We start from the raw sequence: 57,671 nt of genomic DNA on the forward strand, positions 1-57,671 counted from the left end.
AGCCGATAGCTCTACCACTGAGCTACTGCGGATTAATTAAATTTTATTGATATCTCTATCAAGCACAAATATTATTATATCAATATTGTACAAATTTTCAAGAGATAACTTAAAAAAATATGCGGAACATTTACACTAAATTAATATAACGTTCCAGATATTATAAACTTCAACATATTTTTATTTGTCTACAAATAGGGAATAACGTGAAAGTGCTTCAAAGATATTTAAAGAGGATTTTTCATAATCAATAGGTTTATCGGGGTCATTTGATTTCATGCGGGATTGTTTATCAACCATGTAATAAAAGATAATTGCATTGGTGTATTGATGCCATAAACTGTGAAATGATATGTTCAAAATAATCGTTTCATTATTAGCAAATGTGATTTTACATTTACGATGTTTTAATTCTTTAATTGATTCAACATAATGCATGTTAATCCATAAATTTTCTTCTTGCCTGTCAGAATGTGTTGGGAAAAAATAAGTAGGAAAAATGGGTGTTAATAAAATCGGGGGTTTACTAGAAATACCTGTAATACGATTAGTTTCTGCTTTTTTACTTAAATAATTATTACCGTAAAATTTGCATGATCTTTCAATAATCTTTTGAACCTTAAATGGACTCTGAATAATTGACTTATCATACCTTAATATTTCAGAACCATTTTGCTGATTATTTTCATCATAGTTAGGTCTGATAACCATATCTCCCTTTCTAATAACGTAAATACTCTGAGTTGTCATAGGGAAAACCTCACTTTATTTAGTTTTATTATTACCCTTAATTTTTTGAGTAATAATACATTTTTTATTTTATAACAAAATTGTGTAAAGTCAAGTTCTCCTTTCGGTGTAATAATATACATATTTCTTGATAAAAAGTCAGAAAATTCATTGATTTCAAAATTCAAAATATGTATAATATTTATATAATAAATACAATTGAAAGGTCGAGATCTTTATGAATCATAATACTCATGTGAAGCATACGACACTAGAACAATTTGTAACTACTGTTAATGATTTAGGCGTTGAACTTGTCATTGACGAAGCACTTAGAGAAGTAAGAAAAAAAGAACTGAGAACTTTAATCGATGAAGCATTAGTCAATAAAGACGAAAATGCATTCAACGAGTACATGGTAGAATATAAAAATTTGGAGGCATTACTCAGTGAATAATTTAGATTCGAGTCATTCAAAATAAGGTCTATTCCCTACTTAATTGAGCTAGAGAATAGACCTTTTAATTTATATTAATTAAGACATTAATCTTAATATTTCATTTCTATCTATATCACCAAAATAATGATATAAATCGTAATTTGCTAAAGCTTCTTCCAAGTGATTAAAGTCATGTAAACAACCTTCCAATGCATGTTCTAATTCGGTAATATCCCCTTCCCCAAAGAAATCACCAAATATTTTAGCGTGTTCTATTTTTCCTTTTTTTACATCCAATTTAATTTGAATGAAACCTCTATCAAATTTCTCTTCACGTTCAAAATTATATTTAGGATTTTTACCATAATTCCAATCCCATGTGCGGTATTTCTCATTACTGAGTTTTTCGATATTTTTCCAGTCTTCATCTGTTAGAATATATTCTTCAACTTGTTGTTCACCAAATATCGTTTTCAATATAATTTGTTTAAATTGATCAATATTAATTGGCTCATTTAAAAATTCTTCAATGTTTGCAACACGTTTACGTACTGACTTAATACCTTTAGATTTAATTTTTGCTGGATTTACTTTTAATGCATTTTGAACTTCATCTAACTCACTATTTAACATCAAAGTACCATGACTAAACATTCTATCTTTCACTTTAACCATTGCATTACCAGAAATTTTTGCAGCTCCCACTTGAATATCATTACGGCCTGTCATTTCCGCATTGACGCCAAGTGATTGTAAAGCCTGCACAATAGGCTCTGTAAACTTTTTAAAGTTATGGAAACTATTACCGTCATCATCAGTGATAAAACTAAAATTCAAATTACCAGTATCATGGTAAACTGCACCACCACCAGAAATTCTTCGTACTACGTCAATTCCTTTTTCATCAACGTATGTTTTATTAACTTCTTCAATGGTATTTTGATTTTTACCTACGATTATTGATGGGCGATTAACATAAAATAAAAAATAGCTTTCTTCAGCTGGAAGGTTTTTTAAGACATATTCTTCCATAGCTAAATTCAATGTTGGATCAGTTATATTATTGTTACTTATAAATTTCATATAAAACTCTCCTTAATAGATTCTATATATGCCCTTACTTTATTTATGCCTTATTTACATTTAAAATTCCAATTATTTACTCAATAATGACAAATTTTTCATAATTTATGAATTAAATTGTAGGGTTTTTAGTGTTATTAGTTTATTTGTAGCGTAATTTTTAGTACAATATAGTCTAGCTATGAATTAAGGGAGGACTCGAAATGACTGTTGCAGAAGTAGGTAATATCGTAGAATTTTATGATGGTTTAAGAGGCCGTGTAGAAAAAATAAATGACAACTCAGTTATCGTTGACTTAACTATTATGGAAAACTTCAATTCACTTGATTTACCTGAAAAAACGGTTATTAACCATAAACGTTATAAAATTGTTGAACAAGAAGGTTAATTGAAATGAAAAAAGTTTCGAAAGCTTTGCTATGGTTTATAATTAGTTTCATAGTTTTTCATGCTATTTTACTTATCATGTGGGGCGAGCATCAAGAATACTGGTATTTATATACAGGAATTATGCTTATTGCTGGTATTAGTTATGTGTTTTATCAAAGAGATATCAAATCAAAGCGTTTATTAACCTCTATAGGCATTGGTATTATAGCCAGTATTATTTTAATTATTATTCAATTGGTTTTATCACTGATAACATCTGATTTAACCTATGCTTCATTGATTCGAGAATTAACTAAAACAGGCGTTCATTGGAAATGGCAAATGCTAATTACATTATTATTTGTTATACCATGTCATGAATTATATATGCGTACTGTTTTACAAAGTGAGTTAGATAAATACAATTTGCCTAACTGGTTATCTATTTTAATCACTGCAATTTGTTCAAGCTCTCTATTTATATATTTAGATAATTGGTCGATAGTGATATTTATTTTTATAACTCAATTATTATTATCAATCAGTTACGAATATTCTAGACGTATTGCTACAACATCAATTGCACAAATTGTTGCTATCATTTTATTATTAATTTTTCATGGATAGATTCTGATTTTATTTTTCAGAAATATTAAAACATAACATATTATAAAAGAGCTTCAAATCGGTTATAGTAACTCGATTTGGAGCTCTTTTATAATAAATAAAGTAATTTTCATTTTTACAACGTTATTATAAGTGAGAGGGTAAATATTAAAAATGTTATTTAAACACCTCAAAGTTTTGTTCTAAATTAATCTTATATTTTGAATCAGCTAAATTTTTAGCAATTAACATGCTCATAGTTTCTTCACTAGTATGATGAATCGTTGCATCTTTTAAATACGATTGATAGTTTCTGAAACAATAATCAGTCATTACTATTCTATATAAATTATTTGGATTAATATTATCCAACGTGACACGATTAAAAGGTTCTTTAGTCATATCTACTTTATAATCAAATCCCTGCCACAATGTGCATAGTGTTTCGTCAATAAGCGTAGATTTTAGTGTATCCGCTTCAAACTCAATATATGAATAAGAAAATTCTAATATATCTTTAATACATTGACCTTTTATTGTTAAATCTACAGGTTTATCTGGATATGGATAAGCCTCATAAATTTGACGATTAGATATAATACCATGCAGCCCTTCTTCGCCATTCTTAGGTACGTGAACGCAACTAATTGGGTAATCATAAGCTAATCTAATACTATCATGTAATAATTGAGCAAATGGATGTGGTTGACCTACTAACTCAGCTAAATCTTTAACAGGTAAATTAACATGTTCATCATTTATAACTTCATTTGCCCAATGTTCAACTGCTTTTCTATCATAATACGTTACTTTAAGTAGATCTTCATCTTCGTCATAATCATTTAAATCAATGACCTCTGGCGATATTTCTTCCACTTCATATGTATTCGTTCTTTTTTTAAATTTAATTTTCACATGAACAAGTTCTTCGGCATCTTGTCCGGCTTGAACGTAGACTGTATCATGGTCTTGTCCTACAAGTGTTTGATGTTGGTGTGCAGTTATAATTAAATCAATCACACCAATTTCTTTCATCAATATTTCAGCTTGGTTAACGTTATCTTCATTTTTCTTTTCTGAATTACTAAATTTATCTAATCCACCGTGATATATTACAATTAAAAAGTCAGGTTCTTCTATTTCATGAATATATCTAATCCATCTTTTAGCTGACAGTATTGTTTTTTCAATACTAACGTCTTGTTCCATTTCTGCATATTCATTTTTCATAAGTCCATCTGCAGTTAGTCCAACGATAGCTATTTTCAAATTATCAAAATTTTGAATTGAGTATGGTGTTGAAAAGTATGGTTCTTTAGTTTTGATATATTCTATATTAGCTGATAACCACGGAAATCTTGCTAAAGCAACTGAACGTGTTAAAAACGATAATCCAAATTTAAATTCATTTGGGCTAATACCACTTGCATTATATTGCATTGCATTCATTAATTTTATCATTGGATGACGTTTATATGGCGCAACAATTGCATAATAAAATGCCGCTAGTGAGCCGGCTAAACTACCACCGCTATCCAATAAAATAACTCTTTGATTATTCTCTCTTACTTTATTAACAAATGTTCCAGCACGATAGATATTTGATCCATAATCCCCATTTAAAAAATGACTATGCATATCCGAAGTTACGATTACATCTACGTTTATATTTTCGTTTCTCTCCATCTTAAAACACCTCTCATTATGCATAGTTTAACATGTAATCATATCTTTACGATAACACTTTTACTATACCTATAATTTTTAATTAAAAAAAGACACTCCAAGTAAAAATAGCTTTTAATACTTGAAATGCCTTTAATATAGAATTTAACCAATTTGAATACGTTCTTTAGGATAATGATATTTTTTAGGTTCTTTTCGTCCCCCTATCATTATGATAAAGGAGATTAACCCTACACGTCCGATAAACATTAATATCATCAAAATAATTTTAGTTAAATTACTAATATCATCTGTAACACCTAATGTGAGTCCACACGTACCAAATGCTGACATCACTTCAAAGAACACTTGTAAGAAAGTTAGTTTACCTTGTTCTGCTGCGGATATAATTATCATACTCGTGAATGTTAAAATTGAAGCCATTGTAAACACCATAAATGAACGTTGAATATCCATTATATGAATTTCACGGTTAAACACTTTGATGGATGTTTTATCTGCCGAATTACTAAAATTAATAACAAATAGTATTAAAATAGCAAATGTAGTAGTACGTATACCACCACCTACCGAACTAGGAGATGACCCGATAAACATTAATAAACTCATAATAATATTTGTGGGGTCGCTAAATTGTGAAACGTCTATAGTTTGCAATCCTGCACTTCTCGTTGTAGCAGATTGAAACAGAGAGTAAAACAATGACTGGTGCCAACTCATGCCTTTAAATGCATGATTATGTTCTAAAAGAAATATTATTATCACACCAAATACAAATAAAAATAAATATGTTGAAGTAGTAATTTTCGTAAATAATGAGAATCTAAAGTTAGTTACTCTATTTTTTATATATGCTTTAACTTCAAGTAATACTGGGAATCCTATCGAACCTAAAACTATTAAAAACATTACTATCGTTTGTACAAAATAATCTTTTGCATAAGGCACTAACGAATCACCAGTAATATCAAGACCACCGTTTGTTGTTGCAGAAATAGAAACAAATATTCCTTGCATAATAGCATATTTTAAATCTGGATTGTCTCTGTAAAAATAAAATGCAAGCAATATTGCGCCGATAAATTCAATAACGATTATTGTTCTAACTATTTCAAGTATCAGCTTAACTGTTCCACTCATTGTATCTTTATTATTATCAAGCATAATGAGTTGACGTTCACGAATACCTATGTGCTTACCTAAAACAACCCACAACAAGGTTCCAATAGCCATAACACCAATTCCACCAATATTTAAAATTACTAATATAATGATTTGACCAAAAGTTGAATAAGTATCAACAATACTGATTGGTGTTAATCCAGTCACACTTATGCCTGATACAGCCACAAAAAGTGTATCTATTGGATTTACGTCAACGCCAGACTTATGCACATATGGTAAATTCAATAATAAAAATGCGACGATTATAGCTGCTAAATAATAAAGTACTATCCCTTGTTGAGGACTGGACCTTTTTAATAGTTGACCAAAAATCGACATTCATTTCACCTCAACATCATTTTAATTTAATATCTATACTTTTCTCTTTACCGTTTCGATATATTTTAGCTTTTAATGTATCTTTATCTTCCCTATGACTAAAAATAATTTGTCTATAACGTAAATTGTCTTCTAATCTTTTACCATCTAATTCTACTATTACATCGTCTTTTTTCAACCCTGATTTATCTCCAAGTGAATTAGGTTTAACTTCACCTATTAAAACGCCATTTTTAATTTGATCAGGTAAATTGATGGATTGACGTTCACTATTGTCTATATCAGCAATATTTTTAATTTTAATACCAGTATTAGGATATTCAATTTTACCATCTTTTTCTAACTGTCTAGCCACTTTTTGAGCTTCATTAATAGGAATAGCAAATCCCATTCCTTCAACGTTATCCATATCTATTTTAAGCGATACAATACCTATAAGTTTACCATCTCTATCAACTACTGCACCACCTGAATTCCCTGGATTTACGGGCGCATTAATTTGAAATGCTTTCATTAATACATCATAGCTATCGTCTTTATCTATATCTACTGGTACATGTCTATTCAAACCAGAAATGATACCATCTGATACACTCTCTTTAAAATCTACACCTAAAGGATTACCTACTACTAATATAGGCTCTCCCAAAACTAAATGATTGGAATCTCCAGTTTTAATTGCTTTAACGGACTTATCTACACTTTTGGCTTTTACAACTGCAATATCAGACCATTTATCAGTTCCAACAACCTTACCTTCAACTGATTTATTATTTCCAAATGTAATTTTTTGTTTATCCTTATCACCCACTACGTGAGCGTTAGTCATAATAAAAAGAGAGTCGCCCACTTTTTTGTAGACGACACCTGAACCAATTTCATTATCTGCTTTAGATGTGTTATTAGGAACCGAAGTATCTTTTACTTCTTCATTTTCCACAGTAACAACAGATTTAACTGAACTATTGGCACTTTTCATTGTATCTGTATAATGTTTATTCGTTGGTGATAAAGCACTATCATTGGTGTGATCGTTTTTATTAACGTTAGTAAAAATAGCGTTAAGGATAATTATTAATAAAATAATACCAATAATAATAGCAATTTTAGGCCAATGTTCAATAAAGAATGATTTAATTATATCAATATAATCTTTATTCTTATTATTAGATTTATTTTCTGATGAAGATGCGCTCATATGTTTAGCTTTATTGTTGTGATCTTTATCGCGTTCTTTTTCATTTTGATGATGACTTCTCTCTTTACTTTCTGTTAAACCACTATTTTTAGCTGAACGTGTTTCGTTGTCATTTGTAGCATTTTCTTTTTCATTCTTTGATTTATGCTTACTATTAGATTCTATGTTATTTTCACTAGAATCTTTATCAGTATCTATTTTATTTTTTGACTTATTTTCATCCAAATTATTAAACTCTGAGCTAGTATTTATACTTTTATCAGTATTAATACCATTTTCGTCAGTTTGTTTTAAATCGTTCGTGTTATCTTTTGATTGATTTTTGGATCGCTTTAATTGATGTTCTTCAGGTAACGTTAAATTTGATTCATTATGTGATGATGAGTCTTGGTCGTTGTCCATTTTATTACTAGATTGTGAAGCGATATTTTGTTGTTGTTGAATTTCATCTTTAGTCAATTTTTCTATTCTTGCTTTTCTTAAATTGTCTTTGACTCTTTCTTCATTAACTTTAGATTGATATTCGTCTTTTTTTGCTTGAATTCTTTCTTCTTCCTTTTGTTGTTCTACTCTAGCTTCTCGTTCTTCATTATGGAAGAATTCACGACGTTCTCGTCGATAGTTTTTACGAGGGATGACTTGTTTTTTATTTTTATCCACTAGATAGTTCACTCCTATCATTTCACTCAATTATCTTTATTATGACATACTCAAATAATAATGAGGTAATATTTTCTAGAAAAGATTGTATATTCCTAAGAAAAAGTCCTATGTATACGTAAATTTTAATATTTTATAATTAAAACTGCAATGTTGTATAGTAACAAAAAAGACTTCGTTCTAATTTGAACGAAGTCAATTAATACTATTTCTTTTTCTTTTTATTATTCACTACTGATGTTAACCAACCGATAACAACAAGTAAAATAAGTACTGCCCAGAAGATTGATTGCCATAAAACAGTATGTGGGAATTCTTCAGGTAATATACCAACATCTTCATGTGCTAACACGAGTACTACTAATTTAATACCTACCCAGCCTACAATCGCAAATGCTGCGCCTTCTAAACCAGGATATTTGTTTAATAGTTCAACGAACCATGTAGCAGCAAAACGCATTAAAATAACACCAATCATTCCGCCAAGGAACATTACTGCAAATTGACCTAAATCCATACCTCCGAAATCAATATCAATTTCAGGTAAGGTAACTGCTATTGCTAATGCAGCTAACATTGAGTCAATTGCAAATGCGATATCTGCAAATTCAACTTTAAATACTGTAGCCCAAAATTCTTTCGGTCCAACAGCTTTCTCTTGGCCTTCTTCATCAAAATGATGGTCATCATTTTCATGTTTTTGATGGTCTTCTTCAGTCTTATGGAAGAAATCCCATAAGTTTTTAATAGACATGTAAATTAAGTAGATCGCACCAATTGCTTGAATAAACCAAAAATTAGCTATAATACTTATTAAGAATAATGCTATAAATCTAAATACAAATGCACCTAATAAACCATAAAATAATGCTTTTTTTCTTTGTTTAGGTGGCAAATGTTTTACCATAACCGCCATTACGATGGCATTATCAGCAGCTAGTAAACCCTCTAAAAATACTAGTACAATTAGAACCCATCCATAGGATAATAACATACTCGGTTCAAATTCCATTGTGGACAACTCCTTTGATTTAAATTACAAATAAAGAGACCTATGCTAAAAAATAGCAAAGGTCTCACTTAGCAAATATTATTGCCCACTTTACCGGAAGATAAGACTTCGTAATGACGATAAAGTGTAAAATCACTTAATTGTTAAAGTGACCATCAAGTTACTCCCCTCTGACATAAATGTCATAGGTATTTATTTGTGAATATGGTTATTATACAGACATATGTGCATAATGACAATTTATTTTTTTATAAAATTGTAATAACATACTGTTTAATACCCAAACCACTCAATATCAAACATCTTAAAGTAAACTATATAATTTAATTTCTGGGAATTTTTCTTCAAACCAATGTGTTGCAAATTCATTTTCAAATAAGAATACTTTATTATCATAACGATCATTTACAAGTATAGAACGAGATGTATTCATATTATCTTTAATATCATCTTCATTTTCTATCCATCTAGCAATTTTACGTCCTACTTGTTCCATGACAACATCTACATTGTATTCATTTTTCATACGATGTTCGAATACCTCGAATTGTAACTGACCAACAGCACCTAAAATAATTTGATTAGTGTGTAACGTTTTATAGTATTGAATGGCACCTTCTTGAACAAGTTGTTCTATACCTTTATGAAAATGCTTTTGTTTCATTACATTTTTAGCAGAAACTTTCATAAATATTTCTGGAGTAAACTGTGGTAAATCTTGGAAACTGAATTTTTGCTTACCGCCTACTAACGTATCTCCAATTTGGTAATTACCTGTGTCGTATAACCCAATAATATCTCCAGCTACAGCATGGTTAACAGTTTCTTTATCGTCTGCCATAAATGAAGTTGAACGTGTAATTTTTTGTTTCTTACTAGTACGTTGTAATGTAACATCCATACCACGTTCAAATGCACCACTAACAACTCTCATAAATGCAATTCTATCTCGGTGTTTAGGATCCATATTAGCTTGTATTTTAAAGATAAATCCAGAAAAGTCAGTATCAAATGGACTCACTTCGATTTCTTCTTTAGTCTGTCTTGCATTAGGCATTGGTGCATGATCAACGTATGCATTTAAGAAGTTTTGAACACCAAAGTTAGCTAAAGCAGAACCGAAAAATACTGGAGTCAATTCACCATTTAATAATGCATCATTATCAAAATCTTCCCCTGCTCCTTCTACTAACATTAACTCCTCGATAGCTTGTTCAAATGCACTATCATTTTTAATGGCATGATCTTCTTCTAATTCATAATCATCATTTAGATGTAAAATATTTTCTTCATCTCTAAAAGGTTCAATTGATTTACTTTTTCTATCGATAATACCGAAAAAGTTTTGTCCCATTCCTACAGGCCAATTCATTGGATAAGTATCAATATTTAACGTTTCTTCAATTTCTTCTAATAAGTCAAATGGTTCTTTACCCACACGGTCTAATTTATTAATGAAAGTAAAAATAGGTATACCTCTCATTTTACAAACTTTAAACAATTTAAGTGTTTGTGGTTCGATACCTTTTGCACAGTCGATAACCATTACAGCACTATCGACAGCCATTAATGTACGATACGTATCCTCTGAAAAGTCTTCGTGTCCAGGTGTATCTAATATATTAATTTTATAATCATCATAATCAAACTGCATGACTGAACTTGTTACTGAGATACCACGCTCTTGTTCAACTTTCATCCAGTCACTTGTAGCGAATTTCCCAGATTTTTTACCTTTAACTGTACCCGCTTCACGAATGGCTCCACTGAAATATAATAGTTTTTCAGTTAATGTTGTTTTACCAGCATCGGGATGGGAAATAATAGCAAAGGTCTTTCTTGACTCTACTTCTTCCTTTAAATTCATTAATCATTCTCCTTTAGTATTGTTTCAATCCAACTTGTTACTTTATTAGCAAGATTTTCTGCTTCATTTTCATCATTAAATGTAAAAAATTGCATTAATAATGTTTCATTAATTTCTTCTATACTTAAGTCATTTGAAATTTCAACTGACCAAAATTGATCAGGTATTGCTATCAATAGTGTTTGATTTAATTTTTGAAAATATACATAAAATTTGTTCGAATCATCTGTATATTCCCTAATCTTCAACTGGTCCACCACCAAATTTTTTATATGCTGCTTCTAGACCTATTAAATCATCTCGATGAGGAACTTTGATATGTCCCGGCATAATTTGGTAAGGTTCTCTACCTTTAGATGCGAGAACAACAGTATCACCTGGTTCAGCGATGTCAATTGCATGTTTAATTCCTTCTGCTCTATCCTCAAATTCTACATAATTTGAATGTGTAGCGCCTTTAGCTAATTCAGCTGTAAGCATTTTCGGATCATCATTAGCGGGATTGTCAGGCGTAAAAATAACATAATCTGCACGACAAGCGACACTACCCATTTCAGGAGTTTTTGTCATATCTCGCTCTCCGGCCATACCCACTAAAAATATTAATTTTTGTTTAACAAATGGTTTAACTGCATCAATTAACTTATTCATTCCATCTGCTGTATGTGCATAATCGATGATTAAATCAATTGGCAAACTAGGATCCAGTACTTCTAAACGTCCCTCAACTGGTTCAAGTGATTTAACTGCCTTAATAATTTCTTCAAATGAAATTCCTTTACTCCAAACCGCAATTATTGCTGCCATAATATTCGATATATTGAATTTGCCGACATATGGACTTTCAACATGATAACTTCCGAATGGCGTTTCAAATTCAAATTTCACGCCTTGCAATGATTCATTAATATTTGTCGCCATGAACTGTGCTTCATTATCAATACCATATGTAAATATTTCATAAGGTGTCACAGAAGCAAGATATTCTGAAAAAGAGTCATCGTTATTTATAACGGCGTATTTTTCTTTTGCTAAGTCTTCACCTAACTGACTAAATAACAATGATTTAGCATGTCCATATGCTTCCATTGTTCCATGAAAATCTAAATGGTCTTGCGTTAAATTGGAGAATATAGCAACATCAAATTCAACACCTCTTAAACGACCAAGTGATAAACCATGACTTGATACTTCTAATGTCATAGCTTCAGCACCTTCATCAGCAGCTACTTTAATTTTTTTAGTTAAAGATACTGTCTCAGGAGTTGTATTTGCGCCTTTCGTTTTCTTTTCATTAATCTGGAAACCATTTGTACCTAAATAAGCACTATTTTTATTTAGTTTTCTATATATTAGATGAATCATTGTAGCAATAGATGTCTTACCATTTGTACCTGTTACCCCATATGTAACTAGTTGATGGCTTGGAAAGTTAAATAACGTATGTGCTAATAGACTCGCTACTCTCAATGTATCTGGCACAATGACTTGTGTTACTTCACCATTTAATTCTTGTTCTCTATTAACTACAATTATTTTACATCCTTGATCAACTACATTTTGACAAAATTTATGACTATCTACTGTATAACCTTTTGATGCGACAAAAATACTGCCTTCTTTAGCTGTTCTTGAATCAGTAGTAATATCTTCTACTTTTCTTTCTAATGTTCCAATTACTTGTTTTACTCGAATTTTTTCGAACAATACACTCGCATTCAAAATGAATCGCTCCTTTTTTTACAATAAGTCTATTATACACGTTTTAATGGTTATGATAAATTTATTCTTCATATTTAAATGTAATCATTGTTATCGACTTTTTTATAGTAATACTCTCTACAAAAATTAACATTATTCTATTATATATGTAGTAAATTGGTTGATTATACGATTTTAATCGCCATTTCTTTCAAAAAATTTTCAACAATTAAATGTAAATTAAAAGCTCATTTATTAATCTAACATTAAAAATGGTTAAAAATACTGTTAGCTTAGGAAATTAATGATACTTATTAATTGAATCATGCTAACATAAAGTATAGATAAACATTTTATTTGATGTAATTATGAAGAAAATACTTCATCATTATTAAGTAATTTCGAATTTTATTTTAAGATAGTTATGGTATAATGCATAAATACAAATTTTACATCTACATATAAAGTATTACTTGTAGTTTAATCACAAGAAAATTGCTTCAAGTCAATGGTAATGAAATTAACGGAAATCGTGATATTCCTTTTATAATGTATTAAAATACGTTACACTTATTATAAATTTTAAAAATTAACGGAGGGTGGCTTTTAATGGTTACTCAAAATAAAAAAATATTGATTATTACTGGTTCTTTCGGTAACGGTCATATGCAAGTTACTCAAAGTATCGTAAACCAATTAAATGAAATGAATTTGGACCATTTAAGTGTTATTCAACACGACTTATTTATGGAAGCACATCCGATTTTAACTTCTATATGTAAAAAATGGTATATCAATAGTTTTAAATATTTTAGAAACATGTATAAAAACTTTTATTATAGCCGCCCTGATCAACTAGATAAATGTTTTTATAAGTATTATGGTCTAAATAAATTAATAAATATACTGATTAATGAGAAACCAGATTTAATTTTGTTAACATTCCCAACACCAGTAATGTCTGTATTAACAGAACAATTCAATATTAATATTCCAATTGCGACGGTAATGACTGATTATCGAATGCAAAAAAATTGGATTACACCAAAATCAGAACGTTATTATGTTGCTACTGAAACAACTAAAGAAGATTTCATGGAAGTAGGCGTTCCTGCCTCTAACATTAAAGTCACTGGAATCCCTATTTCTAGTAAATTTGAAGAATATATTGATCAAAGAGCGTGGTTGAGTAAACATCATTTAGATCCAGATAGACCAACTATCTTAATGTCTGCAGGCGCATTTGGAGTTTCAAAAGGTTTTGACCAAATGATTAATGAAATCTTAGAGAAAAGTAAACATTCACAAGTTGTTATGATTTGTGGACGCAGTAAAGAATTAAAACGTTCATTACAAGCTAAATTTAAAAATAATCCTGATGTTTTAATATTAGGATTTACTAAACATATGAATGAATGGATGGCATCAAGCCAATTAATGATTACTAAACCAGGCGGAATAACTATTTCAGAAGGATATACTCGCTGTATTCCAATGGTATTTTTAAATCCTGCTCCTGGTCAAGAATTAGAAAATGCGCATTATTTTGAAAAAATGAATATGGGTAAAATTGCTAATACGCCAGAAGAAGCTATTGATATCGTTACGCAGATTACAAATGATGAAACTTTATTAAATAAAATGACTTCTAATATGAAAGAATCTAGAATTGAATATTCTACTTTGAAATTATGTAAAGACTTATTAGAATTATTAGGCCACTCTTCACAACCTGAAGAGATATATGGAAAGGTACCTTTATATGCCAGATTCCTCGTTAAATAATTATTCTAATAATAAAAACTTTATTATTATGTTAGTCATTTTATTTTTAATGGAATTTGCTAGAGGTATGTATATTTTAAGTTATATTAATTACTTACCTACTGTTACATCAATTGCAGTTGCAGTGACATCACTTGCTTTTTCTATTCATTTTATTGCAGATGCTGCGACAAATTTTGTTATTGGCTTTTTATTAAAAAAATTCGGTGCTAGATTAGTGCTAACATCAGGCTTTTTAATGGCATTTCTAAGTTTATTCTTAGTCATCTGGTTTCCGTCATCATCAATTATCATCATTATTAGTGCAATTATGCTCGGTATTGCTGTTAGCCCCATATGGGTGATTATGTTATCAAGTGTTCAAGAAGATAAACGAGGCAAACAAATGGGCTATGTTTATTTTGCTTGGTTATTAGGTTTATTAGTAGGTTGGGTAGTCATGAATTTTCTAATTAAAATTCATCCCCTACATTTTGTATTTATGATGTCGCTAGTAGTTTTAATTGCTTGGGTTTTATACTACTTTGTCAATATAAGACTCACAAACTACAATACTAAACCTGTAAAAGAACAATTATTCCAAATTGTTGATGTAACTAAACGACATATGATTTTATTCCCAGGCATCTTATTACAAGGTGCAGCTATTTCAGCACTAGTCCCTATATTACCTACATACGCAACTAAAATCGTACATGTATCAACTGTTGAATATACACTAGCAATTATGATTGGTGGCATAGGTTGTGCTTTTTCTATGTTATTCCTTTCAAAAATTATAGATAAAAACAGCAAAGGCTTTATGTATAGTATTATATTTGGCGGTTTCATTTTATATACATTAATGATATTTGGATTATCTTTAATCACAAATATTTATATTGTATGGGGTACCGCTTTATTTATTGGATTAATGTATGGTATTTTACTTCCAGCTTGGAATACATTCATGGCAGGCCATATTAATCCTAAAGAACAAGAAGAAACTTGGGGCGTTTTTAATAGTGTACAAGGTTTCGGTTCTATGATTGGTCCATTATTAGGCGGTTTAATTACTCAATTCACAAATAACTTAAATAATACATTTTATTTTTCTGCATTTATTTTCTTAGTTTTAGCCTTATTTTACGGTTATTACTTTATAAATCGAAAACATGCAAAATAACAGAAAATGGAGTGAGATAGACATCTATTATAAAATAGATACCACTATCTCACTCCATTTTGTTTATGTTTTAACTATTAATAATTATTGGTTTTCAAAATCTAATTAATTTAATTTAAATGTATCGATAACGTTCCATTTGTCATCTTCTGAATGATATTGAAGTAACGATAATTCATCAATTACCTCTTTATGATCTACCCCTGCTAATTCTACTTGACCATAAATATCTTCAAATTCTTGACTTGAAAGACCTTGTGCAATTGTAAAATGAGGTACAAATTGATGTTCAGCCTTACCATAAAAATCATCTGTATCAAATCGATTAAAAATTTCTTCAAGTTCGTCGTTTTTAGCAACTTTAAAGTAAATAACATTATTTACTGGTTTGAAACTTGATGCTTTAGTAGCATGGATATCGATTGATGAGATACCTTTAATTCGAGTTTCAATTTCTTTTTTAACTGAATCTAAATCCGCATCATTAACTTCAAATTGAGATTTCACAGTAATATGTGGCATAATTTGTGCGTAATGAGTGTCATAACGCTTACGATATGCATTTACCTCTTCTTGAAATGACTTTGATGGGATTAACGCTAATCCTAAAATCATTTGAATTCCTCCTTTGTTTAACCTATTTCCATTATAGCAAAATTCCATGAAAACCGTTACTTTAAACTTAAAAATATTTTTTCTATTTTAAACTATATTCTTCAAAATTTTTATACGATGTAAAGTTGATTATGATTTTTTAAACAGTATTATTTCAAATTATATCTTTAAAAAACATACCTATTTTTATACTCATTCATTAAGTTAGTCCGGAATTTCTTCATTTAAAAAGTATTTTAGTATATCGCCTAACATTGGTTTCCATGATTTCCAGTTATGGCCGCCATCGAATTCTTGGTACTCATACTTCACATGGTATTGTTTAATAAGTTGATTTAATTCTCGGTTTGGCGTTAAGAAATTCGCACGTTTCCCATTGGTTGGCAAGGTAAAATCTTCTTCTTCTAAACCAATAGCATGCCAAATTGAAAGTTGTTCTTTTGTTTCACAATCAATCAATTTCTCTTTAATGATATCGTCATATTGTGGACTAAGCATAGCTACTTGGCTAAATATAGTTGGATACGTTAATGAAGTAAGTAAAGCTATACTTCCAGCCAAACTATCACCCATTAATAATCGTGCATTACCTACTTTGTAAGTAGGGAAAGTAGCATCAATAAATGGTAATAACTCTTTGCCGATTGCTTTAACAGTTAAATGTGATCGACTACCTTGTGGGTGAAATTCTTCACGTCGTTTTTCAACACTCTCGTAATGAAATCCTACAATAATAGCTCGTTGTATTTCCTGATCTTTACGCAATCTTTCATATTCTCTTTGAATTCTTCCAAATCTTAAAAAATCTAATCCATCAAAACAAATAATCACTTGATGTTTAAATAAATCTGTATAATCTTCAGGTAAATAAATCGATATCGTAACTTCTCTTTCTAAAATATCGCTATAAAATTGATGTTTATTGATTTTACCTGGTTTAAATTCAGACATGTTAAAACGCCCCCTAGTAGTATTAATAACATTGTACCAAGAGACGTTATATTTTTAAATTATGTAGATTTTAAAGTTTTTAATAAATTAAGAAATTCAGTTGTTAATTGTAATTTTAATTCTTTAATAAACAACTATTTTCCGTAAATAAATTCATTAACGTTATATATATAACATCCTGTTTTATTTACTTACTTTTTTCAATCTTTCAGGATAGGTTTTCAACCAAAAGATAGCATTAGGTAGTTTTTTCGCATCAGGTTTATATAATGCATGATAACCTGAACCTAAACGTGACTTCTGTACTTCATAATCTTTTAATGCTTCTATAGATGGTTTATGTAGTATCCATATCGCTATAATGTTTAACCACGCCATAAGACCTGCCCCTAAATCACCTAAAGCCCAAGCAACATCTGCAGTTTTAATACCACCATATAATGTTGCAATAATGATTCCTAATCTTATGAGAATAAATGCAATATTGGTTGTATGATTGTTTTGCTTTCTAGTTATATAAGCTACATTTGTTTCAGCAATATAGTAATAAGCTATTATTGTCGTAAAAGCAAAGAAGAATAACGCAATTGCTACAAAATAAGAACCTATTCCAGAAAAATGAGTATCAAAATGGTAACTACTACCATGAAATGCTTTATCTATACCTGCTTGTACATACATAGCTGTACCTGAATAATCTTTACTACCATCTGCATTTTCTACAAATACACCACCATTTTTTATTAAATGTGGTGTGCCATTAGCATTATTTTGACCATCTGTAACGTTATATGTACCTGAAAGCAAAATAATTAACGCTGTCGCTGTACATACAAATAAAGTATCCACATAAACTGAAAATGATTGAACTAATCCTTGTTTTGCTGGATGAGATACTTCTGCAGCTGAAGCTGGATGCGGTCCAGTACCTTGCCCCGCTTCATTAGAAAACAGTCCTCTTTTAACTCCAATTTCAATCATAGCGCCTACAATTCCACCAAATGCTGATTGTAATCCAAAAGCAGATTTGAATATTTCAGCTAATAATGCTGGAACAGCTTGAATGTTAATCACAATAATGATGATTGCCATCAAAATATAAATTACAGCCATAAATGGTACGACAGCAGTAGCTACATTAGCAATTGAACGTAATCCACCAAAAATGATTAACGCTAAAATAATTACGACGATCACAGCAACTACCCAATTAGGTATATTGAAAGCGTTATTCATAGAACTTGTGATTGCATTTGCTTGTACACCAGGCAATAATAATCCGGCAGATATAATCGTAACTATTGCAAATGCTAATCCGTAAATCTTACCCAACTTACCACCGATACCATATTCGATATAATATGCTGGACCACCACGATATTCACCGTTAACTTCACGTTTAAAGATCTGTCCTAATGTTGATTCAATAAATGCACTACTAGCTCCTAAAAAGGCACTCATCCACATCCAAAATACTGCACCAGGACCTCCAATAAAGATTGCTGTTGATACACCAACTATATTACCAGTACCAACACGCCCCGCTAATGACATGGCTATAGCTTGAAAACTAGAAATACCACTAGGTGATTTTTCTCCCTGAAACATTAAACGAATCATTTCTTTAAAATGTCTTACTTGGAAAAAGCGCATCATTAAACTAAAAAATATACCCGTAAATAATAATCCATATACTAATGGTTTACTCCAAACCAGTTCATTTAAAAATGCAACGATATTTTCAATCATCGTATACCTCCCTAATCAATAGATTAAAAAAATTATACGATGTATATTTACACTTATCAATATATTTTTAGAATTTTATATAAAATGTATTATATTATTATCTATTTGTGCGCTTTATTTAAACGATATGGCTCTTTTGTAGTATTGAATTTTGAGATATACTATATAAGACTATCAAAAAATGAAAAATTTCAGGAGGACTATCATATATGTTAAATAAAGTTTGGTTCCGAACTGGCATAGCTTTAATTATGTTGTTCATACTCATCAAACTATTTATGCAAGTGCATGAAGTATTTACCCCTATTGTTACCATTATTGGATCTGTTTTCCTTCCATTTATTATTAGTGGTTTCTTATTTTATATATGTTTACCATTTCAAAATTTATTAGAAAAATGGGGATTTCCAAGATGGGCTAGTATTGTAACTATATTTGTCGTGTTAATAGCAATAATTGCTATAGTTGTAGCCTTTATTGCACCAATCTTAATTTCAAATATGAATAATTTGATTAAACAAACACCAGCATTACAAAGAGAAACTGAGCGTCTGGTTAATTTCGCACTAACTCAAATTGATAAATTACCAAATGATGTCACTCACCGTATTAATAATATGGTTAAATCAATGGGTGATGGCGTAACAGATGTCTTATCAAACTCACTTTCATATATCACATCATTAATTTCTACTATTTTCTTATTGATTATGGTACCGTTCTTCCTTATTTATATGTTAAAAGATCACGAAAAATTCATTCCAGCAGTTGGTAAATTTTTCAAAGGAGAACGTAAAGTATTTGTAGTAGATTTATTGAAAGATTTAAACTACACGTTGAAGTCATATATCCAAGGACAAGTAACAGTTAGTGTTATTTTAGGTATTATCTTATATATTGGTTATACAATTATTGGATTACCTTATACACCATTATTAGTATTATTTGCTGGTGTAGCTAATTTAATACCATTCTTAGGTCCATGGCTTTCATTCACGCCAGCAGCTATTTTAGGTATTATCGATGGTCCGACGACTTTTGTTTGGGTGTGTGTTATCACTTTAATTGCACAACAATTAGAAGGAAATGTCATTACACCAAATGTTATGGGTAAATCACTAAGCATGCATCCATTAACAATCATTGTGGTTATTTTAGCAGCTGGAGATTTAGGTGGTTTTACACTAATATTAATCGCTGTACCTTTATATGCAGTATTAAAAACAATAATTAGCAATATCTTTAAATATCGTCAACGAATTATCGATAAAGCGAATAGTAACGTTAAAGATTAGATATTCTTTCACATAACATAAAATTATAACTAAAAAAGCTGTGAAGATGCCTATAGCCTTCTTCACAGTTTTTTATTGTTTTCCAATACTTCTTCAACTAATCACATAAAACAAAAACCAAGTGGGTCGTAAAGACATCTCACTTGGTCATTTGATTTATTTTGTAGCTTTCGTTTTAAAATTCCTAGCTTTATTATTTAATTGCGTGGTATCCACCATCAACATGGATGTTTTCACCTGTAACACCGCTAGAAAAATCACTTAATAAGTAAGCCGCTGTTTTACCTACTTCTTCTTGGTCAACGTTACGTTTTAATGGTGCACGTTCTTCAATTTCTTTAAGAATTGTGTTAAATCCACCTACACCTTTAGCACTTAAAGTACGAATAGGACCAGCTGAGATTGCATTTACACGGATGTTATCTTCACCTAAGTCTAGTGCTAAATATTTAACATTTGCTTCTAAACTTGCTTTAGCTACGCCCATAACATTATAGTTTTGTACAGCAAATTCTCCACCTAAATAAGTTGTAGCAACAATGCTTCCACCTTCAGGCATTAATTTTTTAGCTTCATTTGCAACAATAGTTAGTGAATATGAACTAATATCTTGCGCTAATAAGAAACCTTCTCTTGATGTTTCAGAGAAACGTCCTCTTAAATCTTCCATGTTGGCAAAAGCAATTGAATGATAAACGCCATCAATATTGCCTACATCTTCACCGATTTTAGCAAAGCCATTAACAACATCTTCATCACTTTGAACATCGATTTGATATAAACGTTGTTCTGATTGATTAAGTTGATCTAATAATTTTTCTAATTCTTTACGGCTACGATCTTTACGATATGTAAATATTAATTTAGCACCTAGTTGATCTAGTACTTTGGCAACGCCAAAACCAATACTACGTTTATTGGCAATTCCCATAATGACATAAGTTTTATTTTCAAGATTTAACATGCAAATAACTCCTTTTAATAAGATATATAATAAATCATTTCAAACGTTTCTAAATTTTTCACTCAATATATTTTAACATTTTTAGTACCTGATAATAAAGCATTTTAGATTTACTCTATAGTTCACACTATACTTATATTAAATTTCATATTATTTATATAATTAAAAAGATCTGTAAGTATGATGTATACTTACAGATCCATAATCCTTTATTAATAATAGAATTCTAATTCTTGTTTTAACTCATCTACATATTCTTTTGAACCTGTCACAATAAGTCTATCTTTATAACGTAATTGCGTATCACCATGAGGAACAATAGAATCATTATTGCGCACAATTCTTACAAAAATAATATCTCCACCGAATGGGAAATTTCGTAATTGAATGTTCTCATATTTATAATTCAACATTTGTATTTCATATAGAGATGTTTCTACATTACTTAATAAGTTAAGCATATTCGGCGTTTCTATTAATCCTTTAAGTAATATTTTATTACTTAGATAATTACTAAATATTTCTATGCCTAACGATTTCATTTCTAAGTCTTCATTTGTACTTTCAAGTCTACATATCACTCGTTCTACGCCATGTTCTTTAGCCATCAAAGCGACTTTTCGGTTGATTTCATCATCATTAGTCGCACATACAACGATGTCACGATCGAATAACCCTAATCTTTCAAGTATTCCTTGTTCATAATCAGCGATTTCGACCATAGTAATTTCATCGGATAATTTACGACTATCACTTAAATCTTTACGATAATAAAGTGAAATGTCATACAATTGGGAAGTTAAATTCTGTACGATAGGAATAGTCAGTTGGTTTTTACCTATCAAGCTTACCTCAATACGACGATTCATTTCATTAGGAACTGGGAATAGCTTTTTAAAAATAACAGGCACAAAGACACAAGTAATGACTGCACTTAAAATAAGTAACCCTGATGTTTCTGCTGAAATTGTCTTTAATTGTTCAGCGATTTTAGCTGCAGCAATAACTAATGATAGCGTTGACGTTAATAAGAATGCTGAAGCAACAGTCGTCTTCATATCAAACCATCGTTTTATAAGAAATACTGGAATTAGCTTAGATACTATAAAAGCCAAAATTAAAATAGGTATAATGATTAACAATGATGGTTCTTTCACTAATGATGGAATGTCTAAATCTACACCCACCATAATAAAGAATATAGGAATGAAAAATCCGTATCCAAATGAGTCTAATTTCTCAACCATTTCTTCATCAGGATTTAATAATGATACAACTACGCCAGCTAAGAATGCACCAAGTATGTATTCAGCACCAACACCTTCTGCTAATGCAACAAGTAATATAATCAATGCAAATACAGCACGTATACCAATTTGTGTAGTACCACCCATTAATTTTTGTAAAAATGACATTCGTTTAAATAGTACTCCAATAACGTAGAAAATAATTGTAAATACTACCAAAATGCCTGTAAGCCAGATGGTACTACCACCGTGACCGTTAACCGCACCATAAATTGTTAGTAATATCATTGTTACTAAATCGGCTAATACCGCAACTAACAAGATAAATTGTCCAATAGTCGTTCTCATTATATTCATTTCTTTTAATGTCGGAACTACCACACCTAATGAAATAGTAGATATGATAATTATCATTAATAATACATCATCTATTAAACCAAACCATTTTAATGCGTATGCTAAAATAATTGAAACAATCATGATTAATGCAAATACTGTCATTGCGAGGTTTAAATGACCTGGTAATTTCTTCTCTTCTTTTCTTTCACCTTGTCGAGGACGAGAATCTTTTTTAAAGGCGTTAAAATCAATTTCTAATCCACTTAAAAACATTAAAAAGATAAAGCCTAATGTTGATAAAATACTAAGCATAGAATCTTTGGTTACTAAGTTTAAAAATGAATTACCTATAATTATCCCCATTAATATTTCAGCAACTACGACAGGTAAAAAATTAATATTCAACCTATTTATTATAATAGGTGTTAAGAATGCAGCTACAACTACAATCACAAGTGATAAGAACTCCATTAGTTCCTCCTTAAGTTAAATATGACATAAATGATGTTGCTAAGCCGAAATAAATTAACATACTTACAATGTCGTTAATTGTTGTAATAAATGGACCACTTGCAACTGCTGGGTCAATTTTTAATTTATTCATTAATAATGGAATCATTGATCCAACTAATGTACCAACTGTCATAGCACACGTTAAACTGCCACCAACAATGACTGCTAATAAGGGTTGTCTATAAATAGCAATAATTATAATGATTAAAATGATGGAACAAACAATTCCTGATAAAAAGCCACTTCCCGCTTCTCTTAAAGCAACTTTAAATTTACTTTGTTCGTCGATATCACCAGTTGAAATATTACGTACAGATACGGCTAAAGATTGCGTACCAGAATTACCTGACATCCCACTAATAATTGGTATAAAGGCTGCTAATAAAGCGACTTTTGCTAAAGTGTCTTCAAAGCTACCTAAAATTGTTGCAGTAATCATACCTAAAAACGTTAAAATGATTAGCCAAGGTAAACGTTTTGTTGCCGTTTTGATTACTGAATCATTAGTAGAATCAATATCAGAGACACCGGCTAAACGAGAGTAGTCTTCACTTGCCTCTTCATCCATAACATCTAAAATATCATCAATTGTAATAATACCTAATAGATGATTTTGGTAATCAACAACAGGTACTGCAATGAAATCATAGTCTCTCATTGTTTGTGCAACGTCTTCTTGGTCAGTTGCGACATCTACACTAATAACACGTTCACTCATCACATCTTCAATATAAGCATCGTTCTCAGCTGTGATTAAATCTCTTAAAGATAAAACCCCAACTAATTGATCATCTTCATTGATAGCAAAAATCACGTAAATTGTTTCAGCATTTGGCGCTTGTTCTTTAACATGCATTAATGCTTCTTTAACAGGAGTAGTAGATTTTAATGAAAGATATTCTGTTGTCATAATACCGCCAGCGGTATCTTCTTCATAATGTAGTAATGCCTTTATTTCATTGGCATCTTCTTTATTCATTAATGTAAGTAAACTAGCGACTTTAGGTTTAGTTAATTCGTTTAAAATGTCTACTGCATTATCGTATGACATTTCTTCTAAAATATGACTTGCGTAGTTTGCATTAATTTTTTCAAATAATTCTTCGTAATCCTCATCGTCTATATCCAAGTGATCAAAGAAATCAGCAACTTCTTGTGGTGATAAGAATTGGAATATTTTTTGTCTATTCTCATCATCAGTGTCTTCAAAGTATTCACTTTGTTCGTAATTATGCATTGATAAAAATTCTTCTCTAAATGCATCTATATCTTCATTTTGTAATAATTGATCTAATAAGTCTTTATCGTACACATCTTCGCTAGCGTATTCTTTCTCTTTCATTTCTGTGTCGTTAGACAATTTAAACACCTCCAAAATGCTTTTTATATCATGTCATACCATTGATTTAGTTGTTTATAATCAGTTGTTATTTCAATTGTATTTTTACTTACTGGGTGTTCAAATGTTAGTTTGTAACACTGTAAACATTGCCCCTCTATTTTATCATGTTTACCACCGTATAATGTATCACCAATTAAAGGATGACCTAAATGTTGAAAATGCACCCTTATTTGATGAGTCCGACCAGTACATAATTGGACTTCACATAAACTTACATGACTCTTTTGTTTAATCGTCTGATATATGGTTTTAGCATACTTACCATTTTCTGATACTTGTCTTTCAATAATACTATGACTAGTTCTTGAAATGGGCGCTTCAATCACATCACTTGGTTTTGTTAAACCATGGGCTAAACATATATATTTTTTATTCATATTAATTTTTGAAAATAAGTAATGAATATATCCATATTTTGCAAATAAAACAATACCAGTCGTATTACGATCTAATCGTGTAACAATATGTGGGTTAGTATTTTCACCTTTGTCTTGTAAATAACCTAAAACTTGTTCAACTAAGCTCTCATGTGGATGTTCACGAGAAGGTGCACAATTTTGTCCATTAGGTTTGAAGACAATAATAATATAGTCATCTTCAAATAAAATATCTAATGGTTTCAAATATGGAACTAAGTTAGCGCTCGGAACTTCCTTTGGTAAACGCACTTCTAATTTGTCATTGATATCAAGTTCAAACCTTACTGTTACAGGTTTATTATTTACAAGTAAAGCGCCATTAGTTTTAATGGCGCTAATCGTTTTCTTAGAAAAATCATGTCGTTTTAAAAATGTTTTAAGCGTTTCTTTTTGCGTAATTGTATAACGGAATATCATATTTCATCATCACTTGAAATAAAGGAATCGTGTACCCTTTTCCAAAATGGGAATGGTCTAAAGCGTGCAAACCTTACTTTTTCATTTGCTACTCTATATTGAATCGCATTCACATTTTTATGTTTAATGCTGACATGGTCAATAGTCGTACGTATCGTATCATGATTCACTGGAGTAATAAGACAAGTATGATGTTTAGGTAACACAAGTGGTGACCCTACCGTTCTAAACACGCGATTGTTAATTGACGCAATCTCAGCAATTTGCATTGCTTCAAGAGAAGGATGAATTAACGCTCCACCTAATGCTTTGTTATAGGCTGTAGAACCTGATGGTGTAGATATACACAAACCATCACCTCTAAAACGCTCAAAATGTTTTCCGCGAATATTAACATCCACAACTAATGTTGATCCATTTTCAGTTTTCATGGTTGCTTCATTCAAAGCTAAGTACCTTGTTTCATAACCATTATTATTATATCGGACTATGATTTCTAATAATGGATATTCAATGACTTGAAATTCTGAATTGTTAATTTCAATAATCAATTTTTCGACTTCATGAGGTAACCAATCAGCATAAAATCCTAAATGGCCAGTATGAACACCGACAAATGCTACTTTCGATAACATATGACTATACTGATGAAAGGCTTGAAGTAAAGTACCATCGCCACCAACTGATATGACTATTTCTGGATTTTCTTTATCTTCAACCATTTGAAAATCTTTCATATGGCTAATCATTTTATGCTTTAACGCATTGGATTTTGAATCACCTTTAGTTAGGATTGTATAACGCATCTTTACACCTCATTAGTCATTTTCATGCTTTTTTGCACGCTTTTGTGTATAGTATTTTTGTGCTTCTTGAATTTCATCTTTGATTTCAGACATTTCTTCATCTAATAAGTATGCCGCTTCAGCTGCTCTTTCTAAACGATGTTGTATCTCACTTGGATAATCCCCATCATATTTATAACGCAATGTATGCTCAATCGTTGACCAAAAGTTCATTGCCAATGTTCTAATTTGAATTTCAGCTAATATCGACTTTTGTCCACTCAATGTTTCAATTGGATATTCAATGATGACATGATAAGAACGGTAACCACTTTCTTTAGTATTACGAATATAGTCTCTTTCTTCAACGACGCTAAAGTCTTTACGTTGACGTAAAATATTGACAACTACATCGATGTCATCAACAAATTGACACATAATTCGTAACCCAGCTATGTCATACATTTCTTCTCTTAATCTATCAAATTGAATTCCACGTTTATTGGCTTTATCAATTATACTTGAAATAGGTTTTACGCGGCCTGTTACGAATTCAATGGGAGAACTATGTTCACTAATTTCATATTGTCTACGTAATCCTTTTAATTTTACTTTTAATTCATTAACGGCCTGTTTATAAGGTGTTAAAAATTGATCCCACTGGTTCATATTCATTCACTCCGCTTCATTCTAGTTCAAAAGTTTTTTCAACAGCAGAAACAAACTCCTTACCATAGTTATTATTACCTTCTATATTATCCAATATGTAATCTAATTCTTCTTGGAAATGTTTAAGTTCTAACGTTTCATTTACGACTAGTTTTTTACCTTTATTTTCATGTAGCATTGACCATGTTTCTTCAACAAAGATCAAATACGAATAGGATTGTCCATCATCTAATATGTAAGCAAATCCGTAGTTATCACTGTCAACAAGCATTTGTCCTACTTCTTCTAATCCTTCAATAGAATCTTCTGAATAACAATAAATTGTATCATCTTTCACTTTTATCTCATTTATATATATACGCATGCTTGCCCCTCCTTATTCCATATTAGTTTAACATAATTTGGCCATTCAACACACATATCTATGCCATTATTCTTACATTATTATTAGGTTTATGATTGTTCAAATTAAAACCAAAAGTATATGTCTGATATTATTAAAATATATGTAAAAATGTACATCGTCAAAATGATCAAAATTACTTTAAATCATGGATGATTTACGTCATAATATTGATAAATTTAAAATAAACATAAAGAAAAGTATCGGGGTGTATCTCTATCATGGCAACTAATAATGAAATTGAATTTAAACAAATACTAAATGAAAATGTATATAATGACATTAAACACAAATACTTTAAGGACGATACTCCTTTTAAACAAATTAACTATTATATTGACACTGAGGATTTTAAATTAAAATCAAATCAATCGGCTTTAAGAATACGTGTGAAAGACGATACTTATGAAATGACGCTTAAAGTTCCAGCAGAAGTCGGTTTAACAGAATATAATTTTGATGTATCTATAGAACCTAAAATTAATAAAGTAATTAGCCACGATCAATTACCATCAGACATTAGACATATTATATCTGAAAAATACGGCATTCAAGATGGTAGTTTATCTATTTTAGGTGCATTAACAACATATCGAATGGAAACCAATTATAAAAATGAATTACTTGTACTGGATAAAAGTGAATATCTGGGCACTGAGGATTATGAACTTGAATTTGAAGTTAACCAATATGAAGAAGGTTTAACAAAATTCAATGAGTTACTTCAGTCATTTAATCTGGCTCACCAAAAACCATTGAATAAAGTTCAACGATTCTTTGAACGAAAAAAAGAATTATCTTAAATTAGCAAAAAATAGCTATAATGCAAATTACTTTCATATGTAAAAATTCATGTTATATTAGATATATATTAATGGAACACGGTGATAATATGCCTAGAACACCTTATGACATCATCGGGCAAGACGCACTATATCAAATGATTGATCATTTTTACTCGTTAGTTGAACAAGACGATAGAATTAATCATTTATTCCCTGGTGATTTTAAAGAAACGAGTCGAAAGCAAAAACAATTTTTAACTCAGTTTTTAGGTGGCCCTGATTTATATACTCAAGAACATGGACACCCCATGTTAAAAAGACGACATATGGAATTTACAATTACTGAATTTGAACGCGATGCTTGGTTAGAAAATATGTCTATTGCGATTACCCACGCTAATTTTCCCGATGGGGTTGGAGACTATTTATATGAAAGATTGCGACTAACAGCTAATCACATGGTAAATTCCGAAAATTAATTGTAGGTGAAATGACATGGCTGAAGAGTTAAGAGTAATGGAGAATAAGAGTTGTGAAGATGCAAATACTGATCTATCACCTGTATGCAAAATAGAAATTTACTCTTTTTTCGATCCCTTTAGTAAAGATTGCTTTAAATTATCCGCAATTTTATCTAAATTAAGAATTGAATATAATCAATATATACGTGTTAGACATATTCTTAATCCTTCATTAAAAGTTTTAACAAAATGCCAAGCACAAAGCACCTCTGATTTTGATAATATTGCCCTTGCTTATAAAGCGGCTGAATTACAAGGTCGTTTAAGAGCTGAGCGTTTTATTCATTTAATGCAAAATGAAATTATTCCAAAGCGTGATATTATCACTGAAGAAATGATATGTGATTGTGTAAAAAATGCTGGAATAGATTATGAAGTGTTTAAAGAAGACTTACAAAAAAGTAAACTTACTGAAAGTTTAAAAGTTGACTTGCATATAGCACGTGAAATGGAAATTGAACAATCCCCTTCTCTCGTCTTTTTCAATGAAGATGTGCACGAAGAAGGTTTAAAAGTTGAAGGATTATATCCTTACCATATATACACATATATTATTAACGAACTTATGGGTAGTCCTATTGAAAAGAACTTACCACCAAAATTAGAGACATACATTCAACAAAAGCAACTTGTTACAATGGAAGAATTGCTTACTATATATGAATGGCCTGAGAAATTACTTAATAAAGAACTAAAAAAATTAATGCTTCAACAAAAAGTTGAAAAACTTAATTATCCTGAAGGTAAATTTTGGAAATCAAAAATGCCCAAACCTAATTGTTAAATATAAATATTAATAAAGCCAACACAAAATGATTTTAAATAATCTTTTGTGCTGGCTTTTTGTTTATTCATTAATTGTATAATTTATGTATATTGTTTAACGTATAATTTTATAATAAATAAAAAAAACGCCGTGTCTGATTACACGACGCTAAACAAAGGGGATGGGAGAAATTTTTCACTTCAAACAAAGGGGTATGTTTGTTATGTGATTAATTTCATGTTCATAATATAACACGACACATACCCCATTTCAACCATTCAGTTTATTAAATTTTAAATTGTCACAATCTGTTCATAATGTAAGCGAATTCAATCATATTAAGCTTTCATTAGCTTTTCAAAAGCATCTAATTTTTGTTCAAAGACTTCACATGCTTGTTCAATTGGTTCTGGTGTTGTCATATCTACACCTGCATTTTTTAGTATTTCAATTGGATAATTTGAACTACCTTTTTTCAAGAATTCATTAATATATCTTTCAACAGCTGGTTGCCCTTCTGTCAAAATTTGATGACTTAAACTTTGTGCAGCACTATAGCCTGTTGCGTATTGATATACATAATAATTCATATAGAAGTGTGGAATTCGAGACCATTCTTTACTGATATCTTCATCAGTTTCGACAGCATCTCCAAAATATTGTTTATTCAATTTGGCATATTCTTCATTCATACGATTAGGTGTTAATGGTTCACCCGCTTCTTCAATTTGATGAATTTTATGTTCAAATTCAGCAAACATAGTTTGACGGAATAGAGTTGCTCTAAATCGTTCTAATTCTTGGTTTAGAAGTAATAAGCGTCTTTCATCGTCAAGATGTTTATCCATATAGTCACTTAGTAATGCTTCATTACAAGTTGAAGCAACTTCTGCTACAAATATAGTATAATCACTTAAGTTTGAAGGTTGGTTTTGACGACTGAAATAACTATGAGCTGAATGACCAAATTCATGAACTAATGTATATAAATCAGATACTGTATCTGACCAATTTAATAAGATGAATGGATTTGTTAAATGCGCACCTGATGAGTAGCCGCCTGAACGTTTACCTTTATTTTCATATACATCTACCCAACGATTTTCTAGTCCTTCTTTAACTACATTTAAATATTCTTCACCCATAGGTTCAAGTGCTTTTAACATCCATGATTTAGCTTCTTCATAAGGCATTTCAAATTTAACGTCTTTTACTAATGGTGTATATAAGTCATACATTTTCAAATCATCAATACCTAATAACTCTTGACGCAATTTAGTATATCTATGAAGTAAAGGTAAGTATTTGTGAACTGTTTTCACTAAGTTATCATAAACTTCTTCCGGAATATGATTATTACTTAAAGCTTTTTCACGTGCAGAATTGTAATGGTGTGTACGAGCGTTAAAGACATTTTTCTTAACTTCACCTGCTAATGTTGCACCTAAAGTATTATTATGTGCTCCATAAGCTTTATAAACATTTCTGAAAGCAGATTCTCTTAATACTCTATCATCTGATTCTAGATATTTAATAAAAGTACCTTGTGTAAGTGGATGTGCTTCTCCATCTTTATCTATAGCATCTTCAAATTCTAGATCAGCATTACTGAACATTCCATATACATTTGATGGTGTTGATAAAGCATCTTGAGCTTCAGTAAGTAATTTTTCAGTATCAGCATCTAAAATATGTGGACGTTTTTCATTAATAAGTTGCAAATCGAACTCATATTGTTTCAATTTATCATTAGATTGAATAAACGATTGAATTGTCGCTTCATCAATTTGTAAAATCTCTGGCACTAAGAAACTCCATGCTGAACTATATTTAATAATTAATTGGTGTGCACGTGATTCCATACCAGTATATTGATCATTAGCAGTATCTTGGTCTTGTTTAAGATGAGCATAAACATATACCTTCTCTAATTTAGTACCTATTTCATCTTCTAATGCTAATGCTTCATATAAAGTTTCGGCACTGTCACCTAAGTGTCCTTTAAATTGCTCTTCTTTAACGATATCATTTTCAACTTCTTTAAATGCTTCTTCAAATGCTTCATTGTTTCGGAAAATCGTTGTTAGATCCCATGTATATTCAGGATATTTACGTTCCTGTTCTTCTCTAGTTAATTGTTGATTCATAAATAAACCTCCTCGAAATTCTCAATAACTTAATTTTCTCATTTTAGTAGATAATTTGCACGTCTTTACTGTTAAGATTTATAGCATATTGATATTCCATTATTATTGCCTTAATAATATCAATTTTAGCTTTTGTAGAATTTGAAAATTGTCTGAAATCAAGGCATTTTTCAAAGTATTGATAATTCAATCGTTTTTCTTTCTCTAATAACAATAATTGAAGTTGCCATTCGATAGGATGGGTTTTGATATATATTTGATGAGGTACGATAAATCCCACTTTATACGCCACCTTATCCTCAAACAATTGTAATTGATACATCGCACTTAAAGTAGGCTCTAATACTGAATTCTTCCAACGACATCGTTGTATATATTTTAAAATCTTTTGATTACTCAGTTTATAAATTGTATTTGAACTATGACTAAGTTTATTAGCCTTATCTAAATAGTTTATCAATGTTTGTCTTCTTGCTTTAAACGTCTTACCACCAATATGTTGTATATCTGAATAAACTATAGGTGACTTATCTTGTTCATTCCAAGTTAAAAGTCTCTTAGTTTCACAATCAATAGTACTTGCTTGAAAGTCACTTAGACTTAGCATCATTTTGCTTTTATCATATTTAATATCTTTAACAATCCATATGGGATGTAATCCAATACTATTCAGACCGTCACTACGTAGTCGTATCTTGGATAAACTAATCATAGAAAACTGTAATTCTAACGCTATTTTATCGTTAACTACTATATCTGGTAATTGATTAATCAATTTGTAAAATGGCTCAATTCGGACAGTATATCCTAATCGTTTTAACATAGTTGCTAATTGGTATTTTGCGTGATAGTGAAGTTCTGATTCACCTTTTGCACACCATCTTTGACTCTGGCTTTCATGTGCAAAATGAGGCATAACTTTTATTCCTTTTTTCAAAATTAATTTTGAATGGCAATAAGGACAATAATAATCCACATTTTTAATGGCATTTTTAGCTAAGATATGTTCATTGTTATGATTTAAAGCTTCTAACATACGTTCACCTCATAAATGTTAACGAAGCAAACACTATTTTTACTTTTGACAACACATAAGTTTAAAGAAGTCCATAAAAAAACGAGACATTTTCATGTCTCGTCTAAAATGTTATTTTATTCAGTTGCGTCAGTAAAATAACGACGCATTTGAGAAGTGACATTGTGACTCATAATGATTTTACCGTAGTCATTCAAGTACACTTCAGTTTTATCTGTTGGATAAGCAAATTCTAACAATTGACTATAACTATCATTAATTGTCTCTTGATCTACATTTTCATCAAAATGGATAGCATAATAATATTGTGAATCAATCATGTAAAGTAAATCTTCAAACTCTACTGTACTTTGATTGTTGTGATAAGCATAATTTATTACTTGCTCTAGATCTTCAAATTTAACTATGACAGTACGCATACTTGCTTGTTTACGCTGTCTTTGAGGTTGTTCTTGTTGTGCTTTCTTTTGTTGATCGCGTTGTTCAAATATATTTTCTACATTATCTTCACTTTCAAGTGTTTGAGCTAGAAGTTCATTTACTTGGTCATCAAATTGATCAAAATGATTATCATCAGCCATATTCATAGCTTCTTCATTTTTAGACTTAGAAATAGTCACTTCCACACCCTTTTCAAAGGCATGTACTTGAATCCATAATGGACCTTCAACAACAAAATCTTCTTCTTCATTGATTTCATCCATCATAGACCAAAAGAATTCTTCTCCACGTTTGCGGTTTGTCCATAAATCTTCACGACTAAAGCCACGCGCTTCTATATCGCTATATGTTATAAACAATTTAACTGTTGTATCATCTACGCGTTCTATTCTCATATCATCTCACTCCTTACAGTCGATGAATAGTAACCATATTGTATTAGAACGTGACTTAAATTACAATCTATTTGTTTGATTAAATTTAACTATATTTTTATGGGGTTCTTATAGTGTTATATTCCCCATTTTCATAGGTAAAAAACAACCATCTATGACTCAATTCAACTTCTATAATATACAAAAAACAACACCATTTCAAAAATAGTGTTGTTGTAATATCTTTTAGTAAAGTGATTAAATCACATAGTTATTAAAGTTATTAGTCAACCAAACGTTGAGCTTCTTGTAATTGGAACGTACGGACTTTTCTTGGTAAGAAACGTCTAATTTCATCTTCGTTATAACCAACTTGTAAACGTTTATCGTCTAAAATAATTGGACGACGTAGTAAACCAGGATTATCTTGAATAATTGAGTATAAATCTTGTAATGGTAAAGAATCAATATCAACATTCAATTTTTGGTATGTTTTAGAACGAGTTGAAATAATCTCATCAGTTCCGTCTTCAGTCATTTTTAAAATTAATTTAATTTCATCAATTGTTAAATGTTCAGAAAAAATGTTACGCTCCGTATATGGAATGTCATGTTCTTGTAACCATGCTTTCGCTTTACGGCAAGATGTGCAACTTGGTGAAGTAAATAATGTTACCATACATCTCACTCTCCTATAATTGGATTCATTCGTTATTTTTAAATATGTTATAGATTAAAGAAATTTATGTTTCTTTTGCTTTCTTAACCTTACATTTTACATTATACCCATCTAACATTAAAATTAAATGAGAAAATCCTAATTTTTCTGAGAAATTTTGAAATAATTCAAAATAGTCTCTCAAAATATTTCAATGCTTAAATATACATTCATCTTAACACAACTTACATTTTAAAGAAATACTGTTATAATGATATGTAAATATTATTTGAGAAAGTAGGCATCTTATATGGAAACATTATTTTCAGGCATTCAACCAAGTGGTATACCTACAATTGGTAATTATATAGGTGCATTAAAACAATTCGAAGAAATTCAAAATGACTATGAATGTTTCTTTTGTATTGTTGACCAACATGCTATCACAGTACCACAAGACCGCTTGAAGTTACGTAAACAAATCAGACAATTAGCTGCGATTTATTTAGCATCAGGCATTGATTCTGATAAATCAACACTATTTATTCAATCAGAAGTACCAGCACATGTCCAAGCTGGATGGATGCTCACTACAATCGCTTCAATCGGTGAATTAGAACGTATGACACAATTTAAAGACAAAGCGCAAAAACGAACAGACGGAGTACCAGCAGGATTACTTACATATCCACCTTTAATGGCAGCTGATATCGTTATTTATAATACAAATATTGTTCCTGTTGGAGAAGATCAAAAGCAACATATGGAATTAACTCGTAACTTAGTAGATAGATTCAATAGTAAATATAACGACGTATTGACTAAACCAGAAATTCGTATGCCTAAAGTCGGTGGACGTGTTATGAGTTTACAAGACCCTACTAAAAAAATGAGTAAAAGTGACGATAACCAAAAGAACTTTATCTCATTATTAGATGAACCAAATGTTGCAGCTAAAAAAATTAAAAGTGCTGTCACAGATTCCGATGGTGTTATTAAGTTTGATCGTGACAATAAACCAGGCGTTTCTAATTTATTATCTATTTATTCAGGACTAACTAATGAAACAATTAAAGATATTGAAGCGAAATACGTTGGAGAGGGTTATGGTAAATTCAAAGGTGATTTAGCAGAAATTGTAAAATCATTCTTAATCGATTTCCAAGAAAAATATGAATCTTATTATAATTCTGATGAACTAGATGATATCTTAGATAAAGGTAGAGACAAAGCTCAAAAAGCCTCATTTAAAACGTTGAAAAAAATGGAAAAAGCTATGGGCTTAGGACGTAAAAGATAAATTATTATCGAAAATTAATTTTCCATTCAAAGTGTTAACACTTTGAATGGTTTCTTTTATATCAAAATTTCATAAAGTATTTTAGGGGGAAGCTATTTTGTATCAATTTAGAAATGCCAAAATAGAAGATTTAGAAGAAATCTTAATTATTGAAAACCAAGGTTTTACACCAGAAGAAGCAGCAACAAAATCAGCTTTAATAAAAAGAATTGAAATGATTAATGATACATTTATTATCGCTGAATTGAATGAAAAGGTTGTTGGTTATATTAATGGACCGGTAATTAATCAACCATTCATTACCGATGATTTATTTGAAAGTATAGATGAGAATCCAACAACTGGAGGTTATGTAGCTATATTAGGATTAGTCGTTGATCAATCACAAAGAAATCAAGGTCTTGCTGGTAAATTACTAAATGAAATAGAACAACGAGCTAAAACACACCATCGTTTAGGTATAACATTAACCTGTAAAGAAGAACTGATACCATTTTATGAAAAATATGGTTACGTTAATAAAGGGGTTTCTAGTTCCCAACATGGTGGTATAAAATGGTTTAATTTAATGAAGGAATTTAAACATTAGTTAATCATAAATGATATAAATTAAATGGCGAAGAAAAAACGTATCGATACGCTTTTCTCCGCCATTTTTAATTTAATTATTTTTTCTTTTTACCAGTTTCTCTATCGATTGATTTATCGATATAAACATCTTTTAATGTCGTATCAGGACCTACTTTATGGTAAACCAAACCTTTGACTTGAGGGTTTGTTAAATGTGCTTCCCCTTTTTGATAAATTGGTGTAACCGGAGCATTTTCTAATAGAATTTTTTCAGCTTGTTGTAAAGCTTCATTTCTCTTTTCTGGTTCTTGTAATAATTTTCCATTAGCATCTTTGATTAATTGGTCATATTCTTTATTACCCCAATAAGTATTATTTTGAGGATTACCAGTTTTCATAATTTCTAAAAATGCCATTGGATCAGGATAGTCAGGTGACCATCCAGCATAAGATGCTTGATAGTTATTAGATAATTCAAGATTTATTTTTTGTTTGAATGGTAATTGCTTCACTTTCACTTCTACACCAGGTAAATTAGTCTCTAATTGAGATTTAATAAACTCAGCTGAAATCTTTTGAACAGGAGTATCTTGAACATTTAAAGTAAAGGTTACATTTTTCTTACCTAATTCTTTTTGAGCTTTCTTCCAATTATCTGCAGCTTCATGTTTGTTATATTTCAATGGTGATTTAATTGTACTAGCAAAATCTTTACCACTTGGAGTTGTAGCAGTTCCATAACCAGTAAAATTACTTGAAGGTAATGAACCATCATTAAATACAGAATCAACATATTCTTTTCTATTAATCGCTTGTGCAATTGCTAATCTCAAATGCTTATTTTTAAATTCTGGCACTTCTTTTTCATTTAATTTAATGTAAAAAGTTGCAGCTGTTAATCTTTTTCTTAAGGCAGGTGACTTTTTATATTTGTCTACTTGCTCAGATGAAATAATTGCGTCATCAACTGAGTTGGTATCATACAGTGCTGCACCAGCTTGATTATCTTTAAGAATTTTATAATTGACTCTATCAAGTTTCACATGTTTTTTATCCCAATATTGATTATTTTTTTCTAATTGAATTTTATCTTCAACTTTCCAGTTTACTACTTTGAATGGACCATTATATACTGCTTTATCAGCAGTAGTACCGTATGCTTTACCATATTTTTTGGCTACTTTTTCATTCTGAGGATCAAATGTATTTAATGCTAATAATTCATTTATATATGGGACAGGTCTTTCTAAATTAATTTGTAATTTATATTTATTTAATGCTTTGATTCCAAGGTCTTTAACTGGTTTCTTTCCAGCATTAATGTCATCAGCATTTTTTATATCACTCATAATATATGCAAATTCTGAAGCTGTTTTAGGATTAACAACTTTTCTCCATGCAAATACAAAGTCATCAGCTGTTACCGGGTCCCCATTACTCCATTTAGCATCTTTTCGTAAGTCTACTGTTAATGTTTTACCATCTTTACTTTTCTTAGGTAAGCTCGTAGCAATAGCAGGTTCTGCCTTATCATGTTTATTCATTGAATATAAACCTTCAAATGACTGTCCCGCTATATCACCAGATACTGCATCTGAAATCATTGTAGTATCTAAAGTTGTCATATCTTGTGGTATTACTTTTCTAAATACTTGTCCTTCATCTGAGTATAAACTTTTACTATTACTACAACCTGACAGTATCGATGATGTAATGATTAAAGTTACTATCAGTGTTATCCACTTTTTCATATGTATCCCCCTCCCTTTTATTATCCTGCAGTATTAATTTGTTGTTTTAATTTTTCTGCTTCAGTCTCTGTGACTAAGACAAAGTGTTCTGGTCTTATTTCATACAATTGTTTATTTTCAATATCGTTATCATCAGATTGATATGTAATACGTTTTCTTTGTCTTTCAACGTCAGGATCAGGTTGAGGAATAGCTGATAGTAATGATTTTGTATAGTCATGTAATGGGTGGTTATATATATCATCTGCTGGTCCTAATTCGACAATTTTACCAAAATGCATAACTGCTATTCGGTTAGAAATATATTTCACCATAGATAAGTCATGAGCGATAAATAAGAAAGTGATTCCTCTTTCTCTTTGTAATTTCAACATGATATTTACAACTTGTGCTTGGATAGATACATCTAATGCAGAAATCGGTTCATCCGCAATAATAAATTCAGGTTCTACAGCTAATGCTCTTGCAATACCTATACGCTGGCGTTGTCCTCCAGAGAATTCATGCGGGTATCTATTGGCATGTTCTTTACTTAAACCTACTGTTTCCAAAGCATCATATACACGCTTTTTTCGATTGCGTTTATCAGTCGCTAAATGATGAATATCAATACCTTCGCCAACGATATCCATCACTTTTAGACGAGGGTTTAATGAAGCATATGGGTCTTGGAATATCATTTGAATTTTCTTGTTAAATTTCAACATATCTTTTCGTTTATTAATTTTATGAATATCTATACCGTCATATATTATTTCACCACTAGTGATATCATTTAATTTAATAATGGCTTTACCAGTTGTTGATTTACCACAACCAGATTCACCAACTAAACCTAATGTTTCACCTTTATAAATGTCGAAAGAAATATCTTCAATTGCTCTGACTTCATTCTTTTTCCCTTGATTGAAATATTGTTTTAAATGTTTCACTTCTAAAAGTTTAGTTTTGTTATTATTCATTAAACGCCACCCTCTCTACTTTGATGGGTTTTTCATAACGATTCGATAAATCTTTAAATCGCTTTTGTACTGCCAATGGCGGTTCTACTTTAGGTGCACGTTCATCTAATAACCATGATTTCACAAAATGTGTTGGAGATACCTGAAACCATGGTGCCTCTTCTTTAAAATCAATATCTAAAGCATATTGGCTACGTCGTGCAAATGCATCACCTATTGGAGGATGTAATAAATCTGGTGGTGTTCCTGGAATCGCTATTAAATCAGTTTCATTGCTTGTAGTTAAATCAGGCATTGATGACAATAACCCCCATGTATATGGATGTTTAGGTCCATAAAATATTTCATCCACATTACCTGTTTCAATCATTTGCCCACCATACATAACAGCAACTCTATCAGCAATATTGGCTACTACTCCTAAATCATGGGTGATAAAAATGATAGATGTATTAATTTTTTGTTGTAGTTCTTTCATTAAATCTAATATTTGAGCTTGCATGGTTACATCTAATGCAGTTGTAGGTTCATCAGCAATAAGTACTTTTGGCTCACAAGCAAGCGCTGTAGCAATTACAATTCTTTGTCTTTGGCCACCAGAGAATTGATGTGGATATGCATTAAATCTTTTTTCAGCATTTGGCAACCCTACCAAATTTAAAATTTCTAATGCTCTACGTTTTGCCTCTGATTTACTCATTTTTTTGTGCTTAATTAGAGGTTCCATGACCTGTTTTCCTATTTTCATTGTGGGGTTAAGCGATGTCATTGGATCTTGGAATATCATTGAGATATCTCTACCACGTAATTTGATTAATTCTTTTTCACTTTTTTTCGCAAGATCTTCTCCCAAAAAGTTTATTTCTCCCTCTTTAATACGACCAGAATCACCTTGGAAAAGTTTAGTAATTGCTTTAGTTGTTACAGATTTACCAGAACCTGATTCCCCTACAATTGCTAAAGTTTCTCCTTTGTTGAGATAAAAATCCACACCCCTCACAGCTTGTACTTCTCCAGCTGTAATATCAAAAGATACATGTAAATTATTAACTTCTAAAATTCTTTCTGACATAAACTGCACTCCCCCCTTTTATTTACGCATTTTCGGATCAAATGCATCGCGTAATCCATCACTAAATAGATAGAAGAATAATATTAATAAACTTAAAATAATCGCTGGTATAAATAATTCATGTGGATGAATTAATAACATTGCACGCCCATCATTTACCAGTGAACCTAATGAAGTTTGAGGTGCTGGCACACCGATTCCGATAAAGCTTAAAAATGCTTCAAAGAAAATCGCACTTGGTACAGTAAACATTGAAGTAACAACAATAGCACCTAACGTGTTAGGTAAAATATGTTTGAATATAAGTTTGAATTTTGATGCACCTAGTGTTTGAGAAGCTAATACAAATTCTTGATTTTTGAGTTTTAAAAATTCACCTCTAACCACACGACTCATGCCTAACCAACCAGTAATAGACATAGCTAAAATAATTGTCCAAATTGAAGGTTCAAAAATTAACACAAAAAGAATAACGACAATTAAGTTAGGAATTGAGGCAATAACCTCTAAAATTCTCTGCATCACATTATCAATACGACCGCCAAAGAATCCTGATATTGCACCATAAGTAACCCCAATAAAAATATCAAGAAGTGCTGCCACGATACCTATGAATAACGATACTTGAGTGCCTTTCCAAGTTCTTGTCCATAAATCTCTACCAAGTTGGTCTGTACCAAACCAATAATTATCTTTGGCATGCGCTTCTTTGTATGCATCTTTACCATCTGTCCCTTTTCCATCAAAAGGCAAGAATGGTACTTTATCTAAAACTGCTATTTTAGCAGGTAAATTTCTATGCTCTACGTTTTGAGCTGCATAATCTCTGTTGTTCATTAGAGGTCCAATAAATGCAAATAATACAATGATAATCAGACCTATCATACCTACTACTGCTAATTTATTGCTTCTTAATTGCGCCCAAGCATCTTGCCAGAAATTTTTACTTTCGCGTTGTAATTCTGGTTCTTGATTTAAATCTAATTCTCTAATAACAAAATCAGTAGAAACTGCCCCTTCAGAGGTATGTGACATTGCTGCATTTGAATAATCGTTATCCATTCGTTTTTCTGTCATTACTTTTTACCTCCTTGAACACGAATTCTAGGATCAATTACGCCATATAAAATGTCTACTATAAAAATAGAAACAATGAATAATGTGCTAAACAGAATTGTTGTTGCCATAATAACAGGGAAATCATTAGTAGTTATTGAACGTACGAATTGGTCCCCTAAGCCCGGTACACCAAAGATATTTTCAATTGTTAATGTCCCCGTTAAAATTCCTGCTAACATCGGTACCAAAATCGTGATAATTGGAATTAATGCATTACGTAACGCATGACCAAATAACACTCTCATTGTTGAATTACCTTTAGCACGTGCTAATAGAATATAATCAGAGCTAAGTACCTCAATCATTTCTGCTCGGATATACCTTGCTACTGTAGCTAGTACGACTGCGGATAAAGCAAGTGACGGTAATACTGCTGTAGAAAAACCTTCCCATCCAGCTACTGGAAACCATCTCAAACGAACTGCAAAAACGTATTGTAATAATACTGCTAATACAAATGATGGTACTGAAACTGCTATAACTGAAATTACTGTTGTCGTATAATCAACCCATGTATTTTGTTTTGTTGCTGCCGCAACCCCTAATACCAAGCCAAAAATAATTCCAATAATCATTGCTGTAATACCCATCTCAAATGATGGTAATAATCTAGGTTTAATAAGTTCCCAAACTGGTTGATTATGATATTGGAATGAATAACCAAAGTCCCCAGTTACTACATTTTTTAAATAATGTACGTATTGTACAGCTACCGGATCATTTAATCCATATTTTTCATTTAAAATTGCTTTTTGATCAGCATTTAACTTAGCATCATTAAACGGTGATCCCGGCATCATTTTCATTAAGAAAAAAGTAATTGTAATAATAATAAACAACGATAAAAACATATATCCTAATCGTTTAAATATGTATTTTCCCATCTAATTCCTCCCGATTATTTTCAAAATTGACATTCCCTTCAAAATTTTCTGAATACTTAACTAGTATTATATATTTACAATGCATATAAAATCAATATAGTTTTGCGTTAATGCAATAAAGCAATCATTTTATAAAAATATATTTTTTTGTTTTCAGAATAATTTGGTTGAGTTAAACTATAGACAATACTTAATCGGAGTGGTTTTATTGAAATCGATAAAAAATTATTTATTACCGTTAATCATAACAGTCATCTTATCTTTTCTATTTTGGATTTGGACTTCTCATACATGGACTGATTATATTAACGTCTTATTTTATGTATCATTAATTTCTTTCATACTATTGTTCATTATTCTTTTAGTACAAGAAGGCATATTCGATGTCACTAGTTATGGTTTTCGACGTTTAACATACCAACTTTCATCTAATTCGAAAAAGAAAAGTATTAAAGATGATGCGTTTTTTAATCCTAAAAACGCAAAAAAGGAACACTACATGATTTCCTCATGGGTGCTCCCTAGTCTTTGTATTAATATATTGTTAGTTATCGTCACTATTATTGTTTCTTTCACTATTTAAAAACGCAAGTGTCACATTAAGCCGACACTTGCGTTTTGTATATTTTAGTCTTCGAATTTTTTGAAAATCAGTACTGCGTTATGTCCACCAAAACCTAAACTATTACTCATTGCATGTGTAATTTCTAAGTCTTGAGCTTCATTAGGCACATAATCTATATCACATTCTGGGTCAGGTGTTTCTGCATGGATTGTTGGAGCAATTTTTGAATCTCTAATAGATAAAGCAGAGAAAATCGCTTCAATACCACCAGTTGCGCCAAGTAAATGACCTGTCATAGATTTTGTTGAGCTAACTTTTAATGTATTAACTGCATCACCAAAAGTATTCTTGATAGCTTGTACTTCGTATAAGTCACCCACTGGAGTACTTGTACCATGCGCATTTAAATATTGAATATCTTTTGCTTCAATGCCCGCATCATCAAGTGCTGCTTGCATTGCTCTAGAACCGCCTTCACCTTCTGGCGCTGGTGCAGTAATATGGTAAGCATCACCTGTTGTACCATAGCCCACAATTTCTGCATAAATTTTAGCACCACGTGCTTTTGCAGATTCAAGAGATTCTATAACTACAATCCCTGCACCTTCACCCATAACAAAGCCATCTCTGCCTTCTTGGAATGGACGGCAAGCCGTTTCTTTATCATCATTTGTAGATAATGCACGACTCGCACTGAAACCAGCAATAGCCATATGTGAAATAGGAGCTTCCGTACCACCAGTTATCATTGCGTCCGCATCACCACGTTGAATGATTTTAAATGCTTCACCAATTGAGTTAGTTCCTGTTGCACAAGCAGTTACAGTTGAGCCACTTGGACCTTTAGCACCTAAATCAATAGATACTTGTCCTGTCGCCATATCTGGAATTAACATTGGCACGAAGAATGGACTTACACGTCTTGGTCCGCGTTCAACTAATTGAGTATGGGCTTTTTCGAATGTTTCCATTCCTCCGATACCTGAACCAATCCACACACCAATACGATTTGCATTCGCTTTAACGTCTAATTGGGAATCTTGTACTGCTTCTCTAGCAGCAACAACTGCATATTGCGTAAATCTATCCATACGACGTGCTTCTTTTTTATCAATAAAATCTTCTACATTAAAATCTTTTAATTCGCCTGCTAGATGCACATTATAATTTTCAGTATCAATTCTTGTAATAGTATCGATACCATTAACTCCTTTTAGTGCATTCTGCCATGTTGTTTCAGCATCGTTACCGATTGGAGATAAGGCTCCGATACCAGTAATAACAACTCTATTATTTTCACTCATTAGTTATCCTCCTATTTTCCCCATTTAATAACCATTGCACCCCAAGTAAGTCCGCCACCGAAACCTACTAAAACTAGCGTATCGTCATCTTTAATTTTACCATTTTGTAACTCTTGATTAATACTTAACGGTATTGAAGCAGCAGATGTATTACCGTATTTATTAACAGATACACTCATTTTTTCAGGTTCAATACCTAATCTTAAACGAGCTGATTCCATAATTCTTATATTTGCTTGATGAGGTACAAATAAATCGATATCTTCTGAAGTTAAACCTGCTTTTTCAACAACACGTGTTGACGCATCGCCCATTATTCTTACAGCAAATTTAAATACTTCACGACCATTCATTTTTAATTTCTTAGTTTCTTTATCTAAATATAAGTATTTTCCGCCACTACCATCAGATCCCATTTCGTAACTAATAATACCACGACCTTCTGATACTTCGCCAATAACAACTGCACCAGCGCCATCGCCAAATAAGACAGCTGTAGAACGGTCAGTTAAATCAGTAATTTTAGATAATTTATCTGCGCCTACTACTAGTATATTTTTATAATCACCTGATTGAATATATTGTTTAGCAGTAATCATTGAATACATAAAACCAGAACAAGCTGCTAACTGATCCATTGTAGGTACTTTTCCTGTACCTAAACGTTCTTGTAAAATATTAGCAACACTTGGGAATGGCATGTCACCTGTCGCAGTCGCTACTATAATCATATCTATATCTTCTGGTTGAATACCAGCATCTTTAATTGCTTTTACACTAGCTTCGTAAGCTAAATCTGATGTATCTTGATCTTCATTAGCCCAATGTCTTTCTTTGATTCCAGTCATTTTAGAAATCCATTCATCTGATGTTTCTAAAAATTGTTCAAAATAGGCATTGTCTACAATATTTTCTGGAGCGTATGCCCCGAAACCTTTAATACCCACATCCATGGTTGTACACCTTCTTAATAAATTTTTAATACCAGGTATTAATTTAACATATTTTTCATTTTAAACTCAAGTATATAGAAATCTAATTGAATAGCTGCTATCTCTACACATACTTATATGATTAGCTATACAATCATATAATACCGTCATTTAAATAGCTTTTTAATTTCAACTAATACAAAAATGCTTTAATTAAATCATATCATTTATAAGTTTGATACCACTGTTTCAAACTCATTTGGATTCACTCTATACAAACAATCTTTTTTCCATTAAAATATATGTATATATACTATATTGGAGGTTGCATGCAATGAAATACCTCATGACATTCTTTTGGGCATTCGTTTTATTACAAATGGTCAATTTCGTATTGAACAGTTTAAATGGTGAAGGTAACAGCTTAAATGTTGTTTCACCTATCATTATGGCAGTTATATTTACAATAACAACTGCTATTTTAGGTGCAATAATTAGTCCTAAAAATAAATCTGAACAATACGAATAAGTAAAAACTGGTAGCAGACTTTTATACAGTTGCTACCAGTTTTTTTATAATTTATATCATAAATTTACTATTTTTAAATTTTTCTCCCCGTCAATTGTACACTTGTTTCGTCAATTTTATGTTTGTTTACTTGTTTTAAAAAGTCATTCAAATAAAATCCATTATCTAAATCTAATTTTTCTTTTAATGCATAAACTGTTAATTCATATTGATGATCTTTGTCAGGAGGTGTGGGTCCTACATAATACTTATCAATTGCTGAGAAATCTTCTCCTAATAAGCCACTTGTGAAACTATTCTTTCCTTGAATACCGTCAGTCGTAATTCTAGAGAAATCTTCTTTTACAGAAATATTTGAATTTGAAACTTTAAGATTTGCTACACTCCAATGAATCCAGGTAAATCCACAAACTGGAATAGCATCATAGTCTATTAATGACCAAGCAAGATATTGAGTATCTTTAGGAAGTTCAGTCACTTCAAAAGGAAATGATTTGATTGGATTGCCATTGATTATGTCACTTTCATTTGCGCCAGCTGCATAGGCATATGGGATAAAATTGTTTTTAAATTCTGTGTTGATTTTCATGATGTTCACTCCTCGAATAATTACTATTATTTCTTATTATATTATAAATTAACTAATTAAAGTATATGCATCATTTGTTTAGTTCATTATGTGAATCAATCCATACTTTTAAATACTGAAATCCACCATTTACATCACAAATAAAAAACCAAGAAGATGAATTTTCATTCAAATTCTTGGTTTTAGTTATTTATTATTCAGGTTTGTTAACATCAAATGTTAGTTCATTGTTTTCATCTAAATCTACATCTATTTTAGTACCTTCTGGTAAGTTTTCTTTAATCATCATACGTGCTAATGGTGTTTCAATTTGTCTTTGTACAAATCGTTTCAATGGTCTTGCACCAAATTGAGGTTCATAAGCTTCTTCACCTAACCATTTTTTCGCTTTTTCAGTTACTTCAATAGTTATTCTTTGATCTACTAATCTCATATTCAAGTTACCAATAATTTTATCGACAATCATACTCATATCGTCAACTGATAATGGTCTGAATAATACGATGTCATCCATACGGTTTAAAATTTCTGGTTTGAAGTATGCATGTAAGCTATCCATAACAGCTTTTTCAGTAGATTCACTAATATCACCTGTTTCAGATACTTGATCTAACAATACTTGTGAGCCAATATTACTTGTCATAATAATAATTGTATTTTTAAAATCAACGCTTCTACCTTTAGAATCAGTTAATCGACCTTCATCTAAAATTTGAAGTAATACGTTAAATACATCACTGTGGGCTTTTTCCACTTCATCAAGTAAGATAACTGAGTATGGGTTACGTCTTACCGCTTCAGTTAATTGACCACCTTCATCATGACCTACATAGCCTGGAGGGGCACCAATTAATCTAGACACAGCATGTTTTTCCATATACTCACTCATGTCGATTCTGATCATGTGTTTTTCAGAATCAAATAATGACGCTGCTAATGATTTAGCTAATTCAGTTTTACCTACACCAGTTGGTCCTAAGAATAAGAAACTACCAATTGGTCTATTAGGATCTTTGATACCTGCTCTGGCACGTACTACAGCATCAGAAACTAAATCTACTGCTTTATCTTGACCTACTACACGTTTATGCAAAATATCACCTAAATGAAGTAATTTATCTCTTTCAGTTTCTACTAGTTTTGATACTGGAATACCAGTCCATTGACTTACGATATCTCCAATTTCTTCGTCAGAAACGATTTCACGAATCATTCTATCGTTATCTTCACCTTGTTCATCTTGGAAGACATCTTCTAATTCTTTTAATTCTTTTTCCAATTGTGGTATTTTGCCATATTGTAATTCTGCTGCTTTTTCAAGATTGTTATTAGTTTGCGCATCTTCTAAAGCTTTTCTACTTTCATCCAATTCAGCACGTTTTTCTTGTAATTTAGCAATTTTTTCTTTTTCTTGTTCAACACGAGATTGTAATGAGGCTTGTTTTTCTTTTTCGTTAGATAATTCTTCTTGAAGTTCTTCAAGACGTTGTTTACTAGCATTATCAGATTCATTTTTCAATGCACTTTCTTCGATTTCTAATTGCATTACACGTCTATTAACTTGATCTAATTCAGTAGGATTTGAGCCCATTTCAGTACGAATAGTTGCACAAGCTTGGTCAACTAAATCAATCGCTTTATCTGGTAAAAATCTGTCAGTAATATATCTATCAGATAATTCTGCTGCTGCAACTAAAGCACGGTCTTGAATACGTACACCATGATATACTTCGTAACGTTCTTTTAAACCACGTAGGATTGAAATTGTATCTTCAACATCTGGTTCGCTTACGCCTACTTTTTGGAAACGACGTTCTAAGGCAGAATCTTTTTCAATATACTCTCTATATTCATTTAATGTTGTAGCACCAATACAATGTAATTCACCACGTGCTAACATAGGTTTTAACATGTTGCCGGCATCCATAGCACCATCTGTTTTTCCTGCGCCTACTAACATATGAATTTCATCAATAAATAGGATTATTCTACCATCAGATTCTTTAACTTCTTTAAGTACTGCTTTCAAACGTTCTTCGAATTCTCCTCGGAATTTTGCACCTGCAACTAAGGCACTTAAATCAAGCTCGAAAATAGTTTTGTCTAATAATGATTCAGGCACGTCTTTTTTAACAATTCGTTGAGCTAAACCTTCAACTATTGCTGTTTTACCTACACCTGGTTCACCTATAAGGACTGGATTATTTTTTGTTTTACGGCTTAAAATACGAATCGTATTACGTATTTCCTCGTCACGGCCAATGACAGGATCCATTTTACCTTGACGCACTTCTTCTACTAAGTCATGTCCATATTTTTCTAATGCTTCATAATTTACTTCTGGGTTCTGGCTAGTCACATGATTTCCCCCTCTTATTTTATTTATAATTTCTTTGATAACTTCAGATTTATTACCTATGAATTCTTTAGTTGTTTGATCAATGTCCATAGCTGCTCTTAATACATGTTCCATAGAAATGAATTCATCATCATAATCATTCATATAAGTTTCAGATTTGTTCATTAATTCGTTTGCTTTAGAACTGATATATTGTCCATATTGAACATTATCACCTTGAACAGTTGGATAAGATTTTAACTTCTTATCATAAGCTTTTTCTAATTGGTCTACGTCAATATTTGCACGTTCTAACACACTTTTAAATAAACTTTCACTTTCGTTTAACGTTGCTTTTAGTATTGCTTCTATTTCTATATTTTGTAATTCAAATTCTTTACTATATTCAATTGCTCTTTGTAATGAGCCTTGAATAGCATATGTCATTTTATTTATATCCAATTGTTTTCACCTCTATTTATTTAGAGTCAGTCATTCATTCATCAAAGTTTATTTTTGACTTTGACTTTCTTTGACCTTAACTATATTATAGTCCTCTTTTTAAAATTAATCAACAACTTGAACCTAAAATTTTTATTAATTTTAATCAATTAAATTTTGAATGGATAATACCGAAAAACTCAAACTAAAACCTCTTTATGTATTGAATTCACATTTTTTAAAATATAAACAAAGAAGTAGTATTGAGTACGTTTAGTTTAATAAACATCTTTCAATACTACTCCTTTATGTGATTAGATTATTTCTTTTTAATATGTTTTAAAATTTCGTCAGTAAGTGCTTTTACGCCACTATTTTCTAAATGAATGCCATCTGGTGCAAAGTATTCTGTATGACCCTCTGATCTTTTATACCAATCAATTAAAGTCACATTGCTCTTTTCTTTTGCTGCATCAGCCATTAGCTTATTAACGTGATTTTCATAACCTCTTGGTACTCGTGTATTGACTAAATAAATTTGAGCTTTACCAAATTTACTAATTAAATCATCAAGTTGTTCTTTATTAAAATCACCATTAGTACCTAATTCTAATACAACTTGATCAGATTTTTTATTATAATGAGAATAATTTTGTTCTGCTAATGGAATCGCTTGATATAAATTTCTACCAACTTTACCATCAATTTTAGCTTTTGGTACACTGTCTTTAAAAGTTTCCCCTATGTCTACCATTACTGAGTCACCTATTAATAATGGACTAATATCTGTATCTACATCTGTATCATTTTTTCCATTTTGACCAATTTTATCAATAGGAATCATTCTAATTAAATACTTATCTTCTAAATCTGTGTTAAATGAATTGGACTTATGATTAATTTTATCTTTACCTAATCCATCAAATGAACCAATCATAATAAAAGCAAATGGAATAATTAAAATAATAATCGTAATCGTTCTAATAAGTGCAGGTTTATACTTACGTTTCAAAGTAAATGCCTTTAAACCTTGTTTTCTGAATGGCGTTTCTACATAACGATATGACAACTCAGCGCAAACAAATGTTAAAACAATATCTATAATGTAGACATATAAAGGAATTTGTCCATCAATATAATAGCTATGAATAAAACTAATAATCGGAATGTGCCATAAATATAAACTATAAGACCGTTTACCTATGTATACAAACAAAGTATTACCTAATAGTTTAGACACAAATGTTGCTGGATGCACCACACTAGCAATGATAAATAAAGTCATAGCAGAAATAATATAAAATCCACCATTATAAATCCAGTCACTTTCGTCTTGAACAGTTACAAATAATAGAATTAAAAATGCTAATCCTAATATGCCTACAATATCTATTGCACGTTGTAACGCTTTAGGAGGTTGTGCTTTTAATTTGAATGGTGGCCATAAAAATGCCAATATGACACCCAATAATAATGTTTGTAAACGCGTATCTGTACCAAAATATACTCTTGAATGGTTCAGATGTGGCTCTGAAATGATAATCATTAACATAAGTGATAATAATGAAATGATCCAAAAAATGAGCGTCACATTACGGTATTTCTTTAAAGTTAGTAATAAAGTAATTAAAACTATTGGAAAAACTAAATAAAACTGTTCTTCAATAGCTAATGACCATAAGTGTTTAAGTGGCATAAAAGAGAATTGTTCAAAGTAGTTAACATCCTTAGCGATATACCACCAATTTGAAACATAAAATATTGCAGCAATAATATCATGTTTTACTCTAACTATCTCTTCTGATTTAAAAAGTAATGTGGCTATACCAACTACTAATAATAGCGCTAATACAGCTGGAACTAACCTTTTCAAACGACGTAACCAAAAATTCTTTAAATTGATTATGCCATTTTCTTCGTATTCTTTTAATAATAAGCTCGTTATTAAATAACCTGAAATAACAAAAAATGTATCTACACCTAAAAATCCGCCTGTTAACCATTGTTTATTTAAATGGTAAATAATAATGCCGATAACAGCAATTGCTCTTAAACCATCTAAACCAGGCATATATCTTAATTTCTTTCCCCTATTTCTAGTGCTTTTATATTCCTTATTCATATTACACTTTCTTCCCCATCAAATCATTTTCGAATATTCATAGTAGTTTAAGTTTTATATTAAAATAGTCATGTATCTTGTATTTAATCTAAGTTTCATTACTTATTGAGAAATAATTAAAACAACTTGATAAATCTTATGACTAATAATGATTTGGTTAAAATAAACTTGCAACAACTTATTTATTACTTAAATTTATTGCATTCAAGTTACAATTAGTCTTAATTATTGTAATACAACCGTAATATAAATTCAATTTAAATAGCAATTGAATATTATTTATTTAATGACGATTGGATTTTTTTAAATTTATTAATAAATACATTTTTATTTTCAGAATATTGGTTTCTTATCGTTTAGATAGCGTAAATTTTTAAATTTAATTCATCTTAATTTGCCATCTCTAATTTAGACCACATAAAAAAGAATGGTATGTAATGTATACACGCAATGTGTATATTACTACATAACCATTCTTATTATCAGAATTAGATTAACCAACACCTAGAGCAATTTTCGCGTATCTAGACATCATATCTTTATTCCAAGGTGGATTCCATACGATATTAACTTCAGTATCTTGAATTTCTGGAATCTCTGCTAATACAGTTTTAATTTGATCAATAATTTGCGGTCCTAAAGGACAACCCATAGAAGTTAATGTCATCTCAACAGTACAAAGTCCTTCGTCATCTACATCAACTTTATATACTAATCCTAAATTAACAATATCAATACCTAATTCAGGGTCGATTACCATTTCTAGAGCTCCTAGGATACTATCTTTTAATGCCTCTTCCATTAGTATCACCTCTCTATATTTTCTTTATACTAATATATCAAATATCCGACAAAACGCCAATAAAATGCTATGATACAACTACAATATATTATTACGACATAAGGAGAACGTTATGCAGCCTCATTTAATTTGCTTAGACTTAGATGGAACATTATTAAATGATAATAAAGAAATTTCTAATTATACAAAACAAGTTTTAACAGAATTACAACAACGTGGTCATTTAATCATGATTGCTACAGGCCGTCCATATCGTGCCAGTCAAATGTATTATCATGAATTAAATATGGATACGCCTGTAGTAAACTTTAATGGTGCGTATGTACATCATCCTAAATCAAACGATTTTGATACAATACATGAAGTTTTAGATATAGATATTTCAAAAAATATTATCGAAAAATTACAGCAATTTCATGTAACTAATATTATTGCTGAAGTAAAAGATTATGTGTTTATTAACAACCATGATCCTCGTTTATTTGAAGGTTTCTCAATGGGAAATCCTAGAATACAAACTGGTAATTTATTAGAACAACTTAACGAAGCACCAACATCTCTATTAGTTGAAGCAGAAGAAAGCAAAATTCCAGAAATCAAAGATAAATTAACTCAGTTTTATGCTGAAAATATTGAACACCGTCGTTGGGGTGCACCATTTCCTGTCATTGAAATTGTTAAACGCGGTATTAACAAAGCTCGTGGTATTGACCAAGTTAGACAATTTTTAAATATTGAACCAGAACATATTATTGCTTTTGGTGATGAAGATAATGACATCGAAATGATTAAATACGCACATTATGGTATTGCTATGGACAATGGTCTTCAAGAACTTAAGGATATTGCTGATGAAACAACATTTAGTAATAATGAAGATGGAATTGGAAGATATTTAAATAATTTCTTTGATTTGAATATACGTTATTATTCATAAGAATAGCGTTTCAACACATCTGAGATAGATATACTATGCTGTCTCAGAATTTTATTATATCAGGGGGTATAACCGCATGAGTAAAATAGTTGTCGTCGGTGCAGTTGCAGGTGGTGCAACTTGTGCAAGTCAAATTAGACGTTTAGACTCTGAAAGCGAGATTATAATTTTTGAAAAAGATAGAGATATGAGCTTTGCCAACTGCGCATTGCCTTACTATTTGAGTGATACAATTACTGAAAGAGAAAAAGTGTTAGCTTATACTCCGGATAAGTTTTTCGATAAAAAACAAATATCAGTTAAAACGTATCATGAAGTCATTGCAATTAACGATACCAAACAAACTGTAACCGTTAAAAATAAAAATACAAATGAATCGTTTGAAGAATCATATGATTACTTAATTTTAAGCCCTGGTTGTAGTGCAAACCGACTTAATTTTGATACAGACTTAGCTTTTACATTAAGAAACCTAGAAGATACAGACGCTATCAATTCATTTATTGATAAAAATAATGCTCAAAAAGCATTAATTGTAGGTGCTGGGTATATTTCATTAGAAGTATTAGAAAATTTATATCATAGAGGATTAGATATCACACTTATTCATCGTTCTGAACAGGTAAATAAATTAATGGATCAAGATATGAATCAACCTATCTTTGATGAATTAAAAGATAAACATATTCAATATCGTTTAAATGAAGAAATTGCTGATATAAATGGTAATGAAATTACATTCAAATCAGGAATAAAAGAAGACTACGATATCATTATTGAAGGTATAGGTACTAAACCTAACTCTGAGTTTATAAAAAGTTCTAACGTTCAACTTGATGAAAAAGGATTTATTCCAGTGAATGATGCTTTCCAAACAAATATAAATAACATTTATGCTCTTGGAGATGTCATTACATCACATTACAGACATGTTGATTTAAAAGCAAATGTTCCTCTAGCCTGGGGCGCACATCGTGCTGCGAGTATTATTGCTGAACAATTAGTAGGAAATGATAATATTAAATTTAAAGGATATCTAGGATCTAATATTGTTAAATTTTTCAATTATACGTTTGCTAGCGTTGGTGTTAAACCAGAAGAATTATCTCAATTCAATTATAAAATGGTAGAAACTAAACAAGGCGCACATGCAGGTTATTACCCAGGAAATACACCATTACATCTGAGAGTATACTTTGATCAAGATACTAGAAAAATTATACGTGCAGCTGGAGTTGGGCAAGAAGGTGCTGATAAACGTATTGATGTATTATCTATGGCAATGCAAAATAATATGACTGTTGATGAATTAACAGAGTTTGAAGTTGCGTATGCCCCACCTTATAGTCATCCTAAAGATCTTATTAATATGATTGGATATAAAGCACAATAAAAAACATGCAAAACGGTTAATTAAAATCGTTTTGCATGTTTTTAAGTTTATAAATGATTTAATGACCTATCCTAAACCTAACATTTTTGAGATAGGACCCCAAGGAAGAATAACACCAATTGCCATTGTTATAATAATTAAGACAATTGTACTCCAAAATAATTTTGTAGAATCTTCGTGTTTCTTTCTTTTAGTAATAGAAATTTCCATTAATGCAATAACACCTAAACCACACAACATTTTCAATGTTAAAAGTATATGATTGCCGCCTTCACCATTACTGGCTGCAGCAAATTCTTTAATTAATTCCCAAAAACCAGAAATTAATGTTAATAGCATAAACAATCTTAATGCCATCTGTAATGGTTTAAAATATGGTGTAGCTCCTTGTGCTTTAGAAATGTTTAAGTATGCAGCAATAAAAAGAATAATTGCTAATACCCAACTTAAAATATGAACATGTAACAAATCAATGTTCCCCCCACTTAATATTTTACTTAACTAATGATACCACAAAACGAACAATTTATTTTAAATGATATAAGTATATAATTTATTACCCTTTTTAAGAGATTGTTCGTCATAGTAATAAACAAAAATATAAAACTCTAACCCTAAGCCCAAACATAATTATAGCCTGAGACATTTACTTATGTCCCAGGCCTTTAACTATATTATCTAATTAATTATAACTAGTTTAATCTTATTCAGAAATGTAAGTAGTTAACGTACCAATATTATCGATAGTTACTTTAACTTCATCACCAGGTTGTAAGAATTTTGGAGGTTGCATACCAGCACCAACACCAGCTGGCGTACCAGTAGCAATAATATCTCCAGGATGTAAAGCAACGTATTTAGAAATTTCTTCGATTAATTCGTCAATTTTTAAAATCATTTCACCTGAGTTACCATCTTGACGAATTTCATTGTTTACTTTAGTAACAATATTAACGTTTTCAGGTGTAGGTAGTTCATCCTTAGTTACGATGTATGGTCCCATTGGGCAACCACCTGTTAAACTTTTAGATAAGAATGCTTGGTCGTGGTTATTTTGGGCATTACGGTCAGTAATATCATTGATAATTGTATATCCATAAATATAGTCTAACGCTAATGCTTTAGGAATTTTCTCTCCTGATTTACCAATTACAATACCTAACTCGCCTTCATAATCTAATTGATCAGTAATATCTTTGTGATTTGGAATTGTTGCTAAATCACCTGTTAATGATGATGCTGCTTTAGTGAAAACATATAATCGTTGTACTTCATGGTTTAATTCACTTGCATGATCTTCATAGTTACGACCAAATGCGATAACGTTATTTGGTGGAGTAACCGGTGGTAAAAATTCAATATCATTAAATGAAATTTTATAATCTTCAGCTTTACCGCTATCTTCAGCAGCTACAACTGCTTTACGTACTTGTTCTTGGAAATCTAACGTTTGGTTTTGTTGTAATCCTGCTAATAATGTTTTCGGATGAAAATCACTTTCTGCAAAATCTGCAAATACTAATGTTAAATCCCAAACAGCATCTTCACGTTTAACTTTAACACCATATGAAGTTCTGTCATTATGCTTGAATGATAAAAATTTCATTCATAATCAACTCCTCATCTATATCTTAATACATATTATAACTGTTATGACCATGAAATAACAAATATATAAGTAAGAAAATTAAGAAAGTTTCTACATATTCGTTTTTTCAAATTATCCGTAAGTAAGAGTATCTTAATTGTCATCAATTTCTAACATGCCAAATTTAAAGAAATATAAATAACCTTTGACCTTAGTTTGAAGTATCGTTTCTAAAGTATTGCGGTAATACTTCATCTGTATGCGATACTTATCCTTCAATTGTTGACCGATTTCTTCATCTGTTAATCCTCTTCGACGGTTAAAAGCGTCTGTCTTATAATCTACAAAATAATATTCTTTATCTTTAACATAGATTAAATCAATCATCCCTTGAATAATTGAAACGTCTTCATCTTTCAGTTCTAATTGATCAACTTTAGATTGATTCACTACAAAAGGTAATTCTCTATAAACTTGATCAGCGTTTGCTATTTCTAAATACAAATTACTATTTATAAAACGCATAATTTCTTTATATCTAATATCTTCTTTTGCATCAGATTCAATGATATTTTTATCTATAAGCTGATTGATATATTGATCTAAATCATCTTCAGTCATTCTTTCTTGGTTAAATGGTAAATGTTGCATTACTGTATGCATCAATGTACCCACTTCATTCGCTTTGCGTTTTCCTTGTTGACTTAAAAATTTAGGACGTTCATATGTTGAGACACCTATTCTATACTGTCGCACTCTGTCATAGTTAGTCCCACTTTCTTCCGTTTCAAGTTGACGTTTTAATTCTGATACAGATTGTTTTGACGGTTTTTCAGTGTCGGCTAAATAAGGATATTCGAAAGTTAACTTGTCTTTTATTTTAGCTTTAACATCTTCGTTTCCACTTTGATACATTTCAATATCTTCTATACTTCTATGTTCTTGATCAGTAGTTGCAATCTCTGTAGAAATATCTTCGAAATGATCAATAAATAATGTCACTCTTGGTTTTACATTACTATCCAATTGTTCAACTTCTTTTTCAAATTTTTGATCATTTGTAATACTAGACGATTGATATTTTGATAATATGCTATAAATCATTGTAAATGGATTAGATGCAGTTAAACGTTCATTAACAGCGATATGATTTCCCGAAATAGGCAATCTTTCTAGTTTATCTAATTCCTTTTCATCTTTAATTCTACCTATTAATATCAATTGTTCCTTGGCTCTTGTTAATGCTACATAGATTAAACGCATTTCTTCAGAAATCATTTCTTTTTCATTAATTGCAGAATAAGCGACTGAAGACAACGATGGATAAGCAATATCTTTTTCTACATCAAAGTAATCCATCCCTAATCCATATTTCTGATTCAAAACAACTTGTCCTCTTAAATCTGTTTTATTAAATTTCTTAGATAAACCAGAATATATGACAAATGGAAACTCTAAACCTTTACTACTATGAATTGTCATCATACGTACTACGTTATCGTTTGGCCCTACAATATTTTCTTCACCAAAGTCTTTACCTCTATCAATTAGCTCATCTATAAATCTAATAAATTGATACAATCCACGGAAACTGGAGTTTTCAAATTCAATAGCCTTATTAAATAGTCCATATAAATTTGCTCTACGTCCTCTACCACCTATTAAGCCACTAAAATATTGAATAACAAAATGATCGTTATAAAATTTATCAATTAATTGATAAACCGGATAACGTTGGCTATATTCTTGATAGTGTTGAATATCATCTAAAAAGTGTTTTAACTTTTTAACTAACTTTTTATTAGCAACATCATTATTAATATATTGGTGAATTGATTGATAAAAATAATCATCATTAGGACTAAATACACGAATATTTGCTAATTCATCTTCTGTAAATTGATAAATAACTGAGCGCATTAATCCAACCAAATAGATATCTTGTAACGGATTATCAACTGTACGTAAAAACGATAATATAAGTCGTACTTCTGTCTGTTCGAAATAACCTTCTCTACTGTTCACGTGAAATGGAATATCATTATCTTTAAAAGCTTGCTGTAAATTACGCGCTTGACCATAACTGCGTTCTAATATAACGATATCTTTATATGTCGCAGGTCGATATGAATTAGATTTCATATCATATACTTTTTTATGGTCTAAAATGTCT

General features: G+C 30.7%; 51 protein-coding genes, 1 tRNA gene, 1 pseudogene and 1 riboswitch (2 of these 54 running past the window's edge). Of the genes and pseudogenes, 15 read left to right on the top strand and 38 right to left on the bottom strand.

The genetic code is table 11. The features are described 5' to 3' along the window. Nucleotides 1-32: transfer RNA gene (locus HMPREF3125_RS04665), tRNA-OTHER, on the bottom strand (it extends 60 nt beyond the left edge of the window). Nucleotides 33-180: 148 nt separating this feature from the next. Further along, a complete protein-coding gene (locus HMPREF3125_RS04670; RefSeq protein WP_017637366.1) occupies nucleotides 181-750 on the bottom strand; it encodes a competence protein ComK in 570 nt (189 codons plus the stop codon). 217 nt (nucleotides 751-967) lie between these two features. On the opposite strand from HMPREF3125_RS04670, the gene HMPREF3125_RS04675 reads away from it, so the two are divergent. Then, nucleotides 968-1,186, top strand: coding sequence for an IDEAL domain-containing protein (locus HMPREF3125_RS04675; protein ID WP_017637367.1), 219 nt, complete (start codon nucleotides 968-970; stop codon nucleotides 1,184-1,186). A gap of 78 nt (nucleotides 1,187-1,264) precedes the next feature. Here the strand turns inward: HMPREF3125_RS04675 and HMPREF3125_RS04680 are convergent, their stop codons facing one another. Continuing rightward, on the bottom strand, nucleotides 1,265-2,251 hold the full coding sequence (locus HMPREF3125_RS04680) for a lipoate--protein ligase (RefSeq protein ID WP_070452240.1): 987 nt from the start codon (nucleotides 2,249-2,251) through the stop codon (nucleotides 1,265-1,267). A gap of 203 nt (nucleotides 2,252-2,454) precedes the next feature. Here HMPREF3125_RS04680 and HMPREF3125_RS04685 point away from each other — a divergent pair, with 203 nt between their 5' ends. Then, nucleotides 2,455-2,640: a YkvS family protein gene (locus HMPREF3125_RS04685; protein ID WP_002450747.1), complete on the top strand. Its 186-nt coding sequence runs from the start codon at nucleotides 2,455-2,457 to the stop codon at nucleotides 2,638-2,640. 5 nt (nucleotides 2,641-2,645) lie between these two features. Beyond that, entirely contained in the window at nucleotides 2,646-3,248 is a 603-nt protein-coding gene (locus HMPREF3125_RS04690) for a CPBP family glutamic-type intramembrane protease (RefSeq protein WP_017637369.1), read from the top strand. A 156-nt stretch (nucleotides 3,249-3,404) separates the two neighbouring features. Here the strand turns inward: HMPREF3125_RS04690 and HMPREF3125_RS04695 are convergent, their stop codons facing one another. The 7 genes from HMPREF3125_RS04695 to HMPREF3125_RS04725 all read right to left on the bottom strand — a co-directional run bounded on the left by HMPREF3125_RS04695 (nucleotide 3,405) and on the right by HMPREF3125_RS04725 (nucleotide 12,875). Beyond that, the gene (locus HMPREF3125_RS04695) at nucleotides 3,405-4,913 is read right to left on the bottom strand and encodes a bifunctional metallophosphatase/5'-nucleotidase (protein ID WP_017637370.1); all 1,509 of its coding nucleotides are present in this window, start codon (nucleotides 4,911-4,913) and stop codon (nucleotides 3,405-3,407) included. Between the two features lie 144 nt (nucleotides 4,914-5,057). Further along, the gene (locus tag HMPREF3125_RS04700; RefSeq protein ID WP_017637371.1) at nucleotides 5,058-6,416 is read right to left on the bottom strand and encodes a TrkH family potassium uptake protein; all 1,359 of its coding nucleotides are present in this window, start codon (nucleotides 6,414-6,416) and stop codon (nucleotides 5,058-5,060) included. 16 nt (nucleotides 6,417-6,432) lie between these two features. Beyond that, nucleotides 6,433-8,274: a S1C family serine protease gene (locus HMPREF3125_RS04705; protein WP_070452242.1), complete on the bottom strand. Its 1,842-nt coding sequence runs from the start codon at nucleotides 8,272-8,274 to the stop codon at nucleotides 6,433-6,435. 205 nt (nucleotides 8,275-8,479) lie between these two features. Further along, complete coding sequence (locus tag HMPREF3125_RS04710; RefSeq protein ID WP_046466527.1) at nucleotides 8,480-9,286, bottom strand: TerC family protein; 807 nt, start codon at nucleotides 9,284-9,286, stop codon at nucleotides 8,480-8,482. A gap of 70 nt (nucleotides 9,287-9,356) precedes the next feature. Then, nucleotides 9,357-9,467, bottom strand: a riboswitch (yybP-ykoY riboswitch). A gap of 123 nt (nucleotides 9,468-9,590) precedes the next feature. Further along, a complete protein-coding gene (locus tag HMPREF3125_RS04715; RefSeq protein ID WP_070452246.1) occupies nucleotides 9,591-11,153 on the bottom strand; it encodes a peptide chain release factor 3 in 1,563 nt (520 codons plus the stop codon). Further along, nucleotides 11,153-11,410, bottom strand: a complete 258-nt coding sequence (locus HMPREF3125_RS04720; protein WP_231577495.1) for a YueH family protein — start codon at nucleotides 11,408-11,410, stop codon at nucleotides 11,153-11,155. The genes HMPREF3125_RS04715 and HMPREF3125_RS04720 overlap by 1 nt, the downstream gene beginning before the upstream one ends. Continuing rightward, a complete protein-coding gene (locus HMPREF3125_RS04725) occupies nucleotides 11,391-12,875 on the bottom strand; it encodes a UDP-N-acetylmuramoyl-L-alanyl-D-glutamate--L-lysine ligase (RefSeq protein WP_070452249.1) in 1,485 nt (494 codons plus the stop codon). Before HMPREF3125_RS04725 ends, HMPREF3125_RS04720 begins: the two co-directional genes overlap by 20 nt. Nucleotides 12,876-13,463: 588 nt before the next feature. Between HMPREF3125_RS04725 and HMPREF3125_RS04730 the strand changes: the two genes are divergently transcribed. Continuing rightward, nucleotides 13,464-14,639, top strand: coding sequence for a diglucosyl diacylglycerol synthase (locus tag HMPREF3125_RS04730; RefSeq protein ID WP_017637377.1), 1,176 nt, complete (start codon nucleotides 13,464-13,466; stop codon nucleotides 14,637-14,639). Next, a complete protein-coding gene (gene ltaA, locus HMPREF3125_RS04735; RefSeq protein WP_070452252.1) occupies nucleotides 14,617-15,804 on the top strand; it encodes a lipoteichoic acid biosynthesis MFS flippase LtaA in 1,188 nt (395 codons plus the stop codon). The genes HMPREF3125_RS04730 and ltaA overlap by 23 nt, the downstream gene beginning before the upstream one ends. Nucleotides 15,805-15,909: 105 nt before the next feature. On the opposite strand, the gene HMPREF3125_RS04740 is transcribed toward ltaA, so the two are convergent. From HMPREF3125_RS04740 to HMPREF3125_RS04750, 3 genes are all read right to left on the bottom strand, one after another. Next, nucleotides 15,910-16,419, bottom strand: coding sequence for a YjcG family protein (locus tag HMPREF3125_RS04740; protein ID WP_017637379.1), 510 nt, complete (start codon nucleotides 16,417-16,419; stop codon nucleotides 15,910-15,912). Nucleotides 16,420-16,623: 204 nt separating this feature from the next. Then, nucleotides 16,624-17,370: an esterase family protein gene (locus tag HMPREF3125_RS04745; protein WP_029055560.1), complete on the bottom strand. Its 747-nt coding sequence runs from the start codon at nucleotides 17,368-17,370 to the stop codon at nucleotides 16,624-16,626. 183 nt (nucleotides 17,371-17,553) lie between these two features. Then, the gene (locus HMPREF3125_RS04750; RefSeq protein ID WP_070452255.1) at nucleotides 17,554-19,119 is read right to left on the bottom strand and encodes an alanine/glycine:cation symporter family protein; all 1,566 of its coding nucleotides are present in this window, start codon (nucleotides 19,117-19,119) and stop codon (nucleotides 17,554-17,556) included. A 209-nt stretch (nucleotides 19,120-19,328) separates the two neighbouring features. Here HMPREF3125_RS04750 and cozEa point away from each other — a divergent pair, with 209 nt between their 5' ends. Further along, entirely contained in the window at nucleotides 19,329-20,414 is a 1,086-nt protein-coding gene (cozEa, locus tag HMPREF3125_RS04755; protein WP_017637382.1) for a lipoteichoic acid biosynthesis protein CozEa, read from the top strand. Nucleotides 20,415-20,607: 193 nt separating this feature from the next. Here cozEa and fabI read toward each other — a convergent pair whose 3' ends face one another. The 7 genes from fabI to HMPREF3125_RS04790 form a co-directional block, all read right to left on the bottom strand. Then, nucleotides 20,608-21,378, bottom strand: a complete 771-nt coding sequence (gene fabI, locus HMPREF3125_RS04760) for an enoyl-ACP reductase FabI (protein WP_070452258.1) — start codon at nucleotides 21,376-21,378, stop codon at nucleotides 20,608-20,610. A gap of 212 nt (nucleotides 21,379-21,590) precedes the next feature. Continuing rightward, nucleotides 21,591-23,435 carry a monovalent cation:proton antiporter family protein gene (locus tag HMPREF3125_RS04765; protein ID WP_017637384.1) on the bottom strand — a complete coding sequence of 615 codons (1,845 nt, stop codon included), beginning with the start codon at nucleotides 23,433-23,435 and terminating at the stop codon, nucleotides 21,591-21,593. Between the two features lie 10 nt (nucleotides 23,436-23,445). Beyond that, complete coding sequence (mgtE, locus tag HMPREF3125_RS04770; RefSeq protein WP_371106437.1) at nucleotides 23,446-24,819, bottom strand: magnesium transporter; 1,374 nt, start codon at nucleotides 24,817-24,819, stop codon at nucleotides 23,446-23,448. 41 nt (nucleotides 24,820-24,860) lie between these two features. Next, on the bottom strand, nucleotides 24,861-25,715 hold the full coding sequence (locus HMPREF3125_RS04775; RefSeq protein ID WP_029055564.1) for an RluA family pseudouridine synthase: 855 nt from the start codon (nucleotides 25,713-25,715) through the stop codon (nucleotides 24,861-24,863). Then, a complete protein-coding gene (locus tag HMPREF3125_RS04780; RefSeq protein WP_070452261.1) occupies nucleotides 25,712-26,521 on the bottom strand; it encodes an NAD kinase in 810 nt (269 codons plus the stop codon). The genes HMPREF3125_RS04775 and HMPREF3125_RS04780 overlap by 4 nt, the downstream gene beginning before the upstream one ends. A 12-nt stretch (nucleotides 26,522-26,533) precedes the next feature. Then, nucleotides 26,534-27,169 carry a GTP diphosphokinase gene (locus HMPREF3125_RS04785; protein WP_017637388.1) on the bottom strand — a complete coding sequence of 212 codons (636 nt, stop codon included), beginning with the start codon at nucleotides 27,167-27,169 and terminating at the stop codon, nucleotides 26,534-26,536. Between the two features lie 16 nt (nucleotides 27,170-27,185). Continuing rightward, nucleotides 27,186-27,533, bottom strand: a complete 348-nt coding sequence (locus tag HMPREF3125_RS04790; protein WP_017637389.1) for a UPF0738 family protein — start codon at nucleotides 27,531-27,533, stop codon at nucleotides 27,186-27,188. Between the two features lie 260 nt (nucleotides 27,534-27,793). Here HMPREF3125_RS04790 and HMPREF3125_RS04795 point away from each other — a divergent pair, with 260 nt between their 5' ends. The 3 genes from HMPREF3125_RS04795 to yjbH all read left to right on the top strand — a co-directional run bounded on the left by HMPREF3125_RS04795 (nucleotide 27,794) and on the right by yjbH (nucleotide 29,662). Further along, the gene (locus tag HMPREF3125_RS04795; protein ID WP_017637390.1) at nucleotides 27,794-28,375 is read left to right on the top strand and encodes a CYTH domain-containing protein; all 582 of its coding nucleotides are present in this window, start codon (nucleotides 27,794-27,796) and stop codon (nucleotides 28,373-28,375) included. Nucleotides 28,376-28,464: 89 nt separating this feature from the next. Then, nucleotides 28,465-28,836: a globin domain-containing protein gene (locus HMPREF3125_RS04800; RefSeq protein WP_217193978.1), complete on the top strand. Its 372-nt coding sequence runs from the start codon at nucleotides 28,465-28,467 to the stop codon at nucleotides 28,834-28,836. 16 nt (nucleotides 28,837-28,852) lie between these two features. Then, nucleotides 28,853-29,662 carry a protease adaptor protein YjbH gene (gene yjbH / locus HMPREF3125_RS04805; RefSeq protein WP_017637392.1) on the top strand — a complete coding sequence of 270 codons (810 nt, stop codon included), beginning with the start codon at nucleotides 28,853-28,855 and terminating at the stop codon, nucleotides 29,660-29,662. Between the two features lie 320 nt (nucleotides 29,663-29,982). On the opposite strand, the gene pepF is transcribed toward yjbH, so the two are convergent. The 4 genes from pepF to spxA form a co-directional block, all read right to left on the bottom strand. Further along, nucleotides 29,983-31,791, bottom strand: a complete 1,809-nt coding sequence (pepF, locus tag HMPREF3125_RS04810; protein WP_070452266.1) for an oligoendopeptidase F — start codon at nucleotides 31,789-31,791, stop codon at nucleotides 29,983-29,985. A 43-nt stretch (nucleotides 31,792-31,834) separates the two neighbouring features. Next, on the bottom strand, nucleotides 31,835-32,827 hold the full coding sequence (locus tag HMPREF3125_RS04815) for a competence protein CoiA (RefSeq protein ID WP_070452270.1): 993 nt from the start codon (nucleotides 32,825-32,827) through the stop codon (nucleotides 31,835-31,837). A 116-nt stretch (nucleotides 32,828-32,943) separates the two neighbouring features. Beyond that, the gene (mecA, locus tag HMPREF3125_RS04820; protein ID WP_029055569.1) at nucleotides 32,944-33,663 is read right to left on the bottom strand and encodes an adaptor protein MecA; all 720 of its coding nucleotides are present in this window, start codon (nucleotides 33,661-33,663) and stop codon (nucleotides 32,944-32,946) included. Nucleotides 33,664-33,925: 262 nt separating this feature from the next. Beyond that, nucleotides 33,926-34,321, bottom strand: coding sequence for a transcriptional regulator SpxA (gene spxA / locus HMPREF3125_RS04825; protein ID WP_002450775.1), 396 nt, complete (start codon nucleotides 34,319-34,321; stop codon nucleotides 33,926-33,928). Between the two features lie 289 nt (nucleotides 34,322-34,610). On the opposite strand from spxA, the gene trpS reads away from it, so the two are divergent. Further along, nucleotides 34,611-35,600: a tryptophan--tRNA ligase gene (trpS, locus tag HMPREF3125_RS04830; RefSeq protein WP_017637396.1), complete on the top strand. Its 990-nt coding sequence runs from the start codon at nucleotides 34,611-34,613 to the stop codon at nucleotides 35,598-35,600. 97 nt (nucleotides 35,601-35,697) lie between these two features. Beyond that, nucleotides 35,698-36,189 (top strand): GNAT family N-acetyltransferase, encoded by a 492-nt coding sequence (locus tag HMPREF3125_RS04835; protein WP_017637397.1) that lies wholly within the window; start codon nucleotides 35,698-35,700, stop codon nucleotides 36,187-36,189. 76 nt (nucleotides 36,190-36,265) lie between these two features. On the opposite strand, the gene HMPREF3125_RS04840 is transcribed toward HMPREF3125_RS04835, so the two are convergent. From HMPREF3125_RS04840 to opp3b, 5 genes and pseudogenes are all read right to left on the bottom strand, one after another. Then, entirely contained in the window at nucleotides 36,266-37,921 is a 1,656-nt protein-coding gene (locus HMPREF3125_RS04840; protein WP_070452273.1) for a peptide ABC transporter substrate-binding protein, read from the bottom strand. Nucleotides 37,922-37,943: 22 nt separating this feature from the next. Then, a pseudogene (locus tag HMPREF3125_RS04845) lies at nucleotides 37,944-38,883 on the bottom strand (ABC transporter ATP-binding protein); the annotation flags it as partial. Beyond that, nucleotides 38,876-39,955 (bottom strand): ABC transporter ATP-binding protein, encoded by a 1,080-nt coding sequence (locus tag HMPREF3125_RS04850; RefSeq protein ID WP_070452279.1) that lies wholly within the window; start codon nucleotides 39,953-39,955, stop codon nucleotides 38,876-38,878. The pseudogene HMPREF3125_RS04845 and the gene HMPREF3125_RS04850, both read right to left, overlap by 8 nt. 18 nt (nucleotides 39,956-39,973) lie before the next feature. Continuing rightward, complete coding sequence (gene opp3C, locus HMPREF3125_RS04855) at nucleotides 39,974-41,032, bottom strand: oligopeptide ABC transporter permease (RefSeq protein WP_070452282.1); 1,059 nt, start codon at nucleotides 41,030-41,032, stop codon at nucleotides 39,974-39,976. Beyond that, nucleotides 41,032-41,958: an oligopeptide ABC transporter permease gene (gene opp3b / locus HMPREF3125_RS04860; protein WP_046466517.1), complete on the bottom strand. Its 927-nt coding sequence runs from the start codon at nucleotides 41,956-41,958 to the stop codon at nucleotides 41,032-41,034. Before opp3b ends, opp3C begins: the two co-directional genes overlap by 1 nt. A gap of 208 nt (nucleotides 41,959-42,166) precedes the next feature. Here opp3b and HMPREF3125_RS12460 point away from each other — a divergent pair, with 208 nt between their 5' ends. After that, nucleotides 42,167-42,541 carry a DUF3899 domain-containing protein gene (locus tag HMPREF3125_RS12460; RefSeq protein WP_083279973.1) on the top strand — a complete coding sequence of 125 codons (375 nt, stop codon included), beginning with the start codon at nucleotides 42,167-42,169 and terminating at the stop codon, nucleotides 42,539-42,541. A gap of 44 nt (nucleotides 42,542-42,585) precedes the next feature. On the opposite strand, the gene fabF is transcribed toward HMPREF3125_RS12460, so the two are convergent. Together fabF and HMPREF3125_RS04870 are read right to left on the bottom strand one after the other, a co-directional pair. Continuing rightward, nucleotides 42,586-43,827 carry a beta-ketoacyl-ACP synthase II gene (fabF, locus tag HMPREF3125_RS04865; RefSeq protein WP_017637403.1) on the bottom strand — a complete coding sequence of 414 codons (1,242 nt, stop codon included), beginning with the start codon at nucleotides 43,825-43,827 and terminating at the stop codon, nucleotides 42,586-42,588. A gap of 11 nt (nucleotides 43,828-43,838) precedes the next feature. Then, a complete protein-coding gene (locus HMPREF3125_RS04870) occupies nucleotides 43,839-44,780 on the bottom strand; it encodes a beta-ketoacyl-ACP synthase III (protein ID WP_017637404.1) in 942 nt (313 codons plus the stop codon). Between the two features lie 313 nt (nucleotides 44,781-45,093). Here HMPREF3125_RS04870 and HMPREF3125_RS04875 point away from each other — a divergent pair, with 313 nt between their 5' ends. Beyond that, on the top strand, nucleotides 45,094-45,288 hold the full coding sequence (locus HMPREF3125_RS04875) for a YjzD family protein (protein WP_017637405.1): 195 nt from the start codon (nucleotides 45,094-45,096) through the stop codon (nucleotides 45,286-45,288). A gap of 73 nt (nucleotides 45,289-45,361) precedes the next feature. On the opposite strand, the gene HMPREF3125_RS04880 is transcribed toward HMPREF3125_RS04875, so the two are convergent. From HMPREF3125_RS04880 to HMPREF3125_RS04895, 4 genes are all read right to left on the bottom strand, one after another. Further along, nucleotides 45,362-45,877: a YbhB/YbcL family Raf kinase inhibitor-like protein gene (locus HMPREF3125_RS04880; RefSeq protein ID WP_070452284.1), complete on the bottom strand. Its 516-nt coding sequence runs from the start codon at nucleotides 45,875-45,877 to the stop codon at nucleotides 45,362-45,364. A gap of 193 nt (nucleotides 45,878-46,070) precedes the next feature. After that, the gene (clpB, locus tag HMPREF3125_RS04885; protein ID WP_070452287.1) at nucleotides 46,071-48,677 is read right to left on the bottom strand and encodes an ATP-dependent chaperone ClpB; all 2,607 of its coding nucleotides are present in this window, start codon (nucleotides 48,675-48,677) and stop codon (nucleotides 46,071-46,073) included. Nucleotides 48,678-48,975: 298 nt separating this feature from the next. Then, nucleotides 48,976-50,778, bottom strand: a complete 1,803-nt coding sequence (locus HMPREF3125_RS04890) for an acyltransferase family protein (RefSeq protein ID WP_070452290.1) — start codon at nucleotides 50,776-50,778, stop codon at nucleotides 48,976-48,978. A gap of 493 nt (nucleotides 50,779-51,271) precedes the next feature. After that, a complete protein-coding gene (locus HMPREF3125_RS04895; protein ID WP_017637409.1) occupies nucleotides 51,272-51,580 on the bottom strand; it encodes a metal-sulfur cluster assembly factor in 309 nt (102 codons plus the stop codon). A 112-nt stretch (nucleotides 51,581-51,692) separates the two neighbouring features. Between HMPREF3125_RS04895 and HMPREF3125_RS04900 the strand changes: the two genes are divergently transcribed. Next, on the top strand, nucleotides 51,693-52,517 hold the full coding sequence (locus HMPREF3125_RS04900; protein WP_070452293.1) for a Cof-type HAD-IIB family hydrolase: 825 nt from the start codon (nucleotides 51,693-51,695) through the stop codon (nucleotides 52,515-52,517). 76 nt (nucleotides 52,518-52,593) lie between these two features. After that, a complete protein-coding gene (locus tag HMPREF3125_RS04905) occupies nucleotides 52,594-53,910 on the top strand; it encodes a CoA-disulfide reductase (RefSeq protein ID WP_070452296.1) in 1,317 nt (438 codons plus the stop codon). 66 nt (nucleotides 53,911-53,976) lie between these two features. Here HMPREF3125_RS04905 and HMPREF3125_RS04910 read toward each other — a convergent pair whose 3' ends face one another. From HMPREF3125_RS04910 to addA, 3 genes are all read right to left on the bottom strand, one after another. Then, nucleotides 53,977-54,378: a YisL family protein gene (locus HMPREF3125_RS04910; protein ID WP_070452299.1), complete on the bottom strand. Its 402-nt coding sequence runs from the start codon at nucleotides 54,376-54,378 to the stop codon at nucleotides 53,977-53,979. Between the two features lie 235 nt (nucleotides 54,379-54,613). Then, nucleotides 54,614-55,516 (bottom strand): fumarylacetoacetate hydrolase family protein, encoded by a 903-nt coding sequence (locus HMPREF3125_RS04915; protein ID WP_017637413.1) that lies wholly within the window; start codon nucleotides 55,514-55,516, stop codon nucleotides 54,614-54,616. A gap of 135 nt (nucleotides 55,517-55,651) precedes the next feature. Next, nucleotides 55,652-57,671, bottom strand: partial view of a helicase-exonuclease AddAB subunit AddA gene (gene addA, locus HMPREF3125_RS04920; protein WP_070452302.1) — the 3' portion only. It continues 1,640 nt past the right edge of the window; only the last 2,020 of its 3,660 coding nucleotides appear in the window; the start codon falls outside the window, past its right edge; its stop codon occupies nucleotides 55,652-55,654.

The organism is Staphylococcus sp. HMSC13A10, from assembly GCF_001808005.1.
In the GTDB taxonomy this organism is placed as follows: Bacteria; Bacillota; Bacilli; order Staphylococcales; family Staphylococcaceae; genus Staphylococcus; species Staphylococcus pasteuri.

Coding starts and splice junctions, on each gene's coding strand:
- HMPREF3125_RS04670 (WP_017637366.1), bottom strand. CDS start 750: ATGACAACTCAGAGTATTTACGTTATTAGAAAGGGAGATATGGTTATC.
- HMPREF3125_RS04675 (WP_017637367.1), top strand. CDS start 968: ATGAATCATAATACTCATGTGAAGCATACGACACTAGAACAATTTGTA.
- HMPREF3125_RS04680 (WP_070452240.1), bottom strand. CDS start 2,251: ATGAAATTTATAAGTAACAATAATATAACTGATCCAACATTGAATTTA.
- HMPREF3125_RS04685 (WP_002450747.1), top strand. CDS start 2,455: ATGACTGTTGCAGAAGTAGGTAATATCGTAGAATTTTATGATGGTTTA.
- HMPREF3125_RS04690 (WP_017637369.1), top strand. CDS start 2,646: ATGAAAAAAGTTTCGAAAGCTTTGCTATGGTTTATAATTAGTTTCATA.
- HMPREF3125_RS04695 (WP_017637370.1), bottom strand. CDS start 4,913: ATGGAGAGAAACGAAAATATAAACGTAGATGTAATCGTAACTTCGGAT.
- HMPREF3125_RS04700 (WP_017637371.1), bottom strand. CDS start 6,416: ATGTCGATTTTTGGTCAACTATTAAAAAGGTCCAGTCCTCAACAAGGG.
- HMPREF3125_RS04710 (WP_046466527.1), bottom strand. CDS start 9,286: ATGGAATTTGAACCGAGTATGTTATTATCCTATGGATGGGTTCTAATT.
- HMPREF3125_RS04715 (WP_070452246.1), bottom strand. CDS start 11,153: ATGAATTTAAAGGAAGAAGTAGAGTCAAGAAAGACCTTTGCTATTATT.
- HMPREF3125_RS04730 (WP_017637377.1), top strand. CDS start 13,464: ATGGTTACTCAAAATAAAAAAATATTGATTATTACTGGTTCTTTCGGT.
- ltaA (WP_070452252.1), top strand. CDS start 14,617: ATGCCAGATTCCTCGTTAAATAATTATTCTAATAATAAAAACTTTATT.
- HMPREF3125_RS04740 (WP_017637379.1), bottom strand. CDS start 16,419: ATGATTTTAGGATTAGCGTTAATCCCATCAAAGTCATTTCAAGAAGAG.
- HMPREF3125_RS04745 (WP_029055560.1), bottom strand. CDS start 17,370: ATGTCTGAATTTAAACCAGGTAAAATCAATAAACATCAATTTTATAGC.
- HMPREF3125_RS04750 (WP_070452255.1), bottom strand. CDS start 19,119: ATGATTGAAAATATCGTTGCATTTTTAAATGAACTGGTTTGGAGTAAA.
- cozEa (WP_017637382.1), top strand. CDS start 19,329: ATGTTAAATAAAGTTTGGTTCCGAACTGGCATAGCTTTAATTATGTTG.
- fabI (WP_070452258.1), bottom strand. CDS start 21,378: ATGTTAAATCTTGAAAATAAAACTTATGTCATTATGGGAATTGCCAAT.
- HMPREF3125_RS04765 (WP_017637384.1), bottom strand. CDS start 23,435: ATGGAGTTCTTATCACTTGTGATTGTAGTTGTAGCTGCATTCTTAACA.
- mgtE (WP_371106437.1), bottom strand. CDS start 24,819: ATGAAAGAGAAAGAATACGCTAGCGAAGATGTGTACGATAAAGACTTA.
- HMPREF3125_RS04775 (WP_029055564.1), bottom strand. CDS start 25,715: ATGATATTCCGTTATACAATTACGCAAAAAGAAACGCTTAAAACATTT.
- HMPREF3125_RS04780 (WP_070452261.1), bottom strand. CDS start 26,521: ATGCGTTATACAATCCTAACTAAAGGTGATTCAAAATCCAATGCGTTA.
- HMPREF3125_RS04785 (WP_017637388.1), bottom strand. CDS start 27,169: ATGAACCAGTGGGATCAATTTTTAACACCTTATAAACAGGCCGTTAAT.
- HMPREF3125_RS04790 (WP_017637389.1), bottom strand. CDS start 27,533: ATGCGTATATATATAAATGAGATAAAAGTGAAAGATGATACAATTTAT.
- HMPREF3125_RS04795 (WP_017637390.1), top strand. CDS start 27,794: ATGGCAACTAATAATGAAATTGAATTTAAACAAATACTAAATGAAAAT.
- HMPREF3125_RS04800 (WP_217193978.1), top strand. CDS start 28,465: ATGCCTAGAACACCTTATGACATCATCGGGCAAGACGCACTATATCAA.
- yjbH (WP_017637392.1), top strand. CDS start 28,853: ATGGCTGAAGAGTTAAGAGTAATGGAGAATAAGAGTTGTGAAGATGCA.
- pepF (WP_070452266.1), bottom strand. CDS start 31,791: ATGAATCAACAATTAACTAGAGAAGAACAGGAACGTAAATATCCTGAA.
- HMPREF3125_RS04815 (WP_070452270.1), bottom strand. CDS start 32,827: ATGTTAGAAGCTTTAAATCATAACAATGAACATATCTTAGCTAAAAAT.
- mecA (WP_029055569.1), bottom strand. CDS start 33,663: ATGAGAATAGAACGCGTAGATGATACAACAGTTAAATTGTTTATAACA.
- spxA (WP_002450775.1), bottom strand. CDS start 34,321: ATGGTAACATTATTTACTTCACCAAGTTGCACATCTTGCCGTAAAGCG.
- trpS (WP_017637396.1), top strand. CDS start 34,611: ATGGAAACATTATTTTCAGGCATTCAACCAAGTGGTATACCTACAATT.
- HMPREF3125_RS04840 (WP_070452273.1), bottom strand. CDS start 37,921: ATGAAAAAGTGGATAACACTGATAGTAACTTTAATCATTACATCATCG.
- HMPREF3125_RS04850 (WP_070452279.1), bottom strand. CDS start 39,955: ATGTCAGAAAGAATTTTAGAAGTTAATAATTTACATGTATCTTTTGAT.
- opp3C (WP_070452282.1), bottom strand. CDS start 41,032: ATGACAGAAAAACGAATGGATAACGATTATTCAAATGCAGCAATGTCA.
- opp3b (WP_046466517.1), bottom strand. CDS start 41,958: ATGGGAAAATACATATTTAAACGATTAGGATATATGTTTTTATCGTTG.
- fabF (WP_017637403.1), bottom strand. CDS start 43,827: ATGAGTGAAAATAATAGAGTTGTTATTACTGGTATCGGAGCCTTATCT.
- HMPREF3125_RS04870 (WP_017637404.1), bottom strand. CDS start 44,780: ATGGATGTGGGTATTAAAGGTTTCGGGGCATACGCTCCAGAAAATATT.
- HMPREF3125_RS04875 (WP_017637405.1), top strand. CDS start 45,094: ATGAAATACCTCATGACATTCTTTTGGGCATTCGTTTTATTACAAATG.
- HMPREF3125_RS04880 (WP_070452284.1), bottom strand. CDS start 45,877: ATGAAAATCAACACAGAATTTAAAAACAATTTTATCCCATATGCCTAT.
- HMPREF3125_RS04890 (WP_070452290.1), bottom strand. CDS start 50,778: ATGAATAAGGAATATAAAAGCACTAGAAATAGGGGAAAGAAATTAAGA.
- HMPREF3125_RS04895 (WP_017637409.1), bottom strand. CDS start 51,580: ATGGAAGAGGCATTAAAAGATAGTATCCTAGGAGCTCTAGAAATGGTA.
- HMPREF3125_RS04900 (WP_070452293.1), top strand. CDS start 51,693: ATGCAGCCTCATTTAATTTGCTTAGACTTAGATGGAACATTATTAAAT.
- HMPREF3125_RS04905 (WP_070452296.1), top strand. CDS start 52,594: ATGAGTAAAATAGTTGTCGTCGGTGCAGTTGCAGGTGGTGCAACTTGT.
- HMPREF3125_RS04915 (WP_017637413.1), bottom strand. CDS start 55,516: ATGAAATTTTTATCATTCAAGCATAATGACAGAACTTCATATGGTGTT.